Source organism: Zoogloea sp. (assembly GCF_041914405.1).
Lineage (GTDB): Bacteria > Pseudomonadota > Gammaproteobacteria > Burkholderiales > Rhodocyclaceae > Zoogloea.
This window is the reverse complement of sequence record NZ_JAYSDK010000009.1, coordinates 1-54,244: the sequence shown is the minus strand read 5'-3', so window position 1 is coordinate 54,244 and position 54,244 is coordinate 1. Positions and strand designations below refer to the sequence as shown.

Genomic DNA, 54,244 nt, shown 5'->3' with positions numbered 1-54,244 from the left:
GGCGCGGACCGAGCTCGCCGACCGGCGTGGTCGGATCAATGCCGGCGCGGAACAGGCTCTCTGAGGCGTAGATGTTGCCGATGCCGACTACGTGGGCGGCGTCCATCAGGAACAGCTTGACCGGCGTCCTGCGCTCACGGCTCGCCCGGTGAAGCCAGGCGCCGTCAAAGCTGTCGCCGAGGGGCTCGATGCCGAGCCCGGCGAGCAGCGGATGCGCGCCGTCGCCGGGTTGCCACAGTACCAGGCCGAAGCGGCGCGGGTCGCGCAGGCGTAGTGCCCGGCCACCGAAGACGATGTCCAGGTGGTCGTGCTTCTCGGGCGGATGTCCGGCGGGCACGATGCGCAGGCTTCCCGACATGCCCAGGTGCACCAGCAGGCTGCCCGTGGCAAAGCGGAAGAGCAGGTACTTGGCGCGACGCTCGACGGCCAGCAGCGGCTGGCCTGACAGGATCTCGCCAAGATCGGCTGGGATGGGGTGGCGCAGGCGGCCGTTGCGGATTATCACGGCGCTGACCGTGGCGCCTGCAAGTTCGGGGGCGATGCCCCGGCGGGTGGTCTCGACTTCGGGTAGTTCTGGCATGGGGGGTGGCGTGGGCTTGGCTTGCTTGGGGAAGGGGAAAGCGCCTAACATCCGGCGAGCCCCGAACCCTATTGTAATAGCGCGATCCAACCGGTGTCCGGGGGCCGCCGATGCAATAGCCGTCTGCCCGGCATGGCGGCTGCGGCCTTCTCCCAACACCTTGTCAGAGCCCTTCGATGAAGCCTTTCATTCGCCTCGCGCACCCGGTCCGCCTGCTGGCCGTTCTGTTGATCACGGGGGGGCTGGCGACGGCGGCGCGGGCCCAGGAGCCGGCGGCGGAGGAGCTGCCGGCGGATGTCGCCACACGCTATCCGGCGCAGCAATTGACGCCGCAGATCCTGTATCAGCTGATGCTGGCGGAAATCGCCGGCGCGCGTGGCCATCTGGCCATGTCAGCGCGCTCCTACCTCGATCTGGCGCGGCGCACGAAGGATCCGCGGATCGCCCGGCGGGCTGCCGAGGTCGCTGTCGTATCGCGCCAGGCCGAGCTGGCCACCGAGGCCTCGCGCCTCTGGCTGGAGCTTGATCCGGGTTCCCTGCAAGCCCAGCAGCTGGCCAGCGGCGCATTGGCCAACGAGGCCCGTATCGAGGAGCTGCGCGACCAGCTCGCCCGGGCGCTGGCCCAGCAGGGGGCGAACATCGGCGCCGCGCTGATGGCTCTCAACCGCGGGCTGGCCAGGATTCCCGACAAGGTGCTCATCCGGCGCCTGGTGGTCGAGTTGACTGAACCTTACCTAGACCGGGCCGAGGCGCATTTTGCCCGGGCCAATGCGGCCTTCGTCGCCGGCGATGCGGTGGCGGCAGCCCAGGCCCTGGATGGCGCGTTGGCCATCCGGCCGGACTGGGAGCAGGCCGTCATTCTGAAAGCCCAGTTCCAGCAGGAGGCCTCTCCAGGGACCGGGGTGCAGACCCTGCGTGCTTATGTAGGCTCCAATCCTGAATCCCGCGAGGCCCGCATCATGCTGGCCCGCATGCTGGTGGCCAGCCGGGCGTACGGGGAGGCCCGCGAGGAGTTCGAAACCCTGCTCAAGCGTGCGCCGGATGACCGTGATGTGCTCCATGCTGCGGGCCTCCTGGCCATGCAGCAGGGCGACCGGACCACCGCGGATGCCCACTTCCGTCATCTGCTGAGCCTCGGCTTCAGCGAGCCGGACACTATCCGCATGTACCTCGGCCAGATCGCCGAGGAAAGCAAACGCTACGACGACGCCCTCGACTGGTACAAGGCCGTGGCGCCGGGCCCGCAGTTCGTGGGCGCCCAGCTGCGCTTCGCGCAGGTGCTGGCAACCCGCGGCAAGCTGGCGGAAGGGCGCCAGCATTTGCAGGCGGCAGCCCGTGATACGCCCCAGGACAAGCTCCAGTACGTGCTCGCCGAGGCGCAGCTGTTGCGTGATGCGAACCGCGCGGAGGATGCCTTTGCGGTGCTCGACGAGGCGCTGCGCAGCGACCCCGAGAATACCGAACTGCTGTACGAGTCCGCGCTGGTTGCCGAGCGCCTCGGGCGCGTGGAGGCGATGGAGGGGCGCCTGCGCAAGGTCATCGCCCTCAAGCCCGACCAGGCCCACGCCTACAACGCCCTCGGCTATTCCCTCGTCGATCGCAAGCTGCGCCTCGACGAAGCCGAGAAGCTGATCCGCAAGGCCCTAAGCCTGCTGCCTGGCGACCCTTTCATCATCGACAGCCTCGGTTGGGCCCTGTACCGCAAGGGCGACCTGAAGGGTGCGCTGGAGCAGTTGCAGAAGGCATTTGAGCTGCGTCCCGACCCCGAGATCGCTGCTCACCTGGGCGAAGTGCTGTGGATGCTTGGGCGACGGGATGAGGCGGCCAAGACTTGGCGCGAGGCGGCCAAGGCCAATCCGGACAACACCGTGTTGGCCGACGTGATCAAGAAGTTCAAGCCGTGAAGCGGGTCTTCGTCTTGAGTCTGCTGACGCTGCTGCTTGGTGGTTGTGCGTCGCAGCCGGTACCGCCAGCGCTTTCCATGCCATCGATCGAACCCGCGCCCCTGCTGTCTCGTTTCGAGATCGACGGCCGCCTGCAGGTGAAGGATGGAGACAAGACTGCGGCTGTCGGCGTCGAATGGATGCATGCGGAGGAGGGGGACGAATGGCTGTTTTCCGGCCCCCTCGGACAGGGGCTGGCGCGCATCCAGTCCGATCCCGACGGGGCACGCATGACCCTCGCCGACGGTCGGCGCATCGAAGCGCTATCGGCGGCAGAGCTGGCCGAGCACTTGTTCGACGTGCACGCGCCGTTCGCCCAGTTGCCCCGCTGGGTGAGTGCCCGACTGCCGGGCGGGGCCGACGTCCGCGAGCGTGACGGCTTCGGCCGTCCGCTACGCGTGGTGGACCAGGGGTGGACCATTGAGTACCTCGAATACACGGGCGACAGCCCGAGCGACCTGCCGCGCAAGATCGACATCCATCGGGGTGAAACCCGGCTGCGCCTGATCATCGATACCTGGAATCCCTGAAGTGACGACTGCCCAATTCGATCCGGCTGCCACCATTCGCGTGGCTGCGCCGGCAAAGATCAATCTGTTCCTGCATATCGTCGGGCGCCGCCCGGACGGCTACCACCTGTTGCAGACGGCGTTCCGCATGCTGGACTGGGGCGACGAGATCACCCTGCGCCGCCGTGACGATGGCGTCATCGTGCGCACGACTGACATTCCCGGCGTGCCGCCGGAGTCCGACCTGGTGGTGCGGGCTGCACGGGCTCTGCAGGCCGCGACGGGCTCCACCTTCGGTGCCGAGATCGGCGTCAGCAAGCAGATCCCGATGGGGGGGGGCCTCGGTGGCGGGAGTTCGGATGCGGCTTCCGTGCTGATTGCGCTGAACCGGATCTGGGGCTGCGGTTTGTCCCGTCAGCGCTTGCAGGAAATCGGTCTCAAGCTGGGCGCCGACGTGCCTTTCTTCATCTTCGGCGAGACCGCCTTTGCCGAGGGCGTCGGGGAGGAATTGAGGCCCTTGAGTGTGCCGCCGGCCTGGTACGTAATGGTGGCCCCGAGCGTTTTCGTGCCAACTTCAGAAATTTTTTCTGATCCCCTGTTGACACGCGATAGCGAAATCCTAATAATGCAGGCCTTCGCAACGCACACAACGCGAAACGACATGCAGGCAACAGCATGCAGGAAGTTTCCGGAAGTGGCTGAAGCGCTAAGCTGGTTGTCGCAGTATGGGGCAGCAAGAATGAGCGGTTCAGGGGCTTGTATCTTCGCCCCCTTCGATTCGAAGGAGGTAGCGGATCAGGTTCTAGCCAAAGCCCCGCAGGGCTTGAAGGTCTGGGTAGCCGAAGGGCTCGACAGACACCCCCTGCAGAGCTGGGTTGTGTAAGTAGCGAAAACGATTTCTTGGGGAGTCGCCAAGTTGGTCAAGGCACCGGATTTTGATTCCGGCATTCGAAGGTTCGAATCCTTCTTCCCCAGCCAAATTATGCGGGCAGGCCAAAAACCTGCCCGTTTTGTTTTAAGCTGTTCTACATCGCAGTAACGAGAGGTGATCATGGCTTCGGGCAGCCTGATGGTTTTCACCGGCAACGCCAACCCCAAACTGGCCGCAGATGTGGTGCGCCGCTTGGGCAAGTCTCTGGGTTCCGCCACTGTAGGGCGTTTCTCCGACGGCGAAGTCAATGTCGAACTGCTGGAGAACGTGCGTGGTAAGGACATCTTCGTCCTCCAGCCGACCTGCGTTCCCACCAACGACAACATCATGGAACTGCTGATCATGGTCGACGCGCTGAAGCGCGCGTCTGCCGGCCGGATCACCGCAGCCATTCCCTATTTTGGTTACGCTCGTCAGGATCGCCGTCCGCGCTCCGCCCGCGTGCCCATCACCGCCAAGGTGGTGGCCAACATGCTGCAGGCGGCCGGTGTCCAGCGCGTTCTGACCGTCGATCTTCACGCCGACCAGATCCAGGGCTTCTTCGACATTCCGGTGGATAACATCTACGCAACCCCGGTGTTGCTGGATTACCTGGAAAAGCAGAAGTACGACGACCTGATGGTTGTGTCGCCGGACGTTGGTGGCGTTGTTCGCGCCCGGGCCTTTGCCAAGCGCCTCGAGTGCGATCTGGCGATCATCGACAAGCGTCGTCCGAAGGCCAATGTCTCCGAGGTGATGAACATCATTGGTGAGGTCGAAGGCCGTACCTGCGTGATCATGGACGACATCGTCGATACCGCTGGTACCCTCTGCAAGGCCGCGCAGGCCCTCAAGGAAAACGGCGCAAAGCGCGTGCTGGCCTACTGTACCCACGCGGTGCTGTCCGGCCCGGCGATCAGCCGCATCAACGAGTCCGATCTCGATGAACTGATCGTCACCGACACCATCCCGCTGTCCGATGAGGCCAAGGCCTGCGGCAAGATCGGTTCGGTGTCCATCGCCGACCTGCTGGCAGACACGATCCTGCGGATCAGCAACGAAGAGTCGGTCAGTTCGCTCTTCACCGAGTAAATCGCCAAGTTTTGAGCCGGTGGGTGTAAGCCCGCCGGCTTTTTTCAGCCTGTCTGGTCGCGGACAGGCTTTTTACTGGAGTAGTACTAATGACCATTCAATTCAATGCCAAGTCGCGCGTTCAGCAGGGTTCGAGTGCGAGCCGCCGCCTGCGTCGTGCCGGCAGCGTGCCCGCCATCGTGTTCGGTGGCTCCGCCGCTCCCCAGCAGATCGAAGTCGATCACAACGAGATCTACCACGCTCTGCGCAACGAAGCCTTCCACTCCTCCGTGCTGAGCCTGGTGCTCGACGGCGCTGCCCAGGCCGTGATCCTGAAGGACACCCAGTGGCACCCGTACAAGCAGCAAGTCCTGCACCTGGACTTCCAGCGCGTTGACGCCACCCACAAGATCCACGTCAAGGTGCCCCTGCACTTCGTGAACGCCGAAATCGCCCCGGGCGTGAAGCTCGACGGTGGCATCGTGTCCCACGTGCTGACCGAAGTCGAACTCGAGTGCCTGCCGGGTGACCTGCCCGAGTTCATCCAGGTTGACCTGAAGGATCTGGCTTCCGGCCACTCCCTGCACGTCTCCAACCTCGTCCTGCCGGCCGGCGTCAAGGCGCTGACCCATGGTGAAGACCCCGTCGTGGCGACCATCCTGGCCGTCCGCGGTGGTTCCGACGAGGCTGCCGAAACTCCGGCTGCCTGATTCTCTCCGGGATTGCGAGGTCGTTAACGCATGAGCCAGCTTGCACCGAAGCTCGTCGTCGGCCTCGGCAACCCCGGTGCGGAATACGCTGAAACCCGGCATAACGCCGGGTTTTGGTTTTGTGAGCGCCTGGCTCGAGAGCTTGGCACCAGCTTCAGCAAGGAAGCCCGCTTCCATGGCCTGGCTGCCAACGCCCGAAACGAAGGCGTGTGGTTGCTGATGCCGCAGACCTTCATGAACCGCTCCGGCCAGTCGGTGGCTGCGTTGGCGCGTTTCTATCGCATTGCACCCGCCGAGATACTGGTGGTGCATGACGAACTCGATATTCCTCCCGGCCAGTTGCGCGTCAAGTTTGGCGGCGGCCTGGGTGGCCACAATGGCCTGAAGGACATCACTGCCCACCTGGGTACCCAGGACTTCTGGCGCCTGCGGATCGGCATCGGCCATCCTGGCGACCGCAACGAAGTCGTCAATTTCGTCCTCAAGCCGCCCCGGCGCGAAGAGTCGGCCCTCATCGACGAATCCATCGATCGTGCCCTGTCGGCCTGGCCGCTGATCGCGCGAGCCGACTGGAACGGCGCAACCCAGCGTCTCAATACCCGCCCCGCAGCGCCCAAAGCCCCTCGCTGATTTGCCGCGAGGCTTAAAGCCCGCGGAGCCTTTGCCGTATACCTCTCATAGACAACAATCGACCGGATATCAAAGATCCGGCATTAATCTGGGGTGGTAAGCATGCGCAAGCTATCGGATACGCCGATCTGGTTACGTCTGACGGGGGCGATCTGGCTGATGCTGGTGATCGCATGGGGGGGAATGATCGCGTGGGAGTCCCGCGTTAATCGGGATATTGCGATCGCGCAGGCGGAAGATTTCGCCCACAGCATCCACGAAATGACCATGGCCGGCCTGACCGGCATGATGATCACCGGCACCGTGGGGCAGCGGGAGGTCTTTCTCGACCAGATCAAGCAGCTGTCGGTGATCCGCGATCTCGAAGTGATTCGTGCCGATGCGGTCAGTAAGCAGTTCGGCCCCGGCAACCGCAAGATGCCGGCCCTCGACGACGATGAAAAGCAGGCCTTGAGCAGCGGAAAGGCCATGGTTCGGGTCGAGCACGGCAACGGGAGCGGTGAATACCTGCGGGTCGTCAAGCCGGCGCTGGCGTCTACCAACTACCTGGGCAAGAACTGTACGGCCTGTCATCAGGTGGCGCCGGGCACGCCGCTGGGCCTGGTGAGCATGAAGATCTCCCTCGATCGCGTCAATGAGGCGGTGGACACCTTCTTGTGGAAGAGCATCGTCAGTGCGCTGGTGGTCTCCCTGCCGCTGATCGCCTTCGTGATGTTCTTCATCCGGCGTTTCGTCGTGAATCCCCTCACCGAGATGAACAACAGCCTTGCCGAGATCGCCAAGGGTGAGGGAGACCTGACCCGTCGCTTGGCGGTGGCGGGCCAGGACGAGATCGGCAAGACCGCGTCCACCTTCAACGAGATGCTCGGAACGATCGCCCAACTGGTGCGGCATGTGTCCGAATCGGCTGCGCGGGTGACCAGTTCGGCCCATCAGCTGTCCGCCAGCGCCAAGCAAGTGGCGGACGGCTCACGCCGTCAGAACGAGCAGTCGATGAATGCCGCTGCGTCGGTGGAGCACATGGCGGAGAACATCGCCAATGTGGCAGCGAGCGCCGAGCGGGTGCACCAGCGCTCCCAGGAGAGCCTGAAGCAGGCGGAGGAAGGCAGCCGGACCCTCGACTCCCTGGTGACCGAAGTCAGCCATGCGGAGAGCGCGGTGCGGGAGATGGCGTCGTCGGTGGAACAGTTCGTCGAGTCCACCACCGCGATCACCACGATGACTCAGGAAGTGCGCGACATCGCCGAGCAGACGAACTTGCTGGCCCTCAATGCCGCCATTGAGGCCGCGCGGGCCGGCGAGCAGGGGCGGGGCTTCGCTGTGGTGGCTGATGAGGTGCGCAAGCTGGCCGAGAAGTCCGCCCGCTCCGCCGGCGAGATTGATGCGGTCACGTCGCGTCTCAGCAAGCAGTCGGTGGCGGTGCGTGAATCCATCCAGCAGGGGCTGGAGCATTTGGCATCCAGTCGTGAGGCGGTAGCTACGGTATCCAGCGCGATCACCGCCGGCAACGAGTCGGTGGTGGCGGTCGGGCATGGCCTCGACGAGATCGCGGAGGCGACCGAGCAACAACGCTCGGCCAGCGCCGCTGTGGCGGAGAGCATCGAGTCGATTGCCGCGATGGCGCGGGACAACAACGAGGCCGTCGAGTCCACGGCCCGCGCGGCCCAGGACATGGAAAGCCTCGCCAGCCAGCTGCAGCAGACGGTGTCGCGCTTCCGGGTATGATCCTGCGCGGACGGCGGCAGCCGCTCGGCGGGAGCGGGGGCCGGCGGCGACTGACACCACCGAGCGCAAAAAAGGCGGCCGCCCTGGCCGCCTGACCGTTCTGCCGTCAATCCGTCAATCCGGCCGGTGAGCAGCCTCAGCGGATGCCGGCGCGCTGAATAAGCGCCTGGATCTCGCCGACGATGCCGCGCCGGAAGGCCAGCACGCAGACGACAAAGATCGCCCCCATGATCACCGTCACCCAGGAGCCGACCTTGTCTGCCAGCTCGTTCTGCAGGCTGACGATTGTCGCTGAGCCGACCGCCGGGCCGAGGATGGTGCCGAGGCCACCGAGCAAGGTCATTAGAACCACTTCGCCAGAGGTGTGCCAGTGCACATCCGACAGGGAGGCGAGCTGGAAGACCAGGGTCTTGGTCGCTCCGGCGAGGCCTGCCAGGGAGGCCGAGATCACGAAGGCCAGCAGCTTGAATCTGGCCACGTCGTAGCCGAGGGAGACTGCCCGCGGCTCGTTCTCACGGATGGCCTTGAGGATCTGCCCGAAGGGCGAGTGGATCGTCCGGTAGATGATGAAGAAGCCCAGGCTGAACACTGCATACACCAGGTAGTACATGGCGATGTTGTCCGACAGGTCTATGACGCCGAACAGGTGGCCGCGGGGCACGCCCTGCAGGCCGTCCTCGCCGCCGGTGGCCGGCACCTGCAGGACCAGGAAGTACACCATCTGCGCGAGGGCCAGGGTGATCATCGCGAAGTAGATGCCGGTACGGCGGATCGCCAGAATGCCGAACAACCAGCCGAGTAGGCCGGCGCTGGCGGTGCCGGCCAGGATGCCCACCTCGGGTGAGACGCCCGAATCGCGCACCAGCAGGCCGCACACATAGCCGGCCGTACCGAGAAAGGCCGCATGGCCGAAGGACAGCAGGCCGGCGAAACCGAGCAACAGGTTGAAGGCGCTGGCGAACAGCGCGAAGCAGAACAGCTTCATCAAGAAGGTCGGGTACACCGCGAAGGGGGCGAGCAGGCCGACGATGAAGAGGCCGGTGTACAAGACCTCGGTCTTGACCAGCGCGCTGGGCTGAGCGGGAGAGTTCACGCTGACTCCTGGTTTCCGTGGATCAGGCCTTGCCGAACAGGCCCGCAGGCCGCACTAGCAGGACGATGACCATGATGACGAAGACGACGACGGCGGAAGCTTCGGGGTAAAAGACCTTGGTCAGGCCCTCGATGAGGCCCAGCCCGATGCCGGTGACGATGGATCCGAGGATGGAGCCCATGCCGCCGATCACCACCACCGCGAAGACCACGATGATCAGGTTGGAGCCCATCAACGGATTGACCTGGAACACCGGCGCGGCGAGCACGCCGGCGAAGGCCGCCAAGGCCACGCCGTAGCCGTAGGTGAAGGTGATCAGCAGCGGCACGTTGATGCCCAGCGCCTGGACGATCTGCGGGTTCTCGGTGCCGGCGCGAAGGTAGGCGCCAAGGCGGGTCTTCTCGATCATGAACCAGGTGCCGAAGCACACCGTCAGCGACGCGACGACGACCCACGCGCGATACAGCGGCAGGAACATGAAACCCAGATGGATGCCGCCGGAGAGGGCTTCCGGCACCTCGTAGGATTCACCGGAGATGCCGAACTGGTCGCGGAAGATGCCTTCGATGATCAGCGCCAGCCCGAAGGTGAGCAGTAGGCCGTAGAGGTGGTCCAGCTTGTAGAGCTTGCGCAGCATGGTTCGCTCGAGGATCACGCCGAGCAGGCCGACCAGCAGCGGCGCAGCGATCAGCGCGACCCAGTAGTTGACCTCGAACTTCGTCAGGGCCAGCCAGGCGATAAAGGCGCCCATCATGTACTGCGCGCCGTGGGCGAAGTTGATGATGTTGAGCAGGCCGAAGATGATCGCCAGCCCGAGGCTGAGGACCGCATAGAAGGATCCGTTGATCAGCCCGACCAGCAGCTGGCTGCCGAGCAGGGCCGTCGGGACGCCGAAGATTTCCATTGGGCACTCCAGTCCTGGTATCGCGTTGGGCTACCAGACAAGGTTTGGGGAAGCGGTCCCCGTGGGGGCGAATTCATTCGCTCCCACGGGATCCTCCCACAGGGCCGGCGCGATTACTTCTTGACCAGCGCGCAGCGTGACAGGGACAGCGGCTGGAAGGCCTCCGCTGCCGGAATCACCTGGCGCACGTTGTAGTAGTCCCACGGGTACTTGGATTCGGACGGTTTCTTCACCTGCATCAGGTACATGTCATGCACCATGCGGCCGTCTTCGCGGATCTGGCCGTTCTTGGCGAAAAAGTCATTGATCGGCGTCTTCTTCATCTGGGCCATGACCTTCTTGGTGTCGTCGGTGCCGGCTGCCTTGACCGCCTTCAAGTAGTGGTAGATCGATGAGTACTGGCCGGCCTGGACCATCGTCGGCATCTTCTTCTGTACGCTGAAGAAGCGCTTCGACCAGGCGCGGGTTTCGTCATTGAGATCCCAGTAGAAACCTTCTGTCAGGTACATGCCCTGGGTGGACTTGAGGCCCAGTGCGTGGACGTCGGTGATGAACATCAGCAGGCCCGCCAGGGACTGGGTCGGCGTGATGCTGAACTCTGCGGCCTGCTTGATGGAGTTGGTGGTATCGGCCCCGGCATTGGCAAGGCCGATGACCTGGGCACCGGAGGCCTGCGCCTTGAGCAGATAGGATGAGAAGTCCGAGCCGGGGAAGGGGTGGCGGACCGAGCCGAGCACCTTGCCGCCATTGGCGGTGACCACCGCCGAGGCATCCTTCTCAAGCGCCTGGCCGAAGGCGTAGTCGGCGGTGATGAAGAACCAGCTCTTGCCGCCCTGCTTGGTCACCGCCTTGGCGGTGCCGTTGGCGAGGGCGTAGGTATCGTAGGTGTAATGCACCGACACGTCGTTGCACTGCTCGTTGGTGATCGGTGTTGAGCCGGGGCCGTTCATGATCGCGATACGGTCCTTCTCCTTGGCGACCTTCATCACCGCCAGCGCGGTGGAGGTGGTGACCAGCTCGGTGGCGGTATCCACGCCTTCACGCTCGAACCATTCGCGGGCTTTGTTGGAGGCGATGTCGGCCTTGTTCTGGTGGTCGGCGGTGACCACCTCGATCTTGAAGTTCGGTTTTTCCTTGGCGATGAAGTCCTCGACGGCCATCTTGGTGGCCAGCACCGCACCGGAACCGGCCAGGTCGGAATAGGTGCCGGACAGGTCGGTGAGTACACCGATCTTCACCACCCCGCCGGAAATCTGAGCGTGAGCGCCGACGGACAGGGTGGCGAGGGCGGCGGCACAGGCCAGGCTCATCGTCTTCTTCATGCTCATGTCTCTCACTCCTTCTGCTTATCGTGTGTTGGGGGTTCAGACGCCCAGGGTCTGGTGCAGCCAGTCCATGCGGCCGGGCAGTTCTTCCTTGCTGATCGTGGCGAGGATTTCGCCGTGCTCCAGCACGTAGTGGCGGTCGGCCAGCGGCGCGGCGAAGCGGAAGTTCTGCTCCACCAGGATGATCGTGAAGCCGCGTGCCTTGAGCTCGTTGATGACCTCGCCGAGTTTCTTGACGATGACCGGCGCCAGCCCTTCGGTGATCTCGTCGAGCAGCAGCAGCTTGGCGCCGGTGCGTAGCACGCGGGCCATCGCGAGCATCTGCTGCTCGCCGCCGGACAGCTTGGTGCCGGGGCTGTTGCGGCGTTCGAGCAGGTTGGGGAACATCGCGTACAGTTCGTCCACCGACATGCCACCGCTGGCCACCTGGGGCGGTAGCAGCAGGTTCTCTTCGGTGGAAAGGGACGCGAAGATGGCGCGTTCCTCGGGTACGTAGCCGATCCCGTAGCGGGCCATGCGGTGGGTTGGTTCGGCGATGACTTCCTTGCCGTTCACCATGATCGAGCCGCTGCGCCGGCCCACCAGACCGAGGATGGACTTGAGGGTGGTCGACCGGCCGGCGCCGTTCCGGCCGAGCAGCGTGACGCACTCGCCGCGCCCGACATGCAGGTCGATGCCGTGCAGGATGTGGGATTCGCCGTAGAACGCGTGCAGGTCGCGGATGCGCAGCATCTCGGGCTTCGGGTCGAAGGCGCTGGTCATGGGGCGGGCTTCCGGTCAGTGGTGGGCGTCGTGCATGTCGGCCGAGCCCACGTAGGCTTCGAGCACCTGCGGGTTCTTGGAGACCTCCTCGTAGGGGCCTTCGGCGAGGATGCTGCCACGCTGCAGCACGGTGATGCGGTCGCACAGGTTGGCGACTACCGACAGGTTGTGCTCGACCATCAGGATCGTGCGGTCGGTGGAAACCTTGCGGATCAGTGCGACGACCCGGGCGATGTCCTCGTGGCCCATGCCCTGGGTCGGTTCGTCGAGAAGCATCATCGTCGGCTCCAGCGCCAGCGTCGTGGCGATCTCCAGTGCGCGCTTGCGGCCATAGGGCATTTCCGCCGTGACGGTGTCGGCGAAGCCGGCCAGATCCACCGATTCCAGCAGTTCCATTGCGCGGCTGTTGAGCACGTCGAGGCTCTTCTTCGAACGCCAGAAATGGAATTCGGTGCCGAGCTTCTTCTGCAGGCCGATGCGTACGTTTTCCATCACCGTCAGGTGCGGGAAGGTTGCCGAGATCTGGAAGGAGCGCACCAGCCCGCGACGGGCGGTGGCAGCCGGGGCCTCGCGGGTGATGTCCTGCCCGTCGAAGTGGATTGTGCCGCGGGTCGGTGGCAGGAACTTGGTGAGCAGGTTGAAGACGGTGGTCTTGCCGGCACCGTTAGGCCCGATCAGCGCGTGGATGTGGCCGCGTCGGACTTTCAGATCCACATTGGAAACGGCCGTGAAGCCCTTGAACTCCTTGGTCAGACCACTGGTTTCCAGGATGTATTCGCTCATGGGACCTCCCGCAGCGTGGCGGATCAGCGTTTCGTCGGGAGGGTGCGGCGGGCGCGGGCTGGAATGAGGCTCCGCTGCGTCTCGATCAAGCGGCGGGCCAGCCGCGCGGCGAGAATGAGGGTGATGATCGTCGCCAGGATGGGCAAGGGGCTCATGGCGGGGTCTCCGTATCGGTATCGTTATGTCAGCTAGCCTAGGGCCGGACCTTGTCCACAGCGTTGCTCAAATGTAACGAATGTTGCGATATGCCAGCTGGGCGCTTCCATCGCGGAGCGCCTTGACTGGCGCCAAGAAGGCTTCGCAGCCGGGATGCGGGGACGGTGATGGAATACCCGAACGGCGTAGGCTGAGCCGCGGGCTTCCCACATCCGCTGCAGCATGGGCCGCCGCAAGCGCTAGAATGCAAGATTGCAACAAACCATTCGTTCGAAGACGGAGTCACCCGAGATGCCCCAGTACCGTTCCCGCACCTCCACCGCCGGTCGCAACATGGCCGGCGCCCGCGCCCTGTGGCGCGCCACAGGCATGAAGGACGGCGATTTCGAAAAGCCGATCATCGCCGTGGTCAACAGCTTTACCCAGTTTGTGCCGGGCCACGTGCACCTGAAGGATCTGGGCCAGCTGGTCGCGCGGGAGATCGAGGCTGCCGGCGGCGTCGCTAAGGAATTCAACACCATCGCCATCGACGACGGCATCGCCATGGGCCACGGCGGCATGCTCTACAGCCTGCCGTCCCGCGACCTGATCGCCGACAGCGTGGAGTACATGGTTAATGCCCACACCGCCGACGCGATGGTGTGCATCTCCAACTGCGACAAGATCACTCCGGGCATGCTGATGGCCGCGCTACGCCTCAACATCCCGGCGATCTTCGTGTCCGGTGGCCCGATGGAGGCCGGCAAGGTCAAGTGGGAAGCCAAGGTGATCTCCCTCGACCTGGTCGACGCGATGGTCAAGGCCGCTGACAGCAGCTGTTCCGACGAGGAAGTGGACGCCGTCGAGCGTTCCGCCTGTCCGACCTGTGGTTCCTGTTCCGGCATGTTCACCGCCAACTCCATGAACTGCCTGACCGAGGCGCTGGGACTGTCCCTGCCGGGCAACGGCACGGTGGTCGCTACCCACGCCGACCGCGAGCAGCTGTTCCTGCGCGCTGGCCGTACCATCGTCGGCATGGCCCGCCGTTACTACGAGCAGGATGACGAGTCCGTGCTGCCGCGCTCCATCGCCAGCTTCAAGGCCTTCGAGAACGCCATCAGCCTCGACGTGGCGATGGGTGGCTCCACCAACACCGTGCTGCACCTGCTGGCCGCCGCCAAGGAAGCCGGCGTGGACTTCACGATGCAGGACATCGACCGCATCTCCCGCCACGTGCCCTGCCTGTGCAAGGTGGCGCCGGCCGTGTCCGACGTGCACATCGAAGATGTGCACCGCGCCGGCGGCATCATGGGCATCCTCGGCGAGCTGAACCGCGCTGGCCTGCTGCACACCGACCTGCCCACCGTCCATGCCAAGACCCTCGGCGAGGCGCTGGCGACCTGGGACGTGATGAAGGCTCATGACGGCGGCGTTTTCAACTTCTACAAGGCTGCCCCGGGCGGCGTGCCGACCCAGGTGGCTTTCAGTCAGGATCGCCGCTGGAACGAGCTGGACCTGGACCGCAGCCACGGGGTGATCCGCGACAAGGCGCACGCCTTCAGCCAGGACGGCGGCCTCGCCGTGCTGTACGGCAACATTGCCGAGAAGGGCTGCATCGTGAAGACCGCCGGCGTCGACGAGTCGATCTGGCAGTTCACCGGCCGTGCCCGCGTGTTCGAGAGCCAGGAAGACGCCGTGGCCGGCATCCTCGGTGACCAGATCGTCGCCGGAGACGTGGTGGTGATCCGATACGAAGGCCCGAAGGGCGGTCCCGGCATGCAGGAGATGCTCTACCCGACCAGCTACCTGAAGTCCAAGGGCCTCGGCAAGAGCTGCGCGCTGCTTACCGACGGGCGCTTCTCCGGTGGCACCTCTGGCCTGTCCATCGGCCACGCCTCGCCGGAAGCGGCCTGCGGTGGCGCGATCGGCCTGGTGGAAGAGGGCGACACCATCGAGATCGACATCCCCAACCGCCGCATCAACCTGGCGGTGTCCGACGAGGTGCTGGCGGCCCGCCGCGCCGCTCAGGACGCCCGTGGCTGGAAGCCGGCCAACCGCGTCCGCCACGTGTCCGCCGCGCTGCAGGCCTACGCGGCGCTCACCACCAGTGCCGATACCGGCGCGGTGCGCGACGTGACGCAGATCCAGCGCTGAGTCAGGTTTTCGCGTGATCCAACAAAGCCCGGCGAAAGCCGGGCTTTGTTTTTGTGGTGGCTCGCGGCTGGAACGCCCCGCTCTCGTGGGGGCAGATCAGGGCGCGCCGCCTTTTCAGCGGCCCAGTTCCTCCAGCGAGGCGTGCAGCTTGGGCACGAACAGCGCGTCCTGCTCGCTGATCTGGGCGAGGGCGTAGCTGATCAGCTGGGGGCCAGCGGCGATGGCATCCGGCGCGTTGTCCAGCTCGGCAGCGAAGCGGCCGATGCTGCTGGCCACCAGCCGCGTGATGCGTGGGTTCTCGCCAAAGACGCGGGCCGTGCCGATGGCGTTGCTGATAAGCGCGGCGGTGGCCTCGAAGTGGTCGGGTTTCGGCTTGGCCATGGCGTGTCCTCCAGGAACGGTTTTCAGTCCGCGTGAACGTCGTCGGCTGCCCGGTTGGCGCCGTAGTTGCGCAGCCGGTTTTCCGCAGCGACGCCGAGGATCTTCAGCAGCCAGGGCGGTGGCGAGTTCTCCATCGCGTGCTGGAACTTGGCGATCACCTCGTCCGCCGGGCCACCTTCTGCCAACTTGATCGGATAAATGTCGGCACGGATGATTTTGGCCGCTGCCGGGCCGCCGACGGAAACCACGTACACCACGTGGCAGTCGCCGATGAGCTGGGCGCGGAACAGGTTCTTATCTGGCGCGAAATCCGCCTCGGCGGTGTGGCGGACATCGATCAGGCGGCTCTCGGTGGGTGACACCTGATAGACCAGGAAGCGCAGGCAGGAGCCGAAGTGCCCGTTGAGCGCCAGGCCGAAGTCGGAGGCGATGGCGACGCGCACCGAACCGGGCATGTCGCCCTCGTTGTAGGGCTCGAGGGGCGGCAGTCCTTCATCGTCGTCCGCGTCGCCCCACAGGATGCGCACGGCCAGCTTCATGGCCTCCAGGCCAATGCCAATGTCTTCGCCATCCTCTTCGCCGTCGAGGCTGCCGAAGCCGGTCTTCAGGTGGGTAACGGTGATGTTGCGCAGGGTCTCGGTGTCGATAGTGTCGCCGAGGCATTCCTGCAGCACTTCGATCAGGCGGGTCAGGCCGATGTTGGGCATGGCCCGCGCGGCAAGGGCCACCCGGAGGGCGGCCTCACGGGTGATCTTTTCGGGTTTTTCCATGGGGGACTCCGCTTGCTTGTGATGTTTCCCCAGGTATCAGCAGATACAGTGCCAGCTCCCGGGGTGGTGTCCGGTGTGCGGTTCAAGTGCTTGTCGGCAAAGCGGAAGTTGCCGGATGCTAGAGCCCGTTCAGGGGCCGGCGATGTGTCGTTTCAACGACAAAGCCCGCGTCCGCCGTGGCAGGAAAGTGGCTGCGGGATGTCGCCTTCCCGACAAGCCGCGGGCGTCAAGGGGGGGGCGGAATGCCGTGTCGGGGGCGCTATCCGGGCCTGGGAGGGCGTGGTTCGAAGCTTGCTTTGCCTTGTTCGACACCGCCGCATTGGGGCGGTCTTCGACAACGCGACAGCGGGAGACCCACATGGATGCAAGCGTTAGCGTGAAGGACAGGAACGGCCGGGCGGTCACCGTGGGCGAACATGTGCGGATCCTCTCCGTCTCGCCGGACCCGGACATGGACGAGGACGAGCTGGACATGATCATGTTCATGGTCGGGGCGATCTCCGAGGTGGAGAAGATCGACGAGGAGGGGCGCGCCTGGGTGACCATGTGGTGGAACTGCGTGGAAACGACGGCGGTGAGCAGCGTTGGCCTATTTCCCCACGAGATGGAGTGGGTACCGCCTGAAATGGCTTGAGTGACCTGTGTCACGTGATGTGTCGGACCGTCAAGAATCCATGGGAATATGTCGATAAAGTGATATTCCTCGTTTTTCTGGCGGTTCCGCAAAATCGCCTCGCGGATCATGTTCGCCCGACTGTCGATCAAAACTCGTCTTTTTCTGCTTCTTCTCCTGAACGGACTCCTGTTCATTGCCGCTGTTGGCGCGCTGCTTCTGCAGATGGACTGGAATCAGGGACGAATCACCCGTTTTCTTGATTCCGATCTCGCGCTCGAACGTAATCTCGGCGACGCCTATTCTCAAGGACTGCAGATCGGACAGGCGCTACGCAACATCCTTCTCGATCCAGCCAATGAAAAGGGTTATGCGAATTACAACAAGGCTCGGGCGCAATTTGACGAAGCGATGCAAGCGGTCGCCAGGGCGGATGGAATGGCGAGTAGCCGGGAGATCGTGGCTGCGGCCGAGGCCTGGCATCCACTGCGGGATGAGGTGCTGGGGCGGGTCAAGCGCGGAGAACTGGAAGCAGCCAAGGCTTATCTGGTTGGTGATGAAACGCCGCGCTGGCGGGTCCTGCGGGAAGGTTTGCTGAAGGCCCGCGAGGATGCTCGCCAGCGTGCCCAGGAAACCCGTCAGATTCTCGATGAAGGGTACAAGAATGCGCGGGCAAAGGCTTTTGCGCTGGGAGCTGTCTTGCTGTTGTTCAGCTTGGCGGTTACGACCTGGATCAGTCGGGGGCTTTTACGGCAGCTCGGCGGTGAGCCGGCCGTGGCCGTGACGGTGGTGCGGCGCATTGCCCATGGCGACCTGTCCGAAAGAGTTCCGCTTTCGCAGGGCGATGATGGCACCAGCCTGCTTGCCGCAATGCAGAACATGCAGGTAGACCTGTCGGCGGAAATTGGAAAGGTGCGGGATACCGCCGATCGCTTGAGCAACACCGTTGATGTGGTGCGGGGAAATTCGGATGCCGTGACCTGTGTGTCCCGCGCCCAGAACGACGCCTCGGTGGCGATGGCCGGAGCTATTGGCAACCTCACGCGCAGCATTGGTGACGTGGACCGGAACGCGGCCGAGGCCGGTCGGCTGGCCAGCGCAAGTACCGAGGGAGCCCAGCGCACGATTGCCCGGATAGGGGACGTGGAAGCAGTGATCGGAGATATGGCTGCCAGGATGCAGGCATCCGCCGAGATCATCGGGCAACTGGGAGGGCAGTCAGATGAAATTTCCCAGATCGTCACCGCCATCAAGGATATTGCGGATCAGACCAACCTGCTGGCCCTGAATGCTGCGATCGAGGCTGCCCGGGCGGGTGAGCAGGGGCGGGGGTTCGCAGTCGTTGCCGACGAGGTGCGCAAGCTCTCGGAGCGGACAGGGGCGGCCACGCAGGAAATCGCTTCCATGATTTCGCGCCTGCAGGAGAGCAGCCGAGGTGCGGTCCAGAGCGTCTCGGAAACAGTCGAAATGGCGGACAGCAGCGTCGATAAGGTGAGTCATGCGAAGGCGGCGATAGCGGAACTCGAGGCGATCGTGGGGCAAGTGCATGGCCTGGTGGCATCGATCAGTACCGCAATGCATGAGCAGCACCATGCCTGTGACGCGCTGTCCGAGCAAATCAATGGCATCAGCCGTATGGGCGACGAGAACCACCAGGCCAGTGTCGAAACGCTGCGTGAAGTCGAGGCGCTGGCCCGCGTCGCCGTTGATCTCGAAGAGAGCGTGCGCCGTTTCCGTCTCGGTTAGAGCTTCTTTTCCATGAACAAGGCCTGGCCCATGGCCGGGTCGAGCTGGTAGCCCGCGAAGCCGCAGTTCAGGTAGGCCTGGCGGGCGCCGGTATTGCCTTCGAGCACTTCGAGGGTCAGCTTGCAGCAGTTCCGCTCCCGCGCTACCTGTTCGGCGTGGGCCAGCAGCGCCGTGGCGATGCCGCGGCGGCGGAAGTCCTCATGCACGATGATGTCGTGCACATTCAATAGCGGCCGGCAGGCGAAGGTGGAGAAGCCTTCCACGCAGTTGATCAGCCCGGCGGCCTGCCGCTCCCCTTTCTTGTTCCAGTAGGCGATGAAGCTCAGCACGGTCGGGCGGCGGCGCAACTCGTCCGGCAGGCGCGTGCGCAGCTCGTTGCTCATGGCCTGGCCGCTACCGGTGGGGCCGCGCATGTAATGGTCGAGCAGGTCGAGAAAGTCGTTGCGCTGGGCTGTGTCGTCGAAGTCAACAGGCTGGATGGAAAGGTCGCTCATCGTGGGTATCGGAAAACTCGGGTTTATGTCGTTTGGCTTGCGTCGAAGTGGATGCCTGGTTTCCGTTTGACCGGTCAGTCGATTACCAGTCTCTCGGCGCGGTCGGCGCGATGCTCTGCTGAAAAACAATAAGGCCTTGTCGGATAAGGGTTTTTATGGCCTGCCGAAACTGGGCACGCTTTTTGTTAAATCCCCTCTCGCCATGTGCGACCGTGCCGGCCCGCTTGCGTCGCGATAGATCAGAACATATCCGGGCCCGATGTTCCACCAGGGGGTTGGTATCCATGACTGAAACGTTCTACGAAGTGCTGCGGCGGCAAGGCATCACGCGCCGCAGCTTCATGAAATTCTGCAGCCTGACGGCCACCTCGCTGGGCCTCGGCAGCGCCTTCGTACCCAAGATCGCCCACGCGCTGGAAAACAAGCCGCGTACGCCGGTGATCTGGCTGCACGGTCTGGAGTGCACCTGCTGCTCGGAGTCCTTCATCCGCTCGGCCCACCCGCTGACCAAGGACGTGGTGCTGTCGATGCTGTCCCTCGACTACGACGACACGCTGATGGCCGCCGCCGGCCACCAGGCCGAGGCGATCATCGAAGAGGTCAAAAAGAAGTACAAGGGCAACTACATCGTCGCTGTCGAAGGCAATCCGCCGCTTAACGAGGACGGCATGTTCTGCATCCACGGCGGCCGTCCCTTCGTGGAAGTGCTGAAGGAAACCTGCGCCGACGCCAAGGCCATCATCAGCTGGGGCGCCTGCGCGTCCTACGGCTGCGTGCAGGCCGCCAAGCCGAACCCGACCCGCGCGACGCCGGTGCACAAGGTGATCACCGACAAGCCCATCGTGCGCGTGCCTGGCTGCCCGCCGATCGCTGAGGTGATGACCGGTGTGGTCACCTACATGCTGACCTTCGACAAAATCCCCGAACTCGACCGCCAGGGTCGCCCGAAGATGTTCTACGGCCAGCGCATCCACGACAAGTGCTACCGCCGTCCCCACTTCGACGCCGGCCAGTTCGTCGAGAACTGGGACGACGACGCGGCGCGCAAGGGCTACTGCCTCTACAAGATGGGTTGCAAGGGCCCGACTACCTACAACGCCTGCTCGTCGATGCGCTGGAACGGCGGCGTGAGCTGGCCGGTGCAGTCCGGCCACGGTTGTATCGGCTGCTCGGAAGACGGCTTCTGGGACAAGGGCAGCTTCTACGACCGCGTCACCGACATCAAGCAGTTCGCCGTTGAAGGCAATGCCGACAAGGTCGGCGGCACGGCGGCCGGCGTGGTCGGCGCAGCGGTTGCTGCCCATGCCGCGGTGACGGCGCTGGCGCGGGCCCGCAGCGACAAGCAGGGCGACAATCAGAATTCGGGAGATAAATAATGACTGTGCTTGAAACCCAGGGCTTCAAGCTCGACAACTCCGGCAAGCGCGTGGTGGTCGATCCGGTATGCCGGATCGAGGGCCACATGCGCGTCGAGGTGAACATCGACGACAAGAACGTGATCCGCAACGCGGTATCCACCGGCACCATGTGGCGCGGGCTGGAGGTGATCCTGAAGGGCCGTGACCCCCGCGATGCGTGGGCCTTCACCGAGCGGATCTGCGGCGTGTGTACCGGTACCCACGCGCTGACGTCCGTGCGCGCGGTGGAAGATGCATTGGCGATCCAGATTCCGGAGAACGCCAACATCATCCGCAACCTGATGCAGCTCAACCTGTACATCCACGATCACCTGGTGCATTTCTACCACCTGCACGCGCTGGACTGGGTGGACGTGGTGTCGGCGCTGAAGGCCGATCCGAAGAAGACCTCCGAGCTGGCCCAGAGCATTTCCAGCTGGCCGCTGTCCTCACCGGGCTATTTCCGCGATGTGCAGAACCGCCTGAAGAAGTTCGTCGAATCCGGCCAGCTCGGCCCCTTCATGAACGGCTACTGGGGCAACCCGGCCTACAAGCTGCCGCCGGAAGCCAATCTGATGGCGGTGACCCACTACCTGGAAGCGCTGGATTTCCAGAAGGACATCGTCAAGGTTCACACCATCTTCGGCGGCAAGAACCCGCACCCGAACTGGCTGGTCGGCGGCGTGCCCTGCGCGATCAACCTGGAAGGCACCGGCGCGGTCGGGGCGATCAACATGGAGCGCCTGAACCTGGTCAGCTCCATCATCGACCGCTGCATCGACTTCATCGACAACGTCTACATCCCCGACCTGAAGGCCATCGCCAGCTTCTACAAGGACTGGACCTACGGTGGCGGTATCTCGTCCCAGGCGCTGCTGTCCTACGGCGACATCCCGGACAAGGCCAACGATTACTCTGCCTCCAGCCTGTTGCTGCCGCGCGGCGCGATCATCGGTGGCGACCTCACCAAGATCCACGAGGTGGACCTGAAGGACCCGGAGCAGATTCAGGAATTCGTCGCCCACAGCTGGTACAAGTACGCCGACGAGTCCAAGGGTCTGCACCCCTTCGATGGGGTCACCGAGCCGCACTTCGAGCTCGGCAAGAATACGAAGGGAACCAAGACCAAGATCGAGAGCCTCGACGAGGCCGGCAAGTATTCGTGGATCAAGGCGCCGCGCTGGCGCGGCAACGCGATGGAAGTGGGGCCGCTGGCCCGCTACGTGATCGGCTACGTGCAGAAGAACCCGGAGTTCAAGGAGCCCGTCGACAAGCTGTTGTCCGATCTCGGCCTGCCGCTGCAGGCGATCTTCTCAACCCTCGGCCGCACCGCGGCGCGGGGCCTGGAAGCCTCGTGGGCGGCGCACAAGTCGCGCTACTTCTTCGACAAGCTGATCGCCAACCTGAAGGCCGGCGACCTCAACACCGCCAACATCGACAAGTGGGAGCCCAGCAAGTGGCCGGCCGAAACCAAGGGTGCTGGCTTCACCGAGGCACCGCGCGGCGCGCTGGGGCACTGGATCAAGATCAAGGACGGCCGCATCGACAACTACCAGGCCGTGGTGCCGACCACCTGGAACGGCGGTCCGCGCGACGACAAGGGGCAGATCGGCGCCTTCGAGGCTTCGCTGATGAACACCCCTGTGGCCAAGCCCGACGAGCCGCTGGAGATCCTGCGCACGCTGCATTCCTTCGATCCCTGCCTGGCCTGCTCCACCCACGTGATGGCGCCGGATGGGCAGGAAATGGCGTCAGTCAAGGTCCGTTAAGGAGCTGATCATGCTGTCACAACAGGACATGCTGGAGGCCGAAAGGCACGGCCGGCAGGTACGCTCGATCTACGTGTATGAAGCCCCGGTGCGCCTGTGGCACTGGATCAACGCGCTGGCGATGGTGGTGCTGGCGGTTAGCGGCTACTTCATCGGCAAGCCGCTGCCGACGATGCCGGGTGAGGCGTCCGACAACTTTCTGCTCGGCTACATCCGCTTTGCCCATTTCGCTGCAGCCTACATCTTCGCGGTGGGGTTGGCCGGGCGGGTGTATTGGGCCTTCGTCGGGAACCACCATTCGCGCCAGATCTTCAAGCTGCCGATCTTTAACGGTCACTGGTGGGGCGAGGTGTTCTTCGAGCTGCGCTGGTATCTGTTCCTCGAAAAGCAGCCGAAGAAATACGTCGGCCACAACCCGATGGCCCAGCTGATGATGTTCTTCTTCTTCACCGTGCTGGCCTTCGGCATGCTCTGCACCGGCTTCGCTCTATATGGCGAGGGGCTGGGCCTCGGCTCGTGGGCGGATCGCCTGTTTGGCTGGGTGATTCCCATGCTCGGCGGCTCGATGCAGACCCACAGCCTGCACCGGCTGGGCATGTGGATCATGATGAGCTTCGCTGTCGTGCACATCTACGCGGCGATCCGCGAGGACATCATGAGCCGCCAGAGCCTGATCTCGACGATGATCTCGGGCTGGCGGATGTTCAAGGACTGAGTGTTGCGCACCCTCGCGCAATGACCCGCAAGGTCTCCCTCCCCGGGCCGGACCGTCCCTGGCAACAGGGCGTTCCGGCCTTTCTGCGTCTGCGCCCGGGGCGGCGTCCGCTGCATCCGGGGCATTTTCTGGAGAGTCGTTTCCTGGTGCCGTTGGGTATCACCCAGGATGCGCTGGCGAAGGCGCTGGGGATCTCGCGGCGGAGGGTCAATGAGCTGGTGCGCGGCAAGCGCGCTGTCACGCCGGATACGGCCGTGCGGCTGGCGCTGCTTTTCCAGCTGGAGCCGGCTTTCTGGCTGGGGCTGCAACTGCAGTGGGATCTGTACCGGGAGTGCCGGGCCGCGGGGGGGCCGGACAGGTCAGGGAATCAGTGACAGTAGGTGGATGAAGCTGGCGGTGCACAGCGTCAACAGCAGCACCAAGCCGATGCCGGCGGCCGCCACGGGGGCGTAGCTGACATTCGAGAAATGGCGGCCGCAGCTGCGGCAGCGGAAATATTCGCTGAGCTTGATGCCAGCGAGCCGGCGGGGCTTGATGCGCGAAATGCGTACGTCGGTGCTCTGGCAATGTACGCAGGTCGGCGTGGTCGGCGTCCAGAAGTAGGTGCGGCGGGCTGGCCGGCGGTGCTCGTCGAGCTCGGCGAGTGACACCTGCGGCGACTCGGCGGCGGAAGGCTCCTTCCGGTCGTTTTCCGGTGTCGTGCTATCCGGTTCCGCATCCTCGGCGACTTTGTGCCGGGAGCGGCGCTTGAGCCGGACAATATAGAAGGCCAGCATGGCGGACACCAGCCCCAGGGCGATAATCAGGCCGGTCTTCAGGTGGGGGAGGATGTTCCGGGCCAGGTCCTTCAGATCCTGCACGCTCCAGGAAGGCTCGGTGTCAGGGGCATCCTCGGCAACCGTGGTTGCGCCCGGCTCATTCTTCCTGAGTTCCTTCAGCTTCTCGTGCCCGTGCCAGGCGGCATCCGCCGGGCCCATTCCGGCTCGGGTCAGGATCACGGCGTCCTCGAAGGCGAAGCCCGCTTCCCACCAGGCCAGACGGTCCCGGGGCGTGAAGCCTTCGCGCTTCCATTGGGCGGGCTCGGATTGGTCCAGATCCGCCATCATCGTGCGGTTGTTCTTGGTGGAGTCGCGCCATTCGGCGGCCTCGTCCGGGTCGAAGCCCTTGTCCGACCAGGTGCGTGCAAGCAGCGGCGGAAAGCCAGCGCGCTTCCAGGCCAGTGCGTCATTGGGCTTGAAAGCGTAGTTCTCCCACTCCCGGGCTTCCACCGGCTTCATCCCGGTTTCTTCCCAGCGCGTGATCTTGTTGGGGGTGGGGAGGGCGTCATTCTCCACCGTGGCGGTGGCTGCGGTCGCGGTTGCCGGCTTGTCGGCGGCCGGCCAGGCCAGCGGCGTGGCCATCAGGAGAGCGAGGGCGGTGAGGCTCGGCAGGATCTTCTTCATGGGCTCAAGACAATAAACCACTCCGTCTGGGAGCGCAGCCAAAATTCCGTTGCAGTGCGAAAAAAGTCCTCCCGCGGCGCAGCCGGTATGTCCTTGCAATATCCACGTGGCCAGGTGTGATGGTTGGAGAGCGGGCTCATGCAACCGATTATGCCTATGTGCTGGCGTTGTGTGGTGCGTTGATGGAAGGGTGTGTTTCCTTTTTGTCTCGAAGTGGAATGTTGGTGTTCGCTTCTTCTTGCGATCGGCCTTCCGGGGCGGTTGCGCCGGGGGCGGCAGGCCTTGCAGGCCAGCCATTCCGCCTCGCGCATCCTCGCAGGGCGGATCGGCACGGAACTTGATTATGTAACCCGTCCCGTTACAAAGGCGTGTTCATGACTTCCGTGCCGCGAATTCTCGTTTTGGGTATCGGCAATCTACTGTGGGCCGACGAAGGCTTTGGCGTGCGCTGCGTGGAGGCGCTGGCCGAACGCTACACGCTGCCCGACAACGTTACCGCGATGGATGGCGGCACCCAGGGCCTCTATCTGCTGCCTTACGTGGAGGAGGCGCAGTGCCTGCTGGTCTTCGATGCGGTGGATTACGGTGATCCGCCGGGCACCCTGCGTGTGGTAACCGGCAGCGAGGTGCCGCGCTTCATGGGCGCCAAGAAGATGAGCCTGCACCAGACCGGTTTCCAGGAGGTGCTGGCATCCGCCGAGTTGCTCGGCCGCCTGCCCGAGGAGCTGGTGCTGATCGGTTGCCAGCCGGTGGAGCTGGAGGATTTCGGCGGCAGCCTGCGCGATGCGGTGAAGGCGCAGATCGAGCCGGCCCTGGCGGTGGCCGGCGAATGGCTGGCCCGCTGGGGTGCGCCGCTGGCCCCGCGCGAAGGCGCCGGGCCGCGCCTCAACGAAGGTAGCCTGGAAATGGCCAATTACGAGGCTGGCCGGCCCAGCGAGCAGGAGGCCTGCCGCTTCGGCGATGCGCGCTTCCTGCAGGAGGGCTGAGCCATGTGCCTCGGCGTTCCGTATCGCGTCATCGAATCCGCCGGCTGGATGGCCCGCTGCGACGGGCCGGACGGCGAGCAGCACATCGACCTGTCGCTGGTCGGCGAACAGCCGCCCGGCACCTGGCTGCTGACCTTTCTCGGCGCCGCGCGGGAGGTGATCGACGCCGACCGGGCCGCTGCCATCAACAACGCGCTGGCGGCCCTCGATGCGGCGATGGCTGGCGACCATGCACGCATCGACGCGCTGTTCGCTGACCTGGTCGACCGCGAACCGAGCCTGCCCGATCACTTGAAGGATCTTTCATGAGCATTCAATTTGCGCCGCCCCAGTCGTCCCTCGACAAGCTGGACGCGGCCCTCAAGCGCCTGGCCGAGCGCCATGGTTTCGAGCGCGTTGCCGACGCGGCCGCCTTCGATGCCGGCGCAGGGTTGGCCGTGCTGCTGCTGACCGATGACCCCCAGCGCAGCCCTGAATCCCTCGATGTTATCGTCGTGCTGCCGGAGGCGCTGCAGGCCCTCGGCCTGCCGGCGCGGCGCTTCGCCGCCGATGCGCAGGTAAGCCTGCTGCTGGCCAAGCGCTTCGGTGCCAGCCGTTTCCCGACCGTCGTCGTGCTGCGTGACGGCGCCTACCTGGGTGCTTTCAGCGGCATCCTCGACTGGGGGCCTTTCGTTGGCGAGTTGCAGGCCCTGGCCGCCGCCGCCCCCAGCCGTCCCCCGATTTCCGTTGCCGTCCAGGACGCCAGGAGCTGTTCATGAAACCTTTCCCGATTCCCGTCGTGCCCGTCGGCCCCGGTTCGCAGACCGATGAGGCGCCCGACTACCTGGCCATGCCGAGCGGCATGAACACCTTCCAGGCGCCGCGCCTGCCGGAGGCCGCCAGCGCCGCCGACATCGCGCGGGCGGCGGAGGTGCTCGAAGGCCTGCTGGCGGTGATGCGCAGCCAGCCCATCGACGCCGCGCAGCCGGCGACGGCGCTGCTCGACGGTGAGTCGACCGGCGTTCGCGAAGTGCTGACCCAGTCCCTCGGCTTCGGTGAGGTGTCCGCCTTCACGTTGGCGCCGACCCGCGTGCGTGTGCAGGAAACCGCCTTCGCCGCGCTGTGGCGGGTGCTGGAGGAGGGCGAGGGTGGCCTCGTCGCCGACCGCCTCGTCGCCGGTCCGGTGCCAGTGGAGCTGTACGCGGCGATGCGCGCTACCACGCTGCCCGAGTTGAGCCTGCCGCCGCTCCTGCCCAACATGATGAACGGCGAGGCGTTGCTCGCCGAAGTCCAGCAGCAGGCCGCCCGCCACCAGGCCGGTAAGCCCGCCCACGTGATCAACCTGACCCTGCTGCCGGTCACCGATGCGGACCTGGACTACCTGTACGGCGCCCTTGGCCACCGCGAAGTGTCGATCCTGTCGCGGGGCTACGGCAACTGCCGGGTCACCAGCACGCGGCTCGCCAACGTGTGGTGGGTGCAGTACTTCAACAGCATGGACAGCCTGATCCTCAACACCATCGAGGTGGTGGACATGCCCGAGGTGGTGTTGGCCGCTGCCGAGGACTACGCGGACTCCATCGAGCGCCTCGGCGAATACATTCTGATGCTGAAGGAGGGCTGAGCATGTTCGAAGGCTCCTTCCTTGGCGACGGCGCCAAGCTGGCCGACACCGACAAGCTGGAATGCGGCATCTGCTGGTCGGTCTACGATCCGGCCGAGGGTGACGAGCACTGGGGTATTCCGCCCGGCACGCCGTTTTCGCGGCTACCGGAGCACTGGCGCTGCCCCACCTGCGATGCGCCGCAGCACAAGTTCATGGTGTTGAAGGATGACTGATCCACGGCCGCCCGCTGAGCTGACTGCCCACATCGAGAACCACTACCGAGCGGTCGCAGCCGGGCCGATGGTGGGCGTACCGCTGTGCAACCCCTTGCTGTCCGTACGGCTGCTGGGGCTGGTGGAATGGGAAGGCGTCCGCGTGGGCGCGCTGGTCATGCCGTGGGCGATCAACCTGTTGCTGCTGCCAGGCCGCGCCCCGTGGCAGGAGGCGTCCGCCCTGTCCAAGCAGTGCTGGCGTTTCCCCAGCGGCGATTACGACTTCATCCACGCCGAGGATGTCGGCTTCGGGCCTTTCCAGATGTGCTCACTGTTCTCGCCGGCACTTGAGTTCGATTCGATGGAGGCGGCCTGTGCGACCGCCCAGGCGGCCTTGCTGGCGCTGCTGCGTCCGCCGCTGGAGGCTTCCTCCATGGCGGTGCCCGCAGCCGAGCCCGTGTCGCGTCGGCGCTGGCTGTTCGGGCGCGGTAGCGCGTCGGCAGCATGAGTTGGGAGAGGCTGCGGTGACGAATGTTTCCCTTGCCGGTGGGCTGCATGTCCGCGCGCGCTGGGCGGACGGTTGTCTGAACGACTGGCGGGTCGATCTGCACCGGCCGCCGGTTGCCAAGGCCCTGGTTGGGCTGGCGCCGGACGAGGCACTCAGCCGCATACCGATGTACTACAGTCTATGCGCCCATGCCCAGCGGGAGGCGGGGCGGCTGGCCCTGCTAGCCGCGGGGAGGGCCACGGAGGCGCCGGTCGCAGCATGGCAGTTGTGGGCGGAATGCCTGCACGAACACCTGTGGCGTCTGCTGCTCGACTGGCCTCGGTGTCTCGGCGTGGCACCGCAGACGGCCGCCTTCGCGGGCTGGCGCAGCGTGCGCGGGCACGGGAGAGCGGCGCTGGTGGCGGCCACCGCGCGGGTGCTTGACGAGACGTTTGGTGGTGACGGCAGCGGCGGGCTGCTGGAGGCGGGCTTGAGTCGCCTGGATGCGGACGGGGCCTCGGCCCTTCGCACGGGGCTCGATGCCCGCCTGACGGCCCTTCGCGCCGCGCTGGAGTCCCTTGCCGCAGATGAGGTCTATCCCCACGGCAGTACCGGCCAGCCGGGCGCCGGGCAGGGCGAAGCGTGGATCCACACGGCCCGTGGCGCGTTGCGCCATGAGCTGCGGCTGGACGGCGGCCGCATTGCCGGCTGGCGTGTGGAGGCGCCGACGGATCGCAATTTCGCCAGCGAAACGGGTATCGTGAAGCTGCTGCCCGCCAGCCTGCCGACGCGGGCCGCGGCGCAGGAGGCGGTGGAGCGGGCGGTGCTGCTGCTCGATCCCTGCGTGGCGTATGAAGTGGAGATCGCGGATGCATGAAATGTCGCTGGCGGAAGGTATCCGCCAGATCGTCGAGGACGCCGGGCGCAGCCAGGGCTTCAATAAGGTCAAGACGGTGGTGCTGGAAATCGGCCAGTTGTCGTCGGTGGAGCCGGACAGCCTGCGCTTCTGCTTCGACGTGGTGATGCAGGACAGCATTGCCGCCGGCGCCGTATTGCAGATCGACAGCGTGCCGGGCAGCGGCTGGTGCATGCAGTGCGCCGAGACGGTGCCCGTCGCGGCACTGTACGATCCGTGCCCGAAATGCGGCAGCTACCAGGTGCAGGCCACCGGTGGCACCGAGATGCGGGTCAAGGAACTGGAAATCGAATGAAGGTGGTTTGAGACATGTGCAATGTGTGCGGTTGCGGAACCGGAGAAACCCGCCTGGAGGGCGAAGCCCTCGATCACGAGCATGAACATGAGCACGTGCACGCCGACGGCACAGTGCACCGCCATGCCCATCACCACGCGGACGAACATGCGCACGACCACGCGCCCTACCGGTGGGTGCCGGCTGCGGCCCACTGGCACGCTCACCGCCATGCCGACGGCTCCGTGCATAGCCACGATCACGTCCATGAGGGCGAGCACATCCACGGCGACGGCAGCGTGCACTACGGCCAGGGCCCGGCCGGTGCCCACGCGCCAGGCATGAGCCAAGCGCAGATGGTCAAGATCGAGCAGAACATTCTCGCCAAGAACGATGGCTACGCCGAGCGCAATCGCAGTTGGCTGGCCGACCGGGGCATCCTGGCGTTGAACCTGGTGTCCAGCCCGGGCTCCGGCAAGACCACGCTGCTGGTGCGCACGATTGAAGAATTGAAGAACAAGGTGCCCGTCGCCGTCGTCGAGGGCGACCAACAGACCAGCTTCGACGCCGAACGCATCCGCGCCACCGGCGCCCCGGCGCTGCAGATCAATACCGGAAAGGGCTGCCACCTGGACGCCCATATGGTCGGTCGTGCGCTGGAGAAGCTGAGTCCGCCGGAAGACAGCGTGCTGCTCGTCGAGAACGTCGGCAACCTGGTCTGCCCGGCCGCCTTCGACCTGGGCGAGGCCGCCAAGGTGGTGGTGCTGTCGGTGACCGAAGGGGAGGACAAGCCCCTCAAATACCCGGATATGTTCGCCGCCGCGCGCCTGATGCTGGTGAACAAGATCGATCTGCTCCCCTACCTGAGCTTCGACGTGCACAAGGCCATCGACTTTGCGCGGCGGGTCAATCCCACGCTCGAGGTGATTCAGGTCTCCGCTACTACCGGCGCCGGCTTTGCCGACTGGCTGGGCTGGATCGACGCCCGCCTCGGTGAGGCCCGCGCCGGCCGCCAACAGACCGTCGACCAGCTGCGTGCGCGCATCGCCGAGCTGGAAGCCCGGCTCGCCGCCAAGGGGTGACGTGCCGATGCTGATGATCGTCGACCCGACCTGCGTCGCCCGCCGCCTGCGCGTGCGCGGCGTCGTGCAGGGCGTGGGCTTCCGGCCCTTCGTCTACCGCTTCGCCCGGAAGCTCGGCCTCACCGGCTGGGTGCGCAACGATGGCGCCGGCGTGGAGATCGAGATCCAGGGCGGGGAGGCCATCTTGGATGCCTTCACCCATTGCCTGGCCAGCGAGGCGCCGCCGCTGGCACGGGTGGATTCGATCGAGCCGGAAGTGATTGCCCCTGACCTGGCACGCACCGAGTTTCTGATCCTGCCCAGCGCCGACGGTGTGGTGGCCACCGCCATTGGCCCGGACACGGCGATCTGCCCGTCCTGCCTCGGCGAACTGTGCGACCCGGACGACCGTCGCTGGCGCTACGCCTTCATCAATTGCACCAACTGCGGCCCGCGCTACACGATCACCCGCCGCCTGCCCTACGACCGCCCCAACACCAGCATGGCGGCTTTCCCGCAATGTCCGCATTGCGAGGCCGAGTACGCCTTCCCGGGCGACCGGCGCTTCCATGCAGAACCCAACGCTTGCCCGGTCTGCGGCCCGCAGCTGAGCCTCTACGAGCCCCACCGCGTACGCGCGCTGGCCCGCGATCCGGTGGGCGAGACGCTGCGCCGCCTGCAGCTCGGCGAGATCGTCGCGCTGAAAGGCCTGGGCGGTTTCCATCTGGTCTGCGACGCGGCGGACGGCGACGCGGTGACCCGCTTGCGGGTGCGCAAGCGCCGCCCGCACAAGCCGCTGGCGCTGATGTTCGCCAACCTGGCCAGCGTGAAGCGCTGGGCGCGGGTGTCGGAGGCGGAAGCCGCGGCGCTGGAGAGCCCCGAGCGGCCGATCGTGCTGCTGGAAAAACTGCCGGGCTTCGACCGGATGTTCCCGGGCGTTGCGCCGGGCCTCGACGAAGTCGGCGTGATGCTCCCATACACGCCGCTGCAATACCTGCTCTTCCACGAGGTTGCCGGCCGGCCCGTCGGCACCGCGTGGCTGGCCGACGTGCAGCCGTTGGGCCTCGTGATGACCAGCGCGAACCCCCACGGGGAGCCGCTGGTGAAGGACAACGACGAAGCCTTTGAGCGCCTAGCCGACATCGCCGACGTGCTGCTGATGCACGACCGGGACATCGTCGTGCGCTGCGATGACTCGGTGCTGCGCCTGCGTCCAGATCTACTGGCCGGGCCGCATGAGGCTGCCGGCGCCGGCATCCAGTTCATGCGCCGGGCGCGGGGCTTCACGCCGCTGTCCCTGCCGCTGCCGGACGACGGTCCGGCCGTGCTGGCCTTCGGTGCCCACCTCAAGGCAACCCTGTGCCTGGCCCGCGGGCGCGAAGCCTTCCTGTCCCAGCACATCGGCGGCCTCGACAACCCGGCCGCCTGCGCGGCGCTGGATGAGGTGGCCGAGCACCTGCAGTCCATCCTGTCGGTGCGGCCGGCGGCGGTGGCCCATGACGCCCATCCCGATTACTACTCGACGCAGGCCGCCTTGGCCCTAGCGGAGCGCCTTGATATTCCGGCGATCGCCGTCCAGCACCACCACGCCCACCTGGCCGCGGTATGTGCCGAGCATCGCCTCGAGGGGCCGGTGATCGGCCTCGCAGCCGACGGCGTCGGCCTCGGTACTGACGGCATGCCGTGGGGCGGTGAGCTGCTTTACGTGGATGGCGCCGAGTTCCGCCGCCTGGGCCACCTCAGCCCGCTGCCGATGCCCGGTGGTGACCGTGCGGCGCGGGAGCCGTGGCGTATGGCCTGCGGTGTGCTGCATGCGCTGGGGCGTGGCGACGAGGCGGCCCGGCGCTTCCCCGATCAGGCCGTGGCGCAGGTGCTGGCGATGCTGCAGAAGGGCACTCGCTGCCCGCCGACCACCAGCCTCGGCCGCTGGTTCGACGCTTCGGTGGGCCTGCTCGGCATCTGCGACACGATGAGCTTCGAAGGCCAGGCGGCGATGCTGCTTGAAACCCTGGCGCGGGCCTTCGGCGACTGCCTGGCGCTGCCCGGCAGCTACTACATCGATGAGCGCCCGGAGGCGGGCCTGTCGGTGCTCAATCTCTATCCGCTGCTCAACCACCTGGCCGACGAAGACGATGCGGCCCGCGGCGCGGCCCGCTTCCATGCCGGCCTCATCGACGGCTTGGCCCAGTGGCTCGGCGATGCGGCCCTCGCCACCGGCATCCGCCAGGTCGCGCTTTCAGGCGGCTGCCTGCACAACCGCGTGCTCGCCAGCGGTCTGCGCGCTCGCCTGCAGGCCCGCGGGCTGAAGGTCTTCGAGGCCCAGCATGCGCCCCCCGGCGACGGCGGCGTGGCCCTCGGCCAGGCCTGGGTGGCCCGCGCGCAGCTGGCGCGGGGCATGTGGTGAAGGCCGGGCAGCCCGGCAACAGGAAGGACTGAATTCATGTGTCTCGCAATCCCGACCCGCGTGGTCGAACTCCTGCCCGACGGCCAGGCCCTGGTGGACCTGGGTGGCGTGCGCAAGACGATTTCCCTCGAACTGGTGGACGACGTGGTGCCCGGCGACTACGTGATTGTCCACGTGGGCTACGCGCTGACCCGCCTCGACCCGGAAGAGGCCGAGCGCACGCTGGCGCTGATGAAGGAAGCCGGCATCGACGTGGCCGGGGAGGCTGCGTCCGCATGAAGTACGTGGACGAATTCCGCGACGGGCAGGTCGCCCGCGGCCTCGCCGAGGCCATCGCCCGCGAGGCACGGCCGGACCGGCGCTATGCCTTCATGGAGTTCTGCGGCGGCCACACCCATGCGATCTCCCGCTACGGCGTGGCCGACCTGCTGCCGCCGCAAGTGCGCATGATCCACGGCCCCGGCTGCCCGGTATGCGTGCTGCCCATCGGCCGCATAGACCAGGCGATCGGACTGGCGCTGGAGCGCGGCGTCACCGTGTGCACCTACGGCGACACCCTGCGCGTGCCGGCCTCCGGCGGCTTGTCGATGCTGAGGGCGCGCGCCAAGGGCGCCGACATCCGCATGATCTATTCGGCGGCGGACGCGCTGGCGCTGGCGCAGAAGGAGCCCCAGCGGCAGGTGGTGTTCTTCGCGATTGGCTTCGAGACCACCACGCCGCCCACCGCGCTGGTGATCCGCCAGGCTGCGCAGCTGGGTTTGAAGAATTTCAGCGTGCTGTGCTGTCACGTGCTGACGCCGTCGGCGATCACCGCGATCCTCGAATCGCCGGAGGTGCGCGAGCTGGGAACGGTGCCGCTGGACGGTTTCATCGGTCCGGCCCACGTCAGCACGGTGATCGGCAGCCGCCCGTATGCGCATTTCGCCGAGGAGTACCGCAAGCCGGTGGTGATCGCCGGCTTCGAGCCCCTCGACGTGATGCAGGCGATCCGCATGCTGGTGCGCCAGGTGAACGAGGGTCGGGCCGAGGTGGAGAACGAGTTCTCCCGCGCCGTCAGCGAGGACGGCAACCTGAAGGCCCAGGCCCTGGTGTCGGAGATCTTCGAGCTGCGCCGCGACTTCGAATGGCGCGGGCTTGGCACCGTGCCGTATTCGGCACTGCGCATCCGCGAGCGTTTTGCCGACTTCGACGCGGAGGCACGTTTCGGCCTGCGCTACCAGGGCGTGCCGGACCACAAGTCCTGCGAATGCGGGGCCATCCTGCGCGGCGTCAAGACGCCCCTGGACTGCAAGCTGTTCGGCACCGTGTGTACGCCGGAGACGCCGATGGGCTCGTGCATGGTGTCCTCCGAAGGGGCTTGCGCAGCCCATTACACCTATGGCCGCTTCCGCGACATTCCGGTTGTTGCTGCATGATGGAGCGCTTTCGCCAAGTCCTTGTACCGAAAGGGAACAATGGCTTGAATCGGCCGCTTTTGGTCAGTGATTTATTACCGAAAACAGGGTTAAATCTCGTCTCGTTGCGGCCGATAAGCCGCCATGCGGCCTGTTCGAGGCTGTGCAAGGAGACAAGAAGATGAACCTGTTCAAAAATCTGCGGGGAGCGCCGGCCCCGGGTGTGGTGACCCTGCAATGCAGTGCATCCGAGGTCGCCCAACGCCTCGTGTCCGCATCCATTGCACCGACTTTCATCGGCGGTTATGTGTCGCCCCACGTGGATATCGACCAGGTTGCCCGTGCCGTGACGGCACGCTTCCCCGGCGTGCCGGTGATGCTGTGCTCCACCGCCGGCGAGCTGTGCGGCGACACCGATAGCCTGTATTGCCGTACCGGTGAGCATTGGGACCGGGTGGTGCTGCAGTGCTTTGACGCCTCGCTGATCGCCCGCGCCCAGGTGGTGGCTATACCGCTGGCCTGCGAGGACCTGCGCCGCGGCAAGGCCGAGGTGGCGGTGAAGGAGCGCCTGGCGCGCATCACCCGCAACATCGAGGCGGTGCGTCTCGACATGGACATCGACTACCGGGACACGCTGGCCTATGTGTTGTTCGACGGCCTGTCGGCGTCCGAGTCCTTCTTCATGGAGGCGCTCTACGATTCCGGGCGCTTCCCCTGCCTGTTCGTCGGCGGCTCGGCCGGCGGTAAGTTCGACTTCAAGAACACCTGGATCCACGACGGCAATCGCCGCCTGGAGAACCACGCGCTGATCGCCTTCCTGAAGGTGGCCAAGGGCACCCGCTTCGGGGTGCTGAAGAGCCAGAACTTCGTGCCGGATGGCCCGCGCTTCCCGGTCATCGGCGCGTCGCTGGAGCAGCGCTACGTCAGCCAGGTGATCGCCGCCGACGGCCGCATCGTGCCCTTCATCGACGCGCTGTGCAGCCACTTCCGCTGCGAGCCGGCTCAGCTGGAAGGCAAGCTCGCCGATTATTCCTTCGCGATCCAGGTCGGCAAGGAGATCTTCGTCCGCTCGGTGGTGAACGTGGACGTGCGTGCCGGCCGCGTGAATTTCTACTGCGACATCTCGCCGGGCGAGGAGCTGATGCTGGTTCGTCGGACCGGCCTGGTGCAGAGCACCGAGCAGGATTTCCGCAACTTCATGGCCGGCAAGCCCGGCGCGCCGGTGGCCGGTATCCTCAACGACTGCATCCTGCGTCGCCTTTACAACGACAAGGAGCTGTCCCGCGTCGGTAGCGCGCTGCCGTGCAAGCAGATGGCGGGCTTCTCGACCTTTGGCGAGATCCTCGGCCTCAACCTGAACCAGACCCTCACCGCGGTGTTCTTCTTCCGCGTGCCGGAAGGCACGCCCTTCCGCGATGACTATGTGGACAACTTCGTCGCCCACTACGGCGAGTTCAAGGCCTTCTTCCTGCGTCGCCAGAGCGCCAAGCTGACCGGCCTGTCGCGGGTCATCGTCAAGCAGATCGCCGACTACCAGGCCGAAGCCTTCGACAGCCAGCTCGACCCGTCGAATTTTGACGACAACATCGCGCAGGTGGTGAACGGGCTCAATAGCCTTGGGCAGACCTTGCAATCGTCCCATTCCCTGCGCGACCAGATGGCCCACCAGCTGGAGAGCTGTGCCGGCGACCTGTATTCCTCGGTGGGGGCGCTGTCCGAGCACATCGACGAGCAGGAGAGGGTGGTGAACGCCGCCGGCGGCACGGTCAGTGAGCTGACCCACCAGGCTGCCGACAGCGCCGACAGCGCGCGCAAGCTGGCTCAGGCCAGCGGTCGCATTCAGGGCGTCGTCGAAGTCATCCAGCAGATCGCCGACCAGACCAACCTGCTGGCGCTGAACGCGGCGATCGAAGCCGCGCGGGCCGGCGAGGCCGGTCGCGGTTTCGCGGTGGTGGCCGACGAAGTGCGCAAGCTGGCCGAGAAGTCCCGCGCCAGCGCCGGCGAGATTGGCAACGACATTTCCACGCTGGCCAGCGAGATCGGCCGCGTCGCCCAGGAGATCGAACGCCAGGCCGGCGACGTGTCCAACCTGTCCGGCATGCTCACCGACATCCAGGCCTTCAGCGGCAAGACTTCCGAGACGGCCGACCACACCAAGGCGGTGGCCGACACCCTCAAACACCTGACCGAGAGCCAACTGACCCGGGCCTGACCCGGCGGGCACGCCTGCGCGTGCCGTGCCGCTCGGCCCCCGAACGACACGACACGCCCATGCTGCCCTGTGAGCTCCCCGCGCGCGGGGGCCGGCCATGTTGACCGGCGCCCTGCTCGGCATCGTCGAGGATGCCGCCCTCGCGATCCTGACCCTCACCGACGGGGTCGATGACGCGACCCTGTTCTCCCTGCGCCTGACCCGCGACGAGGCGATCCGCCGCCTGATCGTCATCGCCGACTCCCTCGGCAACTTGCCTGCCGATGCGGCGGCCGCGCTGTCGTCCCTCGATCGGGACGGCTGGGCGATGACCGCCCGCAGCCTCCGCAGCATCCAGCGCGCCACGGTGGACGAGGCGCTGGCCTTCGGCGTGCGTTCGCTGGTGCCGGCGCTGATCCTCAACCTGCGCCGCTATCGCCGCAGCCATCCGGACCTGTTCGTGTTCAAACCCTGATATGAAAAAAGCCTACGTCCGTCCCCTCGACCTGCGCCACGGCAGCGTGGACCTTTCCCATGGCGGCGGTGGCCGCGCGATGGTCCAGCTGATCAGCGACATCTTCGCCCGCGCCTTCGACAACGAATGGCTGCGCCGCGGCGACGACGGCGCGGTACTGCCGGCGCCGGCCCCCGGCGAGCGCCTGGTGGTGGCCACCGACGCCCACGTGGTGTCGCCGCTGTTCTTCCCCGGCGGCGACATCGGCTGCCTGTGCGTGCACGGCACCATCAACGACGTGGCGGTGATGGGCGCCCGCCCGCTGTACTTGGCTGCCAGCTTTGTGCTCGAAGAAGGCTTCCCGCTGGCCGACCTGCAGCGCGTGGTGCTGAGCATGGCTGCGGCGGCCAAGGAGGCCGGCGTGCCGGTGGTCACCGGCGACACCAAGGTGGTCGAGAAGGGCAAGGGCGACGGCATCTTCATCACCACCACCGGTATCGGCGCGCTGCCGGCGGGTCGCGAGCTGTCCGGCGCCAACGCCCGGCCGGGCGACGCGGTGATCGTCTCCGGCACCCTCGGCGACCATGGCATGGCGATCATGGCCCAGCGCGAGAACCTGGCCTTCGATTCGGCGATCCGCTCCGACACCGCCGCGCTGCACGGCCTTGCCGCCGTGGCGATGGACGCCGCGCCGGACTTGCGTCTGCTGCGCGACCCGACCCGCGGGGGTCTGGCCGCCACCCTCAACGAGATCGCCCAGCAGTCGGCGGTCGGCATCGTCCTCGACGAAGCGGCCATCCCGGTGGACCCGCAGGTCGCTGCCGCCTGCGAGTTCCTCGGCCTCGACCCGCTCAACATCGCCAACGAAGGCAAGCTGATCGCCGTCTGCCCGGCGGCGCAGGCCGACGGGCTGCTCGCCGCGCTGCGCGCCCATCCCCTCGGCGTGCGGGCGGCGAAGGTCGGCGAGGTGATCGCCGACGAGCACCGCTTCGTGCAGATGAAAACCGCCTTCGGCGGCCGCCGCATGGTGGACTGGCTGGCCGGCGAACAGCTGCCGCGGATCTGCTGAGCCGTGAAAGCCGGATCCTTTTTCTTGGTTCTTCGGCTGACTCGGAAGATTTCCGGTGATGGCGAATTCATTCTTCCAGTAGGGGCGAATTCATTCGCCCTCCGCCGGTACCTCAAGCTCCGCGGGCGAATGAATTCGCCCCCACAGGACAGCCCTAACTGCCTTTTCATTCAACCCAGGAGAGACTGACGATGTACATCGCCATGAACCGTTTCCGCATCGCCCCGGGCCGCGAGGCTGAGTTCATCGACATCTGGAAGCAGCGCGAATCGCACCTGGACGAGGTGCCGGGCTTCAAGGAATTCCACCTGCTGCAGGGCGCGACGACGCCGGAGTTCACGCTGTTCGCGTCCCACTCGGTGTGGGAGTCGGCGGCGGCCTTCGAGGCCTGGACCCGCTCCGAAGCTTTCCGCAAGGCCCACGCCGGCGCCGGCAGCAGCCGCGACATCTACCTGGGGCCGCCGCAATTCGAGGGCTTCGAGGCCGTGCTGTAAATCGTGCGCATCCTGCTGCTGACCCATGGTTTCAACAGCCTGACCCAGCGCCTCTTCGAGGCGCTGGCGGTGCGCGGCCATGAAGTGTCCGTGGAGTTCGACATCGCCGACTCGGTCACCGAGGAGGCGGTCGCGCTGTTCCAGCCGGACGTGCTGCTGGCGCCCTTCCTCAAGCGGGCCATTCCCGAATCCCTGTGGTCGCGCCAGCTGTGCCTGATCGTCCATCCCGGCATCGTTGGCGACCGCGGCCCGTCGGCGCTGGACTGGGCGATCCAGTCCGGCGCGGCGGAGTGGGGTGTCACCGTGCTGCAGGCCGAGGCGGAGATGGACGCCGGCCCCGTGTGGGCCACTTCTGCCTTCCCGATGCGGGCGGCCAAGAAGTCCAGCCTGTACCGCAACGAGGTGACCGAAGCAGCGCTGGCCGCCGTGCTGGAGGCCCTCGACCGCGTGGACGACTGGCGTACCGACCGCTGGCAGCCGCGCCGCGTGCAGCCCGGCGACGGCGATGTGCGGGGCGGCCTGCAGCCGCTGATGCGCCAGGCCGACCGCGCTATCGACTGGCTCCGAGACGGCAGCGCGCAGATCCTCGCCCGCCTGCGCGCGGCGGACGGTTTTCCCGGCGTGGCGGACAACCTGTTCGGCGTGCCCTGCCACCTGTTCGACGCCCATCCGGCGCCCCTTGAGTCCGGCGCGATACCCGGTGCGCTGCTGGCCCGGCGGGACGGCGCGGTGCTGCGCGCCACCATTGACGGGGCGGTGTGGATCGGCCACGTGAAGCGCGGCGACCGGCCGGATGCGATCAAGCTGCCGGCCACCGTCGCCTTCGCTGCCGAGGCCGCCGGCCTGCCCGAGCGCCCAAGCGAACTGTGGCGCGACGCCACCGACGACGGCGCCGAGCTGCGCTACCGCGAAGAAGCGTGCGGGACTGTCGGCGTCCTGTCCTTCGATTTCTATAACGGGGCGATGGCCACCGACCAGTGCCGCCGCCTGATTGCCGCGATCGACTTCGCCCGCAGCCGGCCGACCCGTGTGCTGGTACTGGAGGGCGGGGCGGACTTCTGGTCCAACGGCATCCACCTCAACCGCATCGAGGCCGTGCAGCTGGATGGCGGCTCGGCGGCGGATGCGTCGTGGGACAACATCAACGCGATGGACGACGTGTGCCTCGCCATCCTGCAGCTCACCGACCGCCTGACGGTGGCGGCGCTGCGCGGCAACGCCGGCGCCGGCGGCTGCTTCCTGGCGCTGGCTGCCGACCAGGTATGGGCACGGGATGGGGTGATCCTCAACCCGCACTACAAGAACATGGGCAACCTGTATGGTTCGGAATACTGGACCTACCTGCTGCCGCGGCGGGTGGGGGCGGACGGTGCCCGCGCGATCATGGCTGCACGCCTGCCCCTCGGTGCGCCACGGGCGGTGGAGGGAGGGCTCATTGACGCCTGCTTCGGTGCTGATCGGCCGGCCTTCGAGGGCGAGGTGCTGGCCCGCGCCACGGCGCTGGCGGCTGCACCGGACTACGCCGAGCGCCTCGCCGCCAAGCAGGCCCGCCGCGCCGCCGACGAGGCCGCCAAGCCGCTGGCCGCCTACCGCGACGAGGAACTCGCCCACATGCGCCGCAATTTCTACGGCTTCGACCCCAGCTACCACGGCGCACGCTACCATTTCGTGATGAAGAGCCCCCAGTCCTGGACCCCCCGCCACCTCGCCCGCCACCGGGAGGTCGGCCGATGAATACCCCTTTCAAACCCGCAGCCCGCCTGCCGGCGGTGCTGGTGGTGGATGACGAAGTCCGTTCCCAGGAGGCCCTGCGCCGCACCCTCGACGAGGAGTTCGAGGTATTCACCGCCTCGTCGGCGGAGGAGGCCGGCACCATCCTCGAGCGGGAAGTGATCCAGGTGCTACTGTGCGACCAGCGCATGCCCGGCGAGTCCGGCGTGGCTTTCCTGAAGCGCGTGCGCGAGCAGTGGCCGGATGTGGTACGCATCATCATCTCCGGCTATACGGACTCCGAAGACATCATCGCCGGCATCAACGACGCGGGCATCTACCAGTACCTGCTCAAGCCCTGGCAGCCGGACCACCTGCTGATGGCGATCCGCAACGCCGCCGAGCTGCACCGCCTGCAGGCCGAGAACCAGCGTCTCAGCCTGGAGCTGCGTACCGCCGGGCCGGTGCTCAAAAAGCGCGTCGAGATGAAGTACGAGCGGGTCAAGCGCGAGTTCGGCCTCGACGGGCTGACCCGCGCGCCGGGCAGCCCGCTCAACCCTGTCTGCGAGCTGATTGCGCAGGTCGCGCCGTTCGACCTGTCGGTGCTGATCTCCGGCGAGTCCGGTACCGGCAAGGAGATGATCGCGCGCGCGATCCATTACCAGAGCCGCCGCGCCGACAAGGCCTTCGTCATCGAGAACTGCGGGGCGCTGCCCGACCAGCTGCTGGAGGCCGAATTGTTCGGCTACAAGCGCGGCGCGTTCACCGGTGCTTACGAAGACCGCATCGGCCTGTTCCAGCAGGCGGACGGCGGCACCCTGTTCCTCGATGAGATCGGCGAGACCTCGCCGGCCTTCCAGGTCAAGCTGCTGCGGGTGCTGCAGGAGGGCGAGTTCCGCCCGCTCGGTAGCACCCGGCCGGTGACGGTGGATGTGCGGGTGATCGCCGCCACCAACCGGGACCTGGAAACCGAGGTGCGGGAAGGGCGTTTCCGCGAGGATCTGTACTACCGGCTGGCCATCGTGCCGCTGCATGTGCCACCGCTGCGCGAGCGGCCGATGGACATTCCACTGCTCGCCGAGCGTCTGCTGGAGGCCAGCCGCAACGCCCTCGGCAAGGACAGCGAGGGCTTCACCCAGGAAGCGCTGGCCTGCATGGCCGCCTACCGCTGGCCGGGCAATGTGCGGGAACTGCAGAACGCCATCCTGCGCATGCTGGCCCTGTCTTCCGAGCCGCGACTGGGCGCCCACCTGCTGGCACCGCGGGTGCTGCAGGCCGGTGCCGACGGGCGCGACGAGAGCCCCTACGATGGCGATCTGGAAGCGGTCGGCTTCAGTGGCACGCTGCAGGAGCGGGTTGATGCCCTCGAAGCCCGCGTGCTGAAGGAGACCCTGATCCGTTTGCGCTGGAACAAGACCCGCGCCGCCAACGAACTGGGCCTGTCCCGTGTTGGCCTGCGCGCCAAGCTGGCCCGCTTCGGGCTGGACGGTGGCGACAAGGCGGGGGATGGGGAGTGAAATATGTGTGTGAGATGGCTGAGCTTGTCTTGGGCTGAGCTCATGGGCGAGGAGCTTGTGGGGGCAAACCTTGTAGGGGCGAATTCATTCGCCCGCGGACGCTGTGCTACCGGCGATGGGCGAATGAATTCGCCCCTGTCGCGCGGGAGACTTCAATGAAGCTGTTGTGGCTGCAGTCCGGCGGCTGCGGTGGCTGCACCATGTCGTTGCTGTGCTCCGGCGCGCGGGATCTGCCGGGCCTGCTGGCGTCGGCGGGCATCGAACTGGCCTGGCATCCGTCCCTGTCGGAGGCGACCGGTGACGAGGTGCGCGCGCTGCTCGCCGATTTCGAGTCCGGCCGCGAGCCCCTCGACCTGTTGTGCGTCGAAGGTTCCCTGCTCACCGGCCCCAACGGCAGCGGCCGCTTCCACATGCTGGCTGGCACCGGCCGGCCGATGATCGCCTGGGTGCGTGCGCTGGCGGCCCGCGCCCGCTACACGCTGGGCATCGGCACCTGCGCGGCCTATGGCGGGATCACCGCCGCCGGCAACAACCCGGCGGGGGCGGTCGGCCTGCAGTACGACGGTCAGCATCCGGGCGGGCTGCTGGGCGTGGATTACCGCTCGGCCGCCGGCCTGCCGGTGATCAACGTGGCGGGCTGCCCGACCCACCCGGACTGGGTGGTGGATACGCTGCTTGCCCTGGCCCTCGGCCAGTTCGCCGCAGGTGGCATGGACGCCTTCGGGCGGCCGCGCTTCTACGCGGATCAACTGGTGCATCACGGCTGCACGCGCAACGAGTTCTACGAGTTCAAGGCCAGCGCCGAGAAACCCGGCGACCTTGGCTGCATGATGGAGCACATGGGCTGCAAGGGCACCCAGGCCCATGCCGACTGCAACATCCGCCCGTGGAACGGCGTTGGCTCGTGCACCAACGGCGGCTACCCGTGCATCAGCTGCACTGAACCCGGCTTCGAAGCGCCGGGCCACGCCTTTGCGCGCACGCCGAAGGTGGCGGGCATTCCGATCGGCCTGCCGTCGGACATGCCCAAGGCCTGGTTCGTCGCGCTGGCGGCCCTGTCCAAGTCGGCCACGCCGGCGCGGGTGCGCCATAACGCGGTGGCCGAGACGCCGGTGGTGGCGCCGGCCATCCGCAAGACCGGCTTGAAGTAGGGCGTGCCGGCGTCAGCCAGGCGAGCGCCCGTCGCGGTGTTGTGACGTGGTGGGCAGGCTGTTGCCGGAATGGCGGCGCTGGGCATCCAGTTTGTACAGCAGCAGGTTGGCGGCGCCGATTGCCGCCGGCACCAGCCCCCAGATCGCGCGTTCGGGATGGCGGCTGCTGACCAGCAGCGCGATGGCGATCGCAATGCCGACGGCGAGCAGCAGTACTCCGCGCCGCAGGTAGTCGTCGGAAGTCCGGCTGCGGCGGCACCCGCTGCCGCCGTCCAGCAGCTCCGGTGGCAGCGGCGAAGGTTCCATGCCCTGCGCGATGGCGGCCATGCGTTCGGCGTGGATCAGCTCGGCGATGCGGATGCGCCGGCGGTAGCGAAGGGCGGTGCTCACGATGGCGATGCCGATGCCGAGCACGATGGCGGTGAGGGGCAGCGCGGCGCGCAGGATGGCGACCAGTTCGCTGGAGTCGTCGATGGACATGTGTGCATTCCTGTGTGGGTTGATGCCCTTGATACCTGGCCGGGCGGTGGCCGGTTTCGCCGCCGCTGCAGATTTTTTTCGTACCCGCTTGAAACCGGCTTGCAGGTCGGGAAGTATCAAGCGGCATGGACCTCAACCCACCTCCTTCCCTGAGACTGCCGGATTCCGAGGCCGCCCGCCGCGATGCGGACATCGTCGCGCGGCTGGAGCAGGGCGACGGCGCCGCGGCTTTCGAACGGTTGGTGGCCCGCTACGAAGGTAAGGTCCATCGCCTGTGCATGGCCCTGCTGCGCGACGAGGCGCAGGCGCGTGATGCCGCCCAGGACGTGTTCCTGCGCGTATGGCGGGCGCTAGGGACTTACGATCACCGCAGCGCCGCGCTGTCCACCTGGCTGTACGCCATCGCCCGCAACCGCTGCCTGTCCCTGCTGGCACGGCGCGATCCGGACCATGCCTCCCTCAGCGTGCCGGAGGTGTGGGCCGAGGCGGAGGCCCTGGCCGCGCCGCCGGACATTGTTGGCGAAGGGCCGGCGGCCTTGCTCGCACGCTTGGTGGATGCGCTGCCGGTGGCGTACCGCAGCTGCCTGACGCTGTTCTACTACGAGGACCGCTCGGTGGCCGAGGTGGCGCAGATGCTGGGCTTGCCCGACGGCACCGTGAAGACCCACCTGCACAGGGCGCGCAAGCTGCTGCTCGCCGAGTTCCAGCGCCGCGGGCTGGATGAACCGGGGCTGTGGCTGTAGGAAGGAAGAAAGCATGGACAAGACGAATCCCGATAGCGCCGAAGCCCGCGCGCTGCATGCGCTGGACAGCGCACTGGGCAAGGTGCTGACGCCGCCACCGCTGCCCGACGGCTTCCGCCAGCAGTTGATGGCCGCCATGCTGCAGGATGCGGCGGCCGGCCTGGCCGCCCGGCAGGCCACGCTGGAGGCGGAGCACGCCCGCCTGCTGGCGGGCCTGAAGGCGGACCACGTAAGGTTGCGCCGCGATACGCTGGCGATCGTGGTCGGCTCGGCCTTTGCGGCTGGCGCCGCGTCCATGCTGCTGGCGCCATGGCTGGTGGAGGCATGGACGCTGGATACCGCCTGGGTCGGCCCGGTGCTGGCCAGTGTTCTCGGGCTGGGGTTGGCTGGCTGGGCCGGTCTGCGCCGCTTCGGCGTGAGGATCGGGAGCTAGTCGGGGCGGCGTTGTATCCTTCGGTCGAGACCACATCCCGTTCCGGCCGCCATGCTCCGTTGTTGCCCGCCTTTGTCGCTCCATTTCGAAACCGTTACGGGCGTTGCCGGAGCGCGTCCGTGAGCCGGGTGACGGTGGGGCCCTTCAACCGCGTTGAGGGCGACCTGGAGGTCAGCCTGGAGATGGAGAACGGGCTGGTGGCCGCGGCCTACGTCAATTCGCCCTTGTTCCGCGGTTTCGAGCAGATCCTGGTTGGGCGCGAGGCGCTGGATGCGCTGGTGATCGTGCCGCGCATCTGCGGCATCTGTTCGGTGTCCCAGTCGGCCGCCGCCGCCGCCGCGCTGGCCGACCTGGCCGGTGTGCAGCCGACGCCCAACGGCCGCCGGATGGGCAACCTGATCCTCGCCGCCGAGAACCTGGCCGACCATTTCACCCATTTCTACCTGTTCTTCATGCCGGATTTCGCCCGCGAGGCTTACCGGGCGCGGGCCTGGTTCCCGGCCGCCGAGGCGCGTTTCAAGGCAGTCAGCGGAACGGCCACGCGCGATGCGCTGCCGGCGCGGGCGGGTTTTCTGCAGATCATGGGCCTGCTCGCCGGCAAATGGCCCCATTCGCTGACGCTGCAGCCGGGTGGCGTGGCTCGGGCGCCTCAGGCGGCCGAGCGCCTGCGGGTTTTCGCGGCGCTGCGGGAGTTCCGCGGCTGGCTGGAGCGGCAGCTGTTCGGTGAGCGGCTGGAGGCCATCGCGGCCCTAGACTCCCAGGTCGCGCTGCATCGCTGGATGGACAGCCGACCGGCTGAGTCCAGCGATTTCCGCTTGTTCCTGGAGATCGCTGAGGATCTGCAGCTGGCGCGCTATGGGCGGGGCACCGACCGTTTCCTGAGCCACGGCGCCTATCCGAAGGAGGGCGGCGGCTGGCTGTTTCCGCGCGGCGTGCTCGACCTGCCGGCGGGAGCGCTGCAGCCCTTCCTGCCCGGTGACGTGCTGGAGGATGTCAGCCACGCCTGGCTGGAGGAGGAGCCGCCGCGCCATCCGTCGGAAGGCGAAACGCGGCCGGTGGAGGATAAGCCGGGTGCCTATACGTGGTGCAAGGCGCCGCGCTGGCAGCAGCAGGTTGTGGAGTGCGGCGCGCTGGCCCGCCAGGTCGTCGCCGGCCATCCGCTGATCCGCGAGCTGGTGGCCCAGGGTGGTGGCAATGTGTTCAGCCGGGTGGTGGCCCGCCTGCTGGAGCTGGCCATCGTGGTGCCGGCGATGGAAGCTTGGTTGCGCAACGTGGACGACAGCCCGTTCTGCGCCCAAGTGGCGCTGCCCGGCGATGGGCGGGGTGTGGGCTTGGTGGAGGCGGCCCGCGGCGCGCTGGGGCACTGGATCATCCTGCGCGGCGGGCACATCAGCCGCTATCAGATCATTGCGCCGACGACCTGGAACTTCTCCCCGCGGGACGCCGCGGACATCCCCGGCGCATTGGAGCAGGCCCTGGTCGGCCTGCCGGAAGACCAGCCGCTGCTGGTGCAGCACGTAGTGCGTAGTTTCGACCCCTGCATGGTCTGCACCGTCCACTGAGCAAGGGCGGAGGGGGTATCAGCGGTTCCCCTGGCGTTCTTCCCGCGGCCCTTCCGGACGCGGGCCACGATCATGGCCGGTACCGCGCTCCTGGCGCGGCGGTGGGCCGGCGTCGCGTGACGGCTCGGGGCGGGCCGGCATTGGTGAGAAGGCCCGTGGCGGCTCCTGACGTGGCGCGGCATGTTGTTCCTGGCGGGGCGGGGTGTTTGGCATGCCGCCGCTCCAGCCCGGATTTGGGGCCGGCATGGCGTTGCGGGGTGGTGCCTGGGGTGGCATGACCTCTTGCCGGGGTTGCGGATTGCGATCCCGGGTGCGCTCTCGTTCGCCGAAGTCTTCCGGCCGGCGTTGTTCGCGCCCCCAGTCCCGCTCGTGCGCGCGCTCCTGATTCCTGTCCCAGTCCCGCTCCCGGCCCCGTTCGATACGTGGGGGCGGGTAGGGCTGGCTCCAGCCGCTGGGGGGCGGAACGGCCCGCTGCGGATACATGGGGGCGACCGGCGGCGGCCGCTCGCGCCAGCGTTCTTGCCACCGCTCCCGCTCGCCGTACCACGGCTGGCGACGGTAATGGGCGCCCCAGTAGTCGCCGATGAAGAAGCTGATCAGCGGGATGCCGAGAGTCGGTCCGTACTGCAGGATGGGCACGCTGTTGCCCATCCACGGGTAATACAGGCCGCCGGCGAAGACCCAGCCGCGGGCACCGAAGGACAGCCGCACGTCGCACCACTGGTAATCCGGCAGGCAGCCGAACAGGCGCGCCTCCATGCCCGGCGACAAGGTCATCAGGATCGGAAAGTCGGGCGCCGGGCCGGCATACAGCTGGATCGGTTCCGCAATGAGGACGGTCTGGGCCTGGGCCGCGGCAGGTAACAGGGCCGCTACGAGGGCGAGGGGGCGGAGCATTGAGGCGACGGGCATGATGGGCTCCCGGGGTGGCCGGGTCAGGGCAAAGGCGAAGGATCCTGCTTTCATCTTAGAGCTCCTTCGTAAACGCTTCGACAGGACTCTGTAAGCGCAGATTACCACCGGCAGCGCCGGGCCATGAAAGCCTGTCGGCCCCTCATCGGGCAGTAAAGTTGCGGGGCAGAACGCCGTAGAGCAAGGCATCTTCACGCCTGTGCCGAGGTTTGCCATGAAAATCACCGCGTCTAGCATGGACATGCTCGCCAGCCATCGCAGCCAGGCCACGCACACGGTGGTCGAGCGTCTGGCGGCGTGGGTCGGGCGCCGGCCGGATGCGCCCGGGGAGGGCCGTTCGCCGCGCGGAGTGGTGGTCTCCGAGGCTGCCCGTCAGGTTCTCAGCCAGGAACAGGCCCAGGCCTCGTCTGCCGTGGGGAAGCCGGACGATGACGACGGGACGAAGAACGATCCCAAGCTGGCCCTGCTCAAGACCATCATCGAGCAACTGACTGGCCGGCGCATCCACCTGATGTCGGCCGACGCGCTGAGCTCCACGGAAAGTGCGGGAGCTCCTGCGGCTCCGGCGCAGGCACCCGCGCCCGAGTTCGGCATCGCCTACGACCGCACGGAAACCCGCACGGAGTCGGAGGAAAGCCATTTTTCGGCACGTGGCACGATCCAGACCGCCGACGGCAAGCGCATCGACTTCAGCGTCGCGCTGTCGATGAGTCGCAGCGAGACGACGACCAGCAGCCTGAGCCTGCGGGCCGGCAATGCGGTGAGCAAGGATCCGCTGGTGATCAACTTCGATGGCGATGCGGCGAGCCTTACGAGCCAGCGTTTCAGCTTCGATCTGATGGGGGATGGCCAGCAGGTGGACATGCCGCTGCTCGGCAAGGGTAGCGGCTTCGTGGTGCTGGATGCGGTGGGCAGCGGCCAGGTGACGTCTGGTCGCCAGCTGTTCGGGCCGACCAGTGGCGACGGCTTTGCCGATCTGGCCAAGTACGACGGTGACGCCAGTGGCTGGATCGATGAGGCTGATGCGGTGTTCGACCGCCTTGGGGTGTGGACGCCCGACGCCAGTGGCGGCGGCAGCGTCCGCTCCTTGCGCGAGGCTGGCGTCGGGGCGCTCTACCTCGGCCGCACGGCGACCCCGTTCACCCTGAAGGAGGGTCGCGAGCTGGGGGCCATTCGCAGCACGGGGGTGTATGTCGCCGAGGATGGCCGCGTCGGGACGATGCAGCAGGTCGATGTGAACGTCTGAGGCGTGCCCTTACGCGGCTTCCGTGGCGCCGATCTTGGCCTTGAAGGCCGGCGGGATGAGGGCGGCGCGCTTGGCCGCGTAGTCGAAGAACAGGATGCCCATCTTGCCGCGGGCCACCTCGCGGCCGCTGGCCTTGTCCGCAACCGTCCACATCAGGTCGAAGCCGTACTTGTTGTAATCGGCGGGGGCCATCGAGAACACCAGCGTCTCGCCGTGGAAGGCTTCCGACTTGTACTGCAGCGCTGCGTCGGCGACCACGATGCCGACGCCTTCGACGTCCAGCTCGTCATAGCCGAAAGAACGGAAGAAGCGCACCCGCGCCTCCGACAGCAGCGCGATGAGGGCGGCGTTGTCGAGGTGCTGGGCCTTGTTGATGTGGGTGATGTAGATCGGGATGTCGGTCGAGAAGAGGAACTGCTCGGGCAGTTCGATCTGGATGCGGGCCATGGAAATCCTTTGCGAAGGGTTATGTCATTGGCTCGATTATCGCAGTGCAGCGAAGCGCGTGGGGGCGTCGATTGCGGCGGAGGGAGGCGAGGGGCAGAATGCTTCGCCTGACCTTGCCTGGAGCGCCCAGTGGAACGTTTCACCATCTCCCTCGACGAAGACCTGGCCCGCGAGTTCGATGCGTTGATCGCGGCCCGCGGTTACTCGAACCGGTCCGAGGCAGTACGCGACATCCTGCGCGCGCAGCTGGAAACCAGTCGGCTGGCGCGGGAGGAGGCGGGGCACTGCATCGCCAACTTGTCCTACGTTTTTAACCACCACGAGCGCGAGCTGGCGGAGCGCGTCACCCACGACCAGCATGAACACCACGACCTCTGCGTGGCGACCCTGCACGCCCATCTGGATCACGACAATTGCATGGAAAGCGTCATCCTGCGTGGGCCGATCGCCGAGGTGCGGGCCTTTGCCGATGCGCTGATCGCCAAGCCGGGCATCCGCCACGGCGCGCTGAACCTGGTGACGGCGGAGTTCGGCGCGCAGAGCCATACTCACGGCCATAGCCATCCGCATGCCGATGGGTACGCCCATCCTTATCCCCATGGCCATTACCGGCCGCGGAGCTGAGCGTGGCGGACGGTGAGCGTCGCCTGCCCGACTCTTCCGCCTTGCTGGCCGCGGCGCCGGAGGGCGTGGGGGAGGGCGCCTGGATCGATGTGATCCAGAAGATGGACGAGGTCTATTCCGACCTGTTGCAGTACGAGGTCGCCCTCGAAGAGAAGAACGCCAAGCTGGAGGAGAGCCAGGGCTTCATCCTGTCCGTGCTGACCTCGATCTCCGACATTCTGGTGGTGTGCGACCGGCGCGGGCATATCGAGGAGGTGAACCGTTCGCTGGAGGTCTTTACCGGGCGGGCCTCGGAAGCCCTGCGCGGTATGCCCTTCTTCGAGTTGCTGGCCGATCCGGCGGCCGTCGAGGTGGCGCGCGGCTGGTTTGCTCTGCGCGGTGACGCGCCGACCCATGACTGCGAGCTGGCCCTGAAGGCTGCCGACGGCAGTGCGGTGCCGGTGTCCCTCAACTGCACCCCACGCTATTCGTCGGTCGGCAAATCCTTGGGGATGGTGGTTACCGGGCGCCCGGTGGGGGAGTTGCGCAAGGCCTATTCGGCATTGCGCCAAGCCCATGACGACCTGAAGCGGACCCAGCAGCAACTGCTGCATTCGGAAAAGATGGCCTCTCTTGGCCGCCTGGTGGCCGGCGTCGCCCATGAGCTCAACAACCCGATCAGTTTCATCCTCGGCAACACCCACGCGCTCAAGCGCTATGCGGGGCGGCTGGAAGAATACCTGGCGGCGGTGCATGCCTGCGAGCAGCCGGAGGTCTTGGGCGAGCTACGCCAGCGCCTGCGCATCGATCGCATCCTTGGCGATCTGGATCCGTTGATCGAAGGCACCATTGAAGGGGCTGAACGGACCCGAGACATCGTCGATGGCCTGAAGCGCTTTTCCGCACTGGATAGGGAAGAGAGCAGCCGTTTTGACCTGGTGGCGGTGATCGGTCGCTCGGTGACCTGGGTGTGCAAGGCGGCGCCAGAGCGCTTCGTGGTCGACGTCCGCCTGCCGGCCGAGCTGCCGGTGATCGGCTCGTCGGGGCAGATGCAACAGGTGGTGATGAACCTGGTGCAGAACGCCAGCGACGCCACCGCCGGTCAGGATACGGCGCGGCTGCAGATCGACGGGACTATTGAGGATGGGGATGTAGTGGTGCGCTTCCACGACAACGGGCCGGGTATCGATGCCCGTCATCTGCCGCACATCTTCGACCCCTTCTTTACCACCAAGCCTGTGGGCAGCGGCACCGGCTTGGGCCTGTCGATCAGCTACGGCATCGTCGAGCGTCATGGAGGGGGGCTGGCCGCTGGCAATCATCCCGGTGGTGGTGCGGAGTTCGTGCTGCGGTTGCCGTGGGCGGATGGCGCACGGAGGGTGTGATCCGAATGGAAGGCTGCTTTCCTCTCTGACTCCGGGGCTGGCAACAGGCTTGTCGTTATGTGGGGTGACGCGCCGGACGAAGCGCGGCTTGGTGCTATGGCACGGATGTTGTATGAACTAAGATAGTTTCTTCATACGGATCGTCCGGAATCGCGCCATGCCTGCATTGCCTTCCGATCATCTCGCCCTTGTGCTGCTGGTATTCGTCCTTGGCCTCAAGCACGGTTTCGATGCCGACCATCTCGCCACCATCGACGGTTTGACCCGTTTCAACGCCCGCGCCAACCCCGGCTGGGCGCGCTATTGCGGGACTTTGTTCTCCCTCGGCCACGGCGCGGTGGTGGTGGCCATCGCGCTGGCGGTGAGCCTGCTGTCCGGGGCCTGGTCGGCGCCAGAATGGCTGGAACTGTCGGGGGCCTGGATCTCGATCGCTTTCCTGATCCTGCTCGGCGTGCTCAATTTGCGTGCGGTCTTCGCCGCCGAAGCGCACGAATTGGTGCATCCGGTGGGGCTGAAAGGACGCTGGCTGGGCCGCCTCGGGCGGGCTGCTCATCCGGGTGGGGTGGCGGTGGTGGGAGCCTTGTTTGCATTGTCCTTCGATACGGTGAGCCAAGCCGCCTTGTTCGCGATGGCTGGCGTGCAGGCCGGCGGCTGCCTGCCGGCTGCAGGGCTGGGCCTGGTCTTCATGCTGGGCATGTTGCTTGCCGACGGCGCTAACGGCTGGTGGATTGCCCGCCTGATCGCTCGCGCCGACGGTACTGCGCGGGTGGCGTCACGGGTGATGGCGCTGGCGGTGGCAGGAATGAGCCTGCTGGTGGCTGCCTACGGACTGGCACGGATGCTGTCGCCCGCGCTGGAAGCCTGGGGCGAAGGCAAGGAGTTGACGCTTGGCGCCGCGGTCGTCGGCGTGATCTTCGCCAGCTTCCTGGTGGGGCTGAGGCTGGCCCGCGGGCGCGACGTGGCATCCCAATCGGTGGCCTGAGGGGCCGCCTCGTGGCAGGTCAGGACCACGGACAGGGAACAATTCGGTAGCATCCAGCCCTTCGGCCTTGATCGATCTTAAGGTCGGCCAGCGGCCGGGCCGGCAGATTACGCACTCTGCCGGGGCGCTTAAACTGACGGCACACGGCGCCGGCATCACCGATTCACTACGACGAGCAGCACTTGAAGACCGATACATCTTCTTTGGACCCCATCCCTGTCCGGGTGTCCGAATCCCTTGCTTGGCGCACCTTCGTGCGTATTGCCCCGTGATGACGGACCGCGGCGTGCTGCTTGCGCTGGCCGCGTCGCTCGCGCTGCATGGCGCTGCACTGGGGCTGGGCGGCCTTGCGCCGGCGACGGTCACGACACCGCCACGCCTGCTTGAGGCGCGCCTGGTGCAGGAGGAGGTGCAGCCGCCAAAGCCCAGGGTTCAGTCGCGCCAGGAGGCGCCGGCACGGCCTTTGAAGCGGGAAGTGACCCGGCAGGAGTCCCATCATGTGCCGATGGTGGCGCCTAGCGCGTCAGCGCCGGCACGCTTGGTCAACGAGCTTCCAGCCGAGCGCCCTGTGGCAACAGTAGCGAGCGGGGCGTCTACTGTAGCCGTCGCCCAGGGGGGCGGGGCTTCAGTCAGCGCACCCGTAGCCGCACCTGCGCCGACAGGAGCGGGGGGGGCTGCTGCAGCGTACTCGCCGGCCAGTTTCAACGCCGGCTATCTGCACAATCCGAAGCCTGCCTACCCGATGATGGCCCGCCGCCGTGGCCTGGAAGGCATTGTGCGTCTCGATGTGAGGGTCTCGGTCGAAGGCATTCCGACGGCGGTCAAGGTACGCGAGAGTTCGGGGCATGACAGTCTCGACGAGGCTGCGACGACGGCGGTGTGGCACTGGAAGTTCGTGCCGGCCAAGCGTGGCGGCGAGCCGATCGAGGATACAGTGGTGGTGCCAGTGCGTTTCCGTCTCGGCGATGACGCGGGTTGATTGGAGAGTGGTATGGCTTTGCATTTGTGGCTGGGGTTCTTCCTGACGACGCTGGTGGTGGCCCTGTCCCCGGGACCGGGGGCCGTGTTGAGCATGAGCGTCGGGATACGTCATGGCTATCGCCACGCGCTGAAGGCGATCCTTGGCCTGCAGACGGCGCTGCTGCTGCAGCTGGGGTTGGTCGGGCTTGGTCTGGGCGCCTTGCTGGCGGCCTCCGAGCTGGCCTTTCTGGCCGTCAAGCTGGCCGGCGCGGCCTATCTGGTGTGGCTGGGTATCCAGCGCTGGCGGGAGCCGCTGGCGCTCGCCGAGCCGGGGGCGGAAGTGAATCGGGCGTTCTACCGCCAGGGTATCCTGGTCAATCTGGGTAACCCCAAGGCGATCGTCTTCATCGCGGCCCTGGTGCCTCAGTTCATCGATCCTGCCGCGCCTCAGTGGCCGCAGTTCGCGGTGATCGCGCTAACCATGTGCAGTCTCGACTCCGCGGTGATGTCTTGTTACGCGCTGCTGGCAAGCCGCTTTCGCGGCGTGTTGAGCAGCCCTCGCCGGGGGTTGCTGGCCAACCGGGTCTTCGGCGGCATCTTCGTCGCTGCCGGCGCCCTGCTGGCGGGAACGTCGCGCCAGTGAGCGGAGAATCAGTCGTGTACGGCGAACTTGGTAAACAGGCGGTCGAGTTCGATCTCATCCGTACCGAACTCCTCCAGGGCTAGCTCAGCCCAGTCCGTCCAGTCGGGGGAGGGGCCGTCGCGCAGTCGGCGGCCCACTGCCAGCATAAGGGTGATCCGCCGCGGAATCTCGGCCAGCCGGTTGGCTTGCTGGGGGGCGTGGTGACAGCGGATCGTCTCGCAGACGACTTCCGGCAGCTTCCAGTTACGCGCAACAAGAAAGCCGGCCGCCGCGTGGTCGCATCCGGTCAGGGCACTGACCGCCCGCGTGGCGACCTCCAGAGCCGGCCCGCTATGCCGCAACAGATGGGCGTGTTCGGGAGCCCGACGCAACAGCACCGCGACACCGGCATCCTGCATCAACCCCGCCAGATAGACCGTGTCGGCCCAGGCCCGGTGCTCCGTCTCACGGCAGAAGAGGTAGCTGAGGTCTGCTGCGCGGGCACTCGCCTGCCACAGGGCGTCGATTGCTGCCCGATCGAGGTCCGCGCAGTGGCCGCGCATCGCGGTGCTGGCCGCCGTGGCGAGGGTGCGCACCCGACCCAGCATGGTGATGGCCTCCTGGGCTGAGCGCGGTGCATTGCGCGGGCGGAACACTGGCGAATTGGCAACCCTGAGCAGTGCGCCGGTCAGCGCGGGGTCGTGGGCGATGGCTGCGGCGAGCTCCCGTGGCCCTGCGTCCTCACTCGCTGCGGCCGCTTGCAGGCGCAGGAAGCCGGTGCCGGGGCTGGGCAGCACCACTCCACTGGAAAGCACCGCTTCAACGAGTAGATCCTGATCATTCATGGTGGGAGGCGCCTTTCATTCGAGGCTTCATTTCACTACACCAGCGGCAGTTCCACAAAAAACACAAATAGTGTTTGACAGCCGTTTTATGTCTTCCTATAATGCGCGTCTCGTTTGGAGGGGTTCCCGAGCGGTCAAAGGGATCAGACTGTAAATCTGACGGCACTGCCTTCGAAGGTTCGAATCCTTCCCCCTCCACCAACGGTTTTGTTTTGCTGTTTGCTCCGCCCGCATTTGCGGTGTTGTGAGTGGTGATTGTGAGTCGTACGTTGTAAAGCGGGTGTAGCTCAATGGTAGAGCAGAAGCCTTCCAAGCTTATGACGAGGGTTCGATTCCCTTCACCCGCTCCAGGTTGAGTGTGTGAGGCCCATGTAGCTCAGTGGCAGAGCACTCCCTTGGTAAGGGAGAGGTCGGCAGTTCAATCCTGCCCATGGGCACCACGGTTTGGTGCGGCAGCTCAGGGTGTGTACCCGGTTTTCTGATTTTTTTGCGGAGTTGATGACATGGCAAAGGAAAAGTTCGAGCGGAAAAAGCCGCACGTGAACGTTGGCACGATTG

The 54,244-nt window shown here is 66.3% G+C and carries 56 protein-coding genes, 4 tRNA genes and 2 pseudogenes (1 of these 62 cut by a window edge); 47 read left to right on the top strand and 15 right to left on the bottom strand.

Annotation, left to right across the window (positions count from 1 at the left end; all coding sequences use genetic code 11):
* A protein-coding gene (gene mutM, locus ACE3RX_RS07565) for a bifunctional DNA-formamidopyrimidine glycosylase/DNA-(apurinic or apyrimidinic site) lyase (RefSeq protein WP_374481946.1) crosses the window boundary here: on the bottom strand, positions 1-580 show its 5' portion. 230 nt of this gene lie to the left of the window's left edge; 580 of the gene's 810 nt are visible here — the first part of the coding sequence; it begins with the start codon at positions 578-580; the stop codon falls past the left edge of the window.
* 176 nt (positions 581-756) lie between these two features.
* On the opposite strand from mutM, the gene ACE3RX_RS07560 reads away from it, so the two are divergent.
* The 8 genes from ACE3RX_RS07560 (at position 757) to ACE3RX_RS07525 (ending at position 8,078) form a co-directional block, all read left to right on the top strand.
* Positions 757-2,484 (top strand): tetratricopeptide repeat protein, encoded by a 1,728-nt coding sequence (locus ACE3RX_RS07560; protein ID WP_374481944.1) that lies wholly within the window; start codon positions 757-759, stop codon positions 2,482-2,484.
* A complete protein-coding gene (locus ACE3RX_RS07555) occupies positions 2,481-3,053 on the top strand; it encodes an outer membrane lipoprotein LolB (protein ID WP_374481942.1) in 573 nt (190 codons plus the stop codon). The genes ACE3RX_RS07560 and ACE3RX_RS07555 overlap by 4 nt, the downstream gene beginning before the upstream one ends.
* Before the next feature lies 1 nt (position 3,054).
* Complete coding sequence (gene ispE / locus ACE3RX_RS07550; protein ID WP_374481940.1) at positions 3,055-3,915, top strand: 4-(cytidine 5'-diphospho)-2-C-methyl-D-erythritol kinase; 861 nt, start codon at positions 3,055-3,057, stop codon at positions 3,913-3,915.
* Between the two features lie 18 nt (positions 3,916-3,933).
* Positions 3,934-4,010, top strand: a tRNA-Gln gene (locus tag ACE3RX_RS07545).
* Positions 4,011-4,083: 73 nt separating this feature from the next.
* On the top strand, positions 4,084-5,034 hold the full coding sequence (locus ACE3RX_RS07540; protein ID WP_374481938.1) for a ribose-phosphate pyrophosphokinase: 951 nt from the start codon (positions 4,084-4,086) through the stop codon (positions 5,032-5,034).
* An 89-nt stretch (positions 5,035-5,123) separates the two neighbouring features.
* On the top strand, positions 5,124-5,723 hold the full coding sequence (locus ACE3RX_RS07535; protein WP_374481936.1) for a 50S ribosomal protein L25/general stress protein Ctc: 600 nt from the start codon (positions 5,124-5,126) through the stop codon (positions 5,721-5,723).
* A gap of 30 nt (positions 5,724-5,753) precedes the next feature.
* Complete coding sequence (pth, locus tag ACE3RX_RS07530) at positions 5,754-6,353, top strand: aminoacyl-tRNA hydrolase (protein WP_374481934.1); 600 nt, start codon at positions 5,754-5,756, stop codon at positions 6,351-6,353.
* 102 nt (positions 6,354-6,455) lie between these two features.
* Complete coding sequence (locus tag ACE3RX_RS07525) at positions 6,456-8,078, top strand: methyl-accepting chemotaxis protein (RefSeq protein ID WP_374481932.1); 1,623 nt, start codon at positions 6,456-6,458, stop codon at positions 8,076-8,078.
* A gap of 136 nt (positions 8,079-8,214) precedes the next feature.
* On the opposite strand, the gene ACE3RX_RS07520 is transcribed toward ACE3RX_RS07525, so the two are convergent.
* The 6 genes from ACE3RX_RS07520 to ACE3RX_RS07495 form a co-directional block, all read right to left on the bottom strand.
* Positions 8,215-9,171, bottom strand: a complete 957-nt coding sequence (locus tag ACE3RX_RS07520; RefSeq protein WP_374481930.1) for a branched-chain amino acid ABC transporter permease — start codon at positions 9,169-9,171, stop codon at positions 8,215-8,217.
* Positions 9,172-9,193: 22 nt separating this feature from the next.
* Positions 9,194-10,075, bottom strand: a complete 882-nt coding sequence (locus tag ACE3RX_RS07515) for a branched-chain amino acid ABC transporter permease (RefSeq protein ID WP_374481928.1) — start codon at positions 10,073-10,075, stop codon at positions 9,194-9,196.
* 113 nt (positions 10,076-10,188) lie between these two features.
* Complete coding sequence (locus ACE3RX_RS07510; RefSeq protein WP_374481926.1) at positions 10,189-11,403, bottom strand: ABC transporter substrate-binding protein; 1,215 nt, start codon at positions 11,401-11,403, stop codon at positions 10,189-10,191.
* Positions 11,404-11,439: 36 nt separating this feature from the next.
* Complete coding sequence (locus ACE3RX_RS07505) at positions 11,440-12,162, bottom strand: ABC transporter ATP-binding protein (protein ID WP_374481924.1); 723 nt, start codon at positions 12,160-12,162, stop codon at positions 11,440-11,442.
* 15 nt (positions 12,163-12,177) lie between these two features.
* Positions 12,178-12,945 (bottom strand): ABC transporter ATP-binding protein, encoded by a 768-nt coding sequence (locus ACE3RX_RS07500; RefSeq protein ID WP_374481922.1) that lies wholly within the window; start codon positions 12,943-12,945, stop codon positions 12,178-12,180.
* Between the two features lie 23 nt (positions 12,946-12,968).
* Positions 12,969-13,100, bottom strand: a complete 132-nt coding sequence (locus ACE3RX_RS07495; RefSeq protein WP_374481920.1) for a hypothetical protein — start codon at positions 13,098-13,100, stop codon at positions 12,969-12,971.
* 292 nt (positions 13,101-13,392) lie between these two features.
* On the opposite strand from ACE3RX_RS07495, the gene ilvD reads away from it, so the two are divergent.
* Positions 13,393-15,234: a dihydroxy-acid dehydratase gene (ilvD, locus tag ACE3RX_RS07490; RefSeq protein ID WP_374481918.1), complete on the top strand. Its 1,842-nt coding sequence runs from the start codon at positions 13,393-13,395 to the stop codon at positions 15,232-15,234.
* A gap of 114 nt (positions 15,235-15,348) precedes the next feature.
* On the opposite strand, the gene ACE3RX_RS07485 is transcribed toward ilvD, so the two are convergent.
* Positions 15,349-15,615 carry a hypothetical protein gene (locus ACE3RX_RS07485; protein WP_374481916.1) on the bottom strand — a complete coding sequence of 89 codons (267 nt, stop codon included), beginning with the start codon at positions 15,613-15,615 and terminating at the stop codon, positions 15,349-15,351.
* A gap of 23 nt (positions 15,616-15,638) precedes the next feature.
* Complete coding sequence (locus ACE3RX_RS07480) at positions 15,639-16,385, bottom strand: dinitrogenase iron-molybdenum cofactor biosynthesis protein (protein ID WP_374481914.1); 747 nt, start codon at positions 16,383-16,385, stop codon at positions 15,639-15,641.
* A 358-nt stretch (positions 16,386-16,743) separates the two neighbouring features.
* On the opposite strand from ACE3RX_RS07480, the gene ACE3RX_RS07475 reads away from it, so the two are divergent.
* Positions 16,744-17,019, top strand: a complete 276-nt coding sequence (locus ACE3RX_RS07475; RefSeq protein ID WP_374481912.1) for a hypothetical protein — start codon at positions 16,744-16,746, stop codon at positions 17,017-17,019.
* 108 nt (positions 17,020-17,127) lie between these two features.
* Positions 17,128-18,744 (top strand): methyl-accepting chemotaxis protein, encoded by a 1,617-nt coding sequence (locus tag ACE3RX_RS07470; protein ID WP_374481910.1) that lies wholly within the window; start codon positions 17,128-17,130, stop codon positions 18,742-18,744.
* Here the strand turns inward: ACE3RX_RS07470 and ACE3RX_RS07465 are convergent.
* Positions 18,741-19,238 carry a GNAT family N-acetyltransferase gene (locus ACE3RX_RS07465; protein WP_374481908.1) on the bottom strand — a complete coding sequence of 166 codons (498 nt, stop codon included), beginning with the start codon at positions 19,236-19,238 and terminating at the stop codon, positions 18,741-18,743. The genes ACE3RX_RS07470 and ACE3RX_RS07465 overlap by 4 nt on opposite strands.
* A gap of 284 nt (positions 19,239-19,522) precedes the next feature.
* Between ACE3RX_RS07465 and ACE3RX_RS07460 the strand changes: the two genes are divergently transcribed.
* From ACE3RX_RS07460 to ACE3RX_RS07445, 4 genes are read left to right on the top strand one after another with little or no spacing between them, the layout of a single operon-like run.
* Positions 19,523-20,614, top strand: coding sequence for a hydrogenase small subunit (locus tag ACE3RX_RS07460; RefSeq protein ID WP_374481906.1), 1,092 nt, complete (start codon positions 19,523-19,525; stop codon positions 20,612-20,614).
* Complete coding sequence (locus ACE3RX_RS07455; protein WP_374481904.1) at positions 20,614-22,404, top strand: nickel-dependent hydrogenase large subunit; 1,791 nt, start codon at positions 20,614-20,616, stop codon at positions 22,402-22,404. The genes ACE3RX_RS07460 and ACE3RX_RS07455 overlap by 1 nt, the downstream gene beginning before the upstream one ends.
* A 10-nt stretch (positions 22,405-22,414) precedes the next feature.
* On the top strand, positions 22,415-23,119 hold the full coding sequence (gene cybH, locus ACE3RX_RS07450; RefSeq protein WP_374481902.1) for a Ni/Fe-hydrogenase, b-type cytochrome subunit: 705 nt from the start codon (positions 22,415-22,417) through the stop codon (positions 23,117-23,119).
* A 20-nt stretch (positions 23,120-23,139) separates the two neighbouring features.
* Complete coding sequence (locus tag ACE3RX_RS07445; protein ID WP_374481900.1) at positions 23,140-23,493, top strand: HigA family addiction module antitoxin; 354 nt, start codon at positions 23,140-23,142, stop codon at positions 23,491-23,493.
* Here the strand turns inward: ACE3RX_RS07445 and ACE3RX_RS07440 are convergent.
* Positions 23,479-24,561, bottom strand: a complete 1,083-nt coding sequence (locus tag ACE3RX_RS07440; RefSeq protein WP_374481898.1) for a hypothetical protein — start codon at positions 24,559-24,561, stop codon at positions 23,479-23,481. The two genes, ACE3RX_RS07445 and ACE3RX_RS07440, sit on opposite strands and share 15 nt — an antisense overlap.
* A gap of 374 nt (positions 24,562-24,935) precedes the next feature.
* Here ACE3RX_RS07440 and ACE3RX_RS07435 point away from each other — a divergent pair, with 374 nt between their 5' ends.
* The 20 genes and pseudogenes from ACE3RX_RS07435 (at position 24,936) to ACE3RX_RS07340 (ending at position 42,466) form a co-directional block, all read left to right on the top strand.
* Positions 24,936-25,547 carry a HyaD/HybD family hydrogenase maturation endopeptidase gene (locus ACE3RX_RS07435; protein ID WP_374481896.1) on the top strand — a complete coding sequence of 204 codons (612 nt, stop codon included), beginning with the start codon at positions 24,936-24,938 and terminating at the stop codon, positions 25,545-25,547.
* A 3-nt stretch (positions 25,548-25,550) separates the two neighbouring features.
* Complete coding sequence (locus ACE3RX_RS07430) at positions 25,551-25,856, top strand: HypC/HybG/HupF family hydrogenase formation chaperone (RefSeq protein WP_079432605.1); 306 nt, start codon at positions 25,551-25,553, stop codon at positions 25,854-25,856.
* A complete protein-coding gene (locus tag ACE3RX_RS07425; RefSeq protein WP_374481893.1) occupies positions 25,853-26,305 on the top strand; it encodes a hypothetical protein in 453 nt (150 codons plus the stop codon). Before ACE3RX_RS07430 ends, ACE3RX_RS07425 begins: the two co-directional genes overlap by 4 nt.
* Entirely contained in the window at positions 26,302-27,150 is an 849-nt protein-coding gene (locus ACE3RX_RS07420; RefSeq protein ID WP_374481891.1) for a hydrogenase expression/formation protein, read from the top strand. The genes ACE3RX_RS07425 and ACE3RX_RS07420 overlap by 4 nt, the downstream gene beginning before the upstream one ends.
* 2 nt (positions 27,151-27,152) lie before the next feature.
* On the top strand, positions 27,153-27,365 hold the full coding sequence (locus ACE3RX_RS07415; RefSeq protein WP_374481889.1) for a rubredoxin: 213 nt from the start codon (positions 27,153-27,155) through the stop codon (positions 27,363-27,365).
* On the top strand, positions 27,358-27,852 hold the full coding sequence (hybE, locus tag ACE3RX_RS07410; RefSeq protein ID WP_374481887.1) for a [NiFe]-hydrogenase assembly chaperone HybE: 495 nt from the start codon (positions 27,358-27,360) through the stop codon (positions 27,850-27,852). The genes ACE3RX_RS07415 and hybE overlap by 8 nt, the downstream gene beginning before the upstream one ends.
* A 16-nt stretch (positions 27,853-27,868) precedes the next feature.
* Positions 27,869-28,708 carry a hypothetical protein gene (locus ACE3RX_RS07405; protein WP_374481885.1) on the top strand — a complete coding sequence of 280 codons (840 nt, stop codon included), beginning with the start codon at positions 27,869-27,871 and terminating at the stop codon, positions 28,706-28,708.
* Positions 28,701-29,042 (top strand): hydrogenase maturation nickel metallochaperone HypA, encoded by a 342-nt coding sequence (hypA, locus tag ACE3RX_RS07400; protein WP_374481883.1) that lies wholly within the window; start codon positions 28,701-28,703, stop codon positions 29,040-29,042. Before ACE3RX_RS07405 ends, hypA begins: the two co-directional genes overlap by 8 nt.
* Positions 29,043-29,056: 14 nt before the next feature.
* The gene (gene hypB, locus ACE3RX_RS07395; RefSeq protein WP_374481881.1) at positions 29,057-30,103 is read left to right on the top strand and encodes a hydrogenase nickel incorporation protein HypB; all 1,047 of its coding nucleotides are present in this window, start codon (positions 29,057-29,059) and stop codon (positions 30,101-30,103) included.
* A 7-nt stretch (positions 30,104-30,110) separates the two neighbouring features.
* Positions 30,111-32,486 (top strand): carbamoyltransferase HypF, encoded by a 2,376-nt coding sequence (gene hypF, locus ACE3RX_RS07390; RefSeq protein ID WP_374481879.1) that lies wholly within the window; start codon positions 30,111-30,113, stop codon positions 32,484-32,486.
* Between the two features lie 36 nt (positions 32,487-32,522).
* The gene (locus ACE3RX_RS07385) at positions 32,523-32,765 is read left to right on the top strand and encodes a HypC/HybG/HupF family hydrogenase formation chaperone (protein WP_374481877.1); all 243 of its coding nucleotides are present in this window, start codon (positions 32,523-32,525) and stop codon (positions 32,763-32,765) included.
* Positions 32,762-33,901, top strand: coding sequence for a hydrogenase formation protein HypD (gene hypD, locus ACE3RX_RS07380; protein ID WP_374481875.1), 1,140 nt, complete (start codon positions 32,762-32,764; stop codon positions 33,899-33,901). Before ACE3RX_RS07385 ends, hypD begins: the two co-directional genes overlap by 4 nt.
* Before the next feature lie 160 nt (positions 33,902-34,061).
* Positions 34,062-35,210, top strand: a pseudogene (locus ACE3RX_RS07375) (FIST signal transduction protein); the annotation flags it as partial.
* Between the two features lie 501 nt (positions 35,211-35,711).
* A pseudogene (locus tag ACE3RX_RS07370) lies at positions 35,712-36,092 on the top strand (methyl-accepting chemotaxis protein); the annotation flags it as partial.
* Positions 36,093-36,189: 97 nt separating this feature from the next.
* Positions 36,190-36,546 (top strand): hypothetical protein, encoded by a 357-nt coding sequence (locus ACE3RX_RS07365; protein ID WP_374481872.1) that lies wholly within the window; start codon positions 36,190-36,192, stop codon positions 36,544-36,546.
* Position 36,547: 1 nt separating this feature from the next.
* Positions 36,548-37,594: a hydrogenase expression/formation protein HypE gene (hypE, locus tag ACE3RX_RS07360; protein ID WP_374481870.1), complete on the top strand. Its 1,047-nt coding sequence runs from the start codon at positions 36,548-36,550 to the stop codon at positions 37,592-37,594.
* 191 nt (positions 37,595-37,785) lie between these two features.
* The gene (locus ACE3RX_RS07355; RefSeq protein WP_374481868.1) at positions 37,786-38,088 is read left to right on the top strand and encodes an antibiotic biosynthesis monooxygenase; all 303 of its coding nucleotides are present in this window, start codon (positions 37,786-37,788) and stop codon (positions 38,086-38,088) included.
* A gap of 3 nt (positions 38,089-38,091) precedes the next feature.
* Positions 38,092-39,822 (top strand): hydrogenase maturation protein, encoded by a 1,731-nt coding sequence (locus ACE3RX_RS07350; protein WP_374481866.1) that lies wholly within the window; start codon positions 38,092-38,094, stop codon positions 39,820-39,822.
* Positions 39,819-41,315, top strand: a complete 1,497-nt coding sequence (locus ACE3RX_RS07345; protein ID WP_374481864.1) for a sigma-54-dependent transcriptional regulator — start codon at positions 39,819-39,821, stop codon at positions 41,313-41,315. Before ACE3RX_RS07350 ends, ACE3RX_RS07345 begins: the two co-directional genes overlap by 4 nt.
* Before the next feature lie 155 nt (positions 41,316-41,470).
* Positions 41,471-42,466, top strand: a complete 996-nt coding sequence (locus tag ACE3RX_RS07340; protein WP_374481862.1) for a HupU protein — start codon at positions 41,471-41,473, stop codon at positions 42,464-42,466.
* A 12-nt stretch (positions 42,467-42,478) separates the two neighbouring features.
* Here the strand turns inward: ACE3RX_RS07340 and ACE3RX_RS07335 are convergent, their stop codons facing one another.
* Complete coding sequence (locus tag ACE3RX_RS07335; RefSeq protein ID WP_374481860.1) at positions 42,479-42,946, bottom strand: DUF6249 domain-containing protein; 468 nt, start codon at positions 42,944-42,946, stop codon at positions 42,479-42,481.
* A gap of 125 nt (positions 42,947-43,071) precedes the next feature.
* On the opposite strand from ACE3RX_RS07335, the gene ACE3RX_RS07330 reads away from it, so the two are divergent.
* The 3 genes from ACE3RX_RS07330 (at position 43,072) to ACE3RX_RS07320 (ending at position 45,684) form a co-directional block, all read left to right on the top strand.
* Positions 43,072-43,689 carry an RNA polymerase sigma factor gene (locus tag ACE3RX_RS07330; RefSeq protein WP_374481858.1) on the top strand — a complete coding sequence of 206 codons (618 nt, stop codon included), beginning with the start codon at positions 43,072-43,074 and terminating at the stop codon, positions 43,687-43,689.
* Between the two features lie 13 nt (positions 43,690-43,702).
* Positions 43,703-44,122: a hypothetical protein gene (locus tag ACE3RX_RS07325; RefSeq protein WP_374481856.1), complete on the top strand. Its 420-nt coding sequence runs from the start codon at positions 43,703-43,705 to the stop codon at positions 44,120-44,122.
* 119 nt (positions 44,123-44,241) lie between these two features.
* Positions 44,242-45,684 (top strand): nickel-dependent hydrogenase large subunit, encoded by a 1,443-nt coding sequence (locus ACE3RX_RS07320; protein ID WP_374481854.1) that lies wholly within the window; start codon positions 44,242-44,244, stop codon positions 45,682-45,684.
* 18 nt (positions 45,685-45,702) lie between these two features.
* Here ACE3RX_RS07320 and ACE3RX_RS07315 read toward each other — a convergent pair whose 3' ends face one another.
* Positions 45,703-46,596 carry a hypothetical protein gene (locus tag ACE3RX_RS07315; protein ID WP_374481852.1) on the bottom strand — a complete coding sequence of 298 codons (894 nt, stop codon included), beginning with the start codon at positions 46,594-46,596 and terminating at the stop codon, positions 45,703-45,705.
* 214 nt (positions 46,597-46,810) lie between these two features.
* Between ACE3RX_RS07315 and ACE3RX_RS07310 the strand changes: the two genes are divergently transcribed.
* Complete coding sequence (locus tag ACE3RX_RS07310) at positions 46,811-47,842, top strand: VCBS repeat-containing protein (RefSeq protein WP_374481850.1); 1,032 nt, start codon at positions 46,811-46,813, stop codon at positions 47,840-47,842.
* A 9-nt stretch (positions 47,843-47,851) separates the two neighbouring features.
* Here ACE3RX_RS07310 and ACE3RX_RS07305 read toward each other — a convergent pair whose 3' ends face one another.
* Entirely contained in the window at positions 47,852-48,289 is a 438-nt protein-coding gene (locus ACE3RX_RS07305; RefSeq protein WP_374481848.1) for an acyl-CoA thioesterase, read from the bottom strand.
* Between the two features lie 129 nt (positions 48,290-48,418).
* Here ACE3RX_RS07305 and nikR point away from each other — a divergent pair, with 129 nt between their 5' ends.
* The 5 genes from nikR (at position 48,419) to rhtB (ending at position 52,862) form a co-directional block, all read left to right on the top strand.
* Entirely contained in the window at positions 48,419-48,913 is a 495-nt protein-coding gene (gene nikR / locus ACE3RX_RS07300; RefSeq protein WP_374481846.1) for a nickel-responsive transcriptional regulator NikR, read from the top strand.
* A gap of 2 nt (positions 48,914-48,915) precedes the next feature.
* Positions 48,916-50,277 (top strand): sensor histidine kinase, encoded by a 1,362-nt coding sequence (locus tag ACE3RX_RS07295; protein WP_374481844.1) that lies wholly within the window; start codon positions 48,916-48,918, stop codon positions 50,275-50,277.
* A gap of 157 nt (positions 50,278-50,434) precedes the next feature.
* A complete protein-coding gene (locus ACE3RX_RS07290) occupies positions 50,435-51,259 on the top strand; it encodes a nickel transporter (RefSeq protein ID WP_374481842.1) in 825 nt (274 codons plus the stop codon).
* A 271-nt stretch (positions 51,260-51,530) separates the two neighbouring features.
* Positions 51,531-52,238, top strand: a complete 708-nt coding sequence (locus tag ACE3RX_RS07285) for an energy transducer TonB (protein WP_374482100.1) — start codon at positions 51,531-51,533, stop codon at positions 52,236-52,238.
* Between the two features lie 12 nt (positions 52,239-52,250).
* The gene (gene rhtB, locus ACE3RX_RS07280; RefSeq protein WP_374481840.1) at positions 52,251-52,862 is read left to right on the top strand and encodes a homoserine/homoserine lactone efflux protein; all 612 of its coding nucleotides are present in this window, start codon (positions 52,251-52,253) and stop codon (positions 52,860-52,862) included.
* A gap of 8 nt (positions 52,863-52,870) precedes the next feature.
* On the opposite strand, the gene ACE3RX_RS07275 is transcribed toward rhtB, so the two are convergent.
* Complete coding sequence (locus ACE3RX_RS07275) at positions 52,871-53,686, bottom strand: HDOD domain-containing protein (RefSeq protein ID WP_374481838.1); 816 nt, start codon at positions 53,684-53,686, stop codon at positions 52,871-52,873.
* Between the two features lie 116 nt (positions 53,687-53,802).
* Here ACE3RX_RS07275 and ACE3RX_RS07270 point away from each other — a divergent pair.
* The 3 genes from ACE3RX_RS07270 to ACE3RX_RS07260 all read left to right on the top strand — a co-directional run bounded on the left by ACE3RX_RS07270 (position 53,803) and on the right by ACE3RX_RS07260 (position 54,126).
* Positions 53,803-53,887: transfer RNA gene (locus ACE3RX_RS07270), tRNA-Tyr, on the top strand.
* Between the two features lie 75 nt (positions 53,888-53,962).
* Positions 53,963-54,036 (top strand) — tRNA-Gly (locus ACE3RX_RS07265).
* Positions 54,037-54,051: 15 nt separating this feature from the next.
* Positions 54,052-54,126 (top strand) — tRNA-Thr (locus ACE3RX_RS07260).
* Positions 54,127-54,244: the final 118 nt, after the last annotated feature.

Bases quoted from the DNA above. Each gene is read 5' to 3' on its own strand.
- ACE3RX_RS07560 (WP_374481944.1), top strand. From the start codon at position 757: ATGAAGCCTTTCATTCGCCTCGCGCACCCGGTCCGCCTGCTGGCCGTT.
- ACE3RX_RS07540 (WP_374481938.1), top strand. From the start codon at position 4,084: ATGGCTTCGGGCAGCCTGATGGTTTTCACCGGCAACGCCAACCCCAAA.
- ACE3RX_RS07535 (WP_374481936.1), top strand. From the start codon at position 5,124: ATGACCATTCAATTCAATGCCAAGTCGCGCGTTCAGCAGGGTTCGAGT.
- pth (WP_374481934.1), top strand. From the start codon at position 5,754: ATGAGCCAGCTTGCACCGAAGCTCGTCGTCGGCCTCGGCAACCCCGGT.
- ACE3RX_RS07525 (WP_374481932.1), top strand. From the start codon at position 6,456: ATGCGCAAGCTATCGGATACGCCGATCTGGTTACGTCTGACGGGGGCG.
- ACE3RX_RS07515 (WP_374481928.1), bottom strand. From the start codon at position 10,075: ATGGAAATCTTCGGCGTCCCGACGGCCCTGCTCGGCAGCCAGCTGCTG.
- ACE3RX_RS07510 (WP_374481926.1), bottom strand. From the start codon at position 11,403: ATGAGCATGAAGAAGACGATGAGCCTGGCCTGTGCCGCCGCCCTCGCC.
- ACE3RX_RS07505 (WP_374481924.1), bottom strand. From the start codon at position 12,162: ATGACCAGCGCCTTCGACCCGAAGCCCGAGATGCTGCGCATCCGCGAC.
- ACE3RX_RS07500 (WP_374481922.1), bottom strand. From the start codon at position 12,945: ATGAGCGAATACATCCTGGAAACCAGTGGTCTGACCAAGGAGTTCAAG.
- ACE3RX_RS07495 (WP_374481920.1), bottom strand. From the start codon at position 13,100: ATGAGCCCCTTGCCCATCCTGGCGACGATCATCACCCTCATTCTCGCC.
- ilvD (WP_374481918.1), top strand. From the start codon at position 13,393: ATGCCCCAGTACCGTTCCCGCACCTCCACCGCCGGTCGCAACATGGCC.
- ACE3RX_RS07485 (WP_374481916.1), bottom strand. From the start codon at position 15,615: ATGGCCAAGCCGAAACCCGACCACTTCGAGGCCACCGCCGCGCTTATC.
- ACE3RX_RS07480 (WP_374481914.1), bottom strand. From the start codon at position 16,385: ATGGAAAAACCCGAAAAGATCACCCGTGAGGCCGCCCTCCGGGTGGCC.
- ACE3RX_RS07475 (WP_374481912.1), top strand. From the start codon at position 16,744: ATGGATGCAAGCGTTAGCGTGAAGGACAGGAACGGCCGGGCGGTCACC.
- ACE3RX_RS07470 (WP_374481910.1), top strand. From the start codon at position 17,128: ATGTTCGCCCGACTGTCGATCAAAACTCGTCTTTTTCTGCTTCTTCTC.
- ACE3RX_RS07465 (WP_374481908.1), bottom strand. From the start codon at position 19,238: ATGAGCGACCTTTCCATCCAGCCTGTTGACTTCGACGACACAGCCCAG.
- ACE3RX_RS07460 (WP_374481906.1), top strand. From the start codon at position 19,523: ATGACTGAAACGTTCTACGAAGTGCTGCGGCGGCAAGGCATCACGCGC.
- ACE3RX_RS07455 (WP_374481904.1), top strand. From the start codon at position 20,614: ATGACTGTGCTTGAAACCCAGGGCTTCAAGCTCGACAACTCCGGCAAG.
- cybH (WP_374481902.1), top strand. From the start codon at position 22,415: ATGCTGTCACAACAGGACATGCTGGAGGCCGAAAGGCACGGCCGGCAG.
- ACE3RX_RS07445 (WP_374481900.1), top strand. From the start codon at position 23,140: ATGACCCGCAAGGTCTCCCTCCCCGGGCCGGACCGTCCCTGGCAACAG.
- ACE3RX_RS07440 (WP_374481898.1), bottom strand. From the start codon at position 24,561: ATGAAGAAGATCCTGCCGAGCCTCACCGCCCTCGCTCTCCTGATGGCC.
- ACE3RX_RS07435 (WP_374481896.1), top strand. From the start codon at position 24,936: ATGACTTCCGTGCCGCGAATTCTCGTTTTGGGTATCGGCAATCTACTG.
- ACE3RX_RS07430 (WP_079432605.1), top strand. From the start codon at position 25,551: ATGTGCCTCGGCGTTCCGTATCGCGTCATCGAATCCGCCGGCTGGATG.
- ACE3RX_RS07425 (WP_374481893.1), top strand. From the start codon at position 25,853: ATGAGCATTCAATTTGCGCCGCCCCAGTCGTCCCTCGACAAGCTGGAC.
- ACE3RX_RS07420 (WP_374481891.1), top strand. From the start codon at position 26,302: ATGAAACCTTTCCCGATTCCCGTCGTGCCCGTCGGCCCCGGTTCGCAG.
- ACE3RX_RS07415 (WP_374481889.1), top strand. From the start codon at position 27,153: ATGTTCGAAGGCTCCTTCCTTGGCGACGGCGCCAAGCTGGCCGACACC.
- hybE (WP_374481887.1), top strand. From the start codon at position 27,358: ATGACTGATCCACGGCCGCCCGCTGAGCTGACTGCCCACATCGAGAAC.
- hypA (WP_374481883.1), top strand. From the start codon at position 28,701: ATGCATGAAATGTCGCTGGCGGAAGGTATCCGCCAGATCGTCGAGGAC.
- hypB (WP_374481881.1), top strand. From the start codon at position 29,057: ATGTGCAATGTGTGCGGTTGCGGAACCGGAGAAACCCGCCTGGAGGGC.
- hypF (WP_374481879.1), top strand. From the start codon at position 30,111: ATGCTGATGATCGTCGACCCGACCTGCGTCGCCCGCCGCCTGCGCGTG.
- ACE3RX_RS07385 (WP_374481877.1), top strand. From the start codon at position 32,523: ATGTGTCTCGCAATCCCGACCCGCGTGGTCGAACTCCTGCCCGACGGC.
- hypD (WP_374481875.1), top strand. From the start codon at position 32,762: ATGAAGTACGTGGACGAATTCCGCGACGGGCAGGTCGCCCGCGGCCTC.
- ACE3RX_RS07365 (WP_374481872.1), top strand. From the start codon at position 36,190: ATGTTGACCGGCGCCCTGCTCGGCATCGTCGAGGATGCCGCCCTCGCG.
- hypE (WP_374481870.1), top strand. From the start codon at position 36,548: ATGAAAAAAGCCTACGTCCGTCCCCTCGACCTGCGCCACGGCAGCGTG.
- ACE3RX_RS07355 (WP_374481868.1), top strand. From the start codon at position 37,786: ATGTACATCGCCATGAACCGTTTCCGCATCGCCCCGGGCCGCGAGGCT.
- ACE3RX_RS07345 (WP_374481864.1), top strand. From the start codon at position 39,819: ATGAATACCCCTTTCAAACCCGCAGCCCGCCTGCCGGCGGTGCTGGTG.
- ACE3RX_RS07340 (WP_374481862.1), top strand. From the start codon at position 41,471: ATGAAGCTGTTGTGGCTGCAGTCCGGCGGCTGCGGTGGCTGCACCATG.
- ACE3RX_RS07335 (WP_374481860.1), bottom strand. From the start codon at position 42,946: ATGTCCATCGACGACTCCAGCGAACTGGTCGCCATCCTGCGCGCCGCG.
- ACE3RX_RS07330 (WP_374481858.1), top strand. From the start codon at position 43,072: ATGGACCTCAACCCACCTCCTTCCCTGAGACTGCCGGATTCCGAGGCC.
- ACE3RX_RS07325 (WP_374481856.1), top strand. From the start codon at position 43,703: ATGGACAAGACGAATCCCGATAGCGCCGAAGCCCGCGCGCTGCATGCG.
- ACE3RX_RS07315 (WP_374481852.1), bottom strand. From the start codon at position 46,596: ATGCCCGTCGCCTCAATGCTCCGCCCCCTCGCCCTCGTAGCGGCCCTG.
- ACE3RX_RS07310 (WP_374481850.1), top strand. From the start codon at position 46,811: ATGAAAATCACCGCGTCTAGCATGGACATGCTCGCCAGCCATCGCAGC.
- ACE3RX_RS07305 (WP_374481848.1), bottom strand. From the start codon at position 48,289: ATGGCCCGCATCCAGATCGAACTGCCCGAGCAGTTCCTCTTCTCGACC.
- ACE3RX_RS07290 (WP_374481842.1), top strand. From the start codon at position 50,435: ATGCCTGCATTGCCTTCCGATCATCTCGCCCTTGTGCTGCTGGTATTC.
- ACE3RX_RS07285 (WP_374482100.1), top strand. From the start codon at position 51,531: ATGACGGACCGCGGCGTGCTGCTTGCGCTGGCCGCGTCGCTCGCGCTG.
- rhtB (WP_374481840.1), top strand. From the start codon at position 52,251: ATGGCTTTGCATTTGTGGCTGGGGTTCTTCCTGACGACGCTGGTGGTG.
- ACE3RX_RS07275 (WP_374481838.1), bottom strand. From the start codon at position 53,686: ATGAATGATCAGGATCTACTCGTTGAAGCGGTGCTTTCCAGTGGAGTG.